This is a genomic window from Streptomyces sp. NPDC085944, from assembly GCF_040686295.1.
Lineage (GTDB): Bacteria > Actinomycetota > Actinomycetes > Streptomycetales > Streptomycetaceae > Streptomyces > Streptomyces salinarius.
This window is the reverse complement of the sequence record NZ_JBFBJX010000014.1, coordinates 1-56,526: the sequence shown is the minus strand read 5'-3', so window position 1 is coordinate 56,526 and position 56,526 is coordinate 1. Positions and strand designations below refer to the sequence as shown.

Below are 56,526 nucleotides of genomic sequence, written 5' to 3'. Positions count from 1 at the left end.
GCTCGCCAGCAGCGCGCCCATCTCCCCGGCGAAGACGTCGTGCCGCAACCGCTGTGCGGCGCGCACGTCGTCCTCGTCACGGGCGAGGGCGATCGTGTAGCGGCGGGGCGTGGCGGGCTGCTTGGGGCGGTCAGCGGTCAGTACGCCGGTCATGGGTGCTCTCCTGGGCCGGGGACGGGTCCGTCACAGTTCTTCCGACGCCGGCTGTACTGCGCATGACGACTGCCCGGAGCACGGATGTGCGCTTCCTGAAATGCCGGGCTCCCGGACCGGGGGCCGGGCAAGCGCCCGGACCGGGGGCCGGGCAAGCGAAACGGGGCCGGGAGGAGCACCTCTCCCGGCCCCGTCCGTCCGCACCTGTCGGCGAACGTCGTGGGGGCTACTTCTTCGCCACCTTGCGCGCGGCCCGCAGCCACTCCTTGTTCATGCTGGTGATGGACATCAGCGGAATGCCCTTCGGGCAGGCGGTCGCGCACTCGCCGGTGAGCGTGCACCCGCCGAACCCCTCCGCGTCCATCTGCCCCACCATGTCGAGGACCCGCGTCTCACGCTCGGGCGCGCCCTGCGGCAGGACGCCCAGATGGTTCACCTTCGCGGACGTGAACAGCATCGCCGCGCCGTTCGGGCACGCGGCGACGCACGCGCCGCAGCCGATGCACTCCGCGTGCTCGAAGGCGAGGTCGGCGTCCGGCTTCGGCACCGGCGTGGCGTGCGCCTCCGGCGCGGCACCGGTGGGCGCGGTGATGTAGCCGCCGGCCTGGATGATCCGGTCGAAGGCCGAACGGTCGACGACCAGGTCCTTGACGACCGGGAAGGCGGAGGCCCGCCAGGGCTCGATGTCGATGGTGTCGCCGTCCTTGAAGGACCGCATGTGCAACTGGCAGGTGGTGGTGCGCTCGGGGCCGTGGGCGTCGCCGTTGATGACCAGCGAGCAGGCGCCGCAGATGCCCTCGCGACAGTCGTGGTCGAAGGCGACCGGGTCCTCGCCCTTGAGGATGAGCTCCTCGTTGAGGGTGTCGAGCATCTCCAGGAAGGACATGTCGCTGGAGATTCCGTCCACCTCGTACGTGGACATGGCGCCTTCGGCGTCGGCGTTCTTCTGCCGCCAGACGCGCAGGGTGAGCTTCATGCGTAGCTCCGCTGGGTGGGGTGGACGTACTCGAAGACCAGGTCTTCCCTGTGCAGGGTGGGGGCCTCGCCGGTGCCGGTGAACTCCCAGGCGGCGGCGTAGGCGAACGCGTCGTCCTTGCGGGCCGCCTCGCCGTCGGGGGTCTGGGACTCCTCGCGGAAGTGGCCGCCGCAGGACTCGGAGCGGTGCAGCGCGTCGAGGCACATCAGCTCGGCGAGTTCCAGGTAGTCGACGATGCGGTTGGCCTTCTCCAGCGACTGGTTGAACTCCTCGCCGGTGCCGGGGACCTTGATGCGCCGCCAGAACTCCTCGCGGATCTGCGGGATGCGCTCCAGTGCCTTGCGCAGTCCCGTGTCGCTGCGCGCCATGCCGCAGAACTCCCACATCAGCTCGCCGAGTTCGCGGTGGAAGGAGTCCGGGGTGCGGTCGCCGTCGACGGACAGCAGCAGGTTCAGCCGGTCCTCGGTCTCGGCCAGCACCTCCTGCACCACCGGATGCTCGTCGTCCACGTCGTCCCGGTGAGGGGTGCGCGCGAGGTAGTCGTTGATGGTGGCCGGCAGCACGAAGTAGCCGTCGGCCAGGCCCTGCATCAGCGCGGAGGCGCCGAGCCGGTTGGCACCGTGGTCGGAGAAGTTGGCCTCGCCGACGGCGAACAGGCCGGGGATCGTGGTCTGGAGGTCGTAGTCGACCCACAGGCCGCCCATCGTGTAGTGCACGGCGGGGTAGATCCGCATCGGTACCGTGTACGGGTCCTCGTCGGTGATCCGCTGGTACATGTCGAAGAGGTTGCCGTACTTGGCCTCGACCGCCTTGCGGCCCATGCGCTTGATGGCGTCGGCGAAGTCCAGGTAGACGCCCTGGCCGCCGGGGCCCACTCCCCTGCCCTCGTCGCAGACGTTCTTCGCGGCTCGGGAGGCGATGTCACGCGGGACCAGGTTGCCGAAGGACGGGTAGATGCGCTCCAGGTAGTAGTCGCGCTCGTCCTCGGGGATCTTGTTCGCGGGCCGGTCGTCACCCTTGGCCTTGGGCACCCAGATCCGGCCGTCGTTGCGCAGCGACTCGCTCATCAGCGTCAGCTTGGACTGGTGGTCGCCGGTGCGCGGGATGCAGGTGGGGTGGATCTGCGTGAAGCAGGGGTTGGCGAAGTACGCGCCTCGCCGGTGCGCCCGCCAGATCGCGGTCGCGTTGGAGTTCATGGCGTTGGTGGAGAGGTAGAAGACGTTGCCGTAGCCGCCGCTGGCCAGGACGACGGCGTCGGCGAAGTAGGTGTCGATCTTCCCGGTGATCAGGTCTCGGGCGACGATGCCGCGGGCCCGGCCGTCCACGACGATCAGGTCGAGCATCTCGGTGCGCGGGTGCATCTGGATGTTGCCGGCCGCGATCTGCCTCGACAGCGCCTGGTAGGCGCCCAGCAGCAGCTGCTGGCCGGTCTGGCCGCGGGCGTAGAAGGTGCGGGAGACCTGCACACCGCCGAAGGAGCGGGTGTCGAGCAGTCCGCCGTACTCGCGGGCGAAGGGCACGCCCTGCGCCACGCACTGGTCGATGATCTCGACGGAGATCTGTGCGAGCCGGTGCACGTTGGACTCGCGGGAGCGGAAGTCGCCGCCCTTGACGGTGTCGTAGAACAGGCGGTGGATCGAGTCGCCGTCGTTGCGGTAGTTCTTCGCCGCGTTGATGCCGCCCTGGGCGGCGATGGAGTGGGCCCGGCGCGGGGAGTCCTGGTAGCAGAACTGGACGACGTGGTAGCCCTGTTCGGCCAGCGTCGCGCCCGCGGAGCCGCCCGCGAGGCCGGTACCGACGACGATGACGGTCTTCCCGCGCCGGTTGGCGGGGTTGACCAGCTTCGCCTCGAAACGGCGCGTGTCCCAGCGCTCGTTGACGGGTCCGGCGGGGGCCTTGGTGTCGGCGACCGGCTCCCCGGTCGTGTAGTCGGCGTAGGTTGTCATGTCAGCTCACCACTCCGGTCATGACGCCCACGGGTACGGCGATGAAACCGATCGTGAGCAGCAGCGCGAGGATGTTCGCGGTCGTCTTCAGGGCCCGGTCGCGGGTGCGGCTGCCGGCACCGAGGGTCTGGGCGGCGCTCCAGAAGCCGTGCCGGATGTGCAGGCCGAGGGCGAGCATCGCGACGATGTAGATGACGTTGCCGTACCAGGTGGAGAAGGTGTCCACGACGTTCTGGTAGGGCTTGCCGGTCTCGAAGCCGCCGGAGTGCACGGTGCCGGTGGTCAGGTCGAGGAGGTGCCAGACGATGAAGAGGCCGAGGATGATCCCGCCCCAGCGCATGGTGCGCGTCGCGTAGCTGGAGCGGGGCTTCTTGTGCACGTACTTGCTGGGCCGCGCCTTGATGTCGCGGCGGCTGAGCTGGTACGCGGAGACGGCGTGGGCGACGACGGCGACCACCAGCACGACGCGGATCAGCCAGAGCGTCCACTCGTAGTGCATGAACGGTTCGCCGACCGTGCGCAGCCAGTGGGCGTAGTGGTTGAACTCCTCGGTCCCGAAGAAGATCTTCAGGTTCCCGATCATGTGGGCGACCAGGTAGAGCAGCATGACGAGACCGCTGACCGCCATCACTGTCTTCTTGCCGACGGTCGAGTCCCACACGGTGCGCGCCAGGGACGGCCGTCGGTCCGTCCGCGTTGCCAGAGCCATGTCACAGGACGTTACGGGGACCATGGGCCATCGGTCCAAGACATGAAACGCCTGGTTTCCATAGGATCTGGCTATCCACATATGCTCACGTTATGCAGTTGCAACAGCTCCAGTACTTCGTGGCGGTCGCCGAGACCCGGCACTTCACCCGGGCCGCCGAGGTGGTCCACGTGGCGCAGCCCTCGCTGTCGCAGCAGATCAAGGCGCTGGAGCGGGAGCTGGGCGCCGACCTGTTCCTGCGGGCGCGCGGCAACATCACCCTCACCGACGCCGGGGAGGCTCTGCTGCCGCTGGCCCGGCGGATCCTGGCGGACGCGGACACCGCGCGACACGAGGTGCTGGAGCTGGCGCAACTGCGCCGCGGCCGGGTCCGGCTGGGCGCCACCCCGAGCCTGTGCACCGGTCTGCTCCCGGACGTGCTGCGCGCCTTCCACGACCGGTATCCCGGCATCCAACTGCTGATCGAGGAGGGCGGCTCGCACGATCTGGTGCGGGAGTTGGCGCGCGGCGCGCTGGACCTGGCCCTGGTGGTGCTGCCGCTGCCCGCCGCGTCTCCGGCGCTGACGACGGTGGAGCTGCTGCGGGAGGACCTCGTGGTGGTGTCGTCCCCGGAGTCGCCCCGGCCGGGCGGCGGCCGCCGTGCCGTGCGCATCACCGACTTGGAGGGCGAGCGGCTGGTGATGTTCCGGCACGGCTACGACCTGCGGGAGCTGACCGTGGCCGCGTGCCGCTCGGCCGGGTTCGAACCGGACTTCGCCGTGGAGGGCGGGGAGATGGACGCGGTGCTGGGGTTCGTGCGAGCCGGGCTCGGCCTGGCGGTCGTCCCGCGGATGGTGGCCGTCCGCTCCGGGCGCGGGCTGCGGGTGACCCCGCTGGCCCGGCCCGGCCTGTATCGGACCATCGCCCTCGCGCACCGCAGCGACGTGGCTCCGCCGAGAGCGGCACGGGAGCTGCAGCGGATGCTGCTGGAGCGGTGACGGACGGCCCGGCCGTGCGCGTCAGACGCGCGCGACCGGCCGGAGAACCTCCTCGCACCAGCGGCGAAAGCTCGTGGGCGCGGTGTCCGGGGTGCTGGGCTCGGCCGCGCCGTAGAAGCCCTGGACGTCCATCGCTGAGGCCATGTCGGCCAGACCCCGGGCGCCCGCCTCGCTCGCCCCGAACCGCAGGGCGGACGCCCGGTACGCCTCCGGGGTCGTCTCCCGTACCCGTACCGGACGGCCCAGTACCTCGGACAGCACCTCCGCCATGCCCGCAGGGGTCAGCGCGTCGGGGCCGACCACGGGGACGTCGGCGCGGCCGGTCCAGGTGTCGTCGAGGAGCAGCCGGGCGGCCGTGGCGGCGATGTCGGCGGTGGCGCAGGTCCGCAGGACGCGGTCCGCGGCGTACGCCATGCGGAACCCGCCCGTGTCGCGGAGGGCGGCCGCCTGGCCGAGCAGGTTCTCCATCAGGAACGGCGGGCACAGGGCGCGGTAGTGCACGCCGGTGGCCGCGATCCGGTCGTCCATGGCGAGGGAGGCGGAGATCGGTCCGGCGTCCTTGGCCACACCGCGGCCCAGGCTGGAGACGGCGACCACCCGTGCGACGCCCTGCCGCTCGATCGCCTCGCACAGCGGCAGCGTGAAGTCGCGGAAGTGTCCCTCGACGCTGTCGGCGCCGGGCGCGGGCGGCACCAGCCAGAACACCTGGTCGGCACCCTCGCAGGCCGTGCCCAGGACCTCGGGGTCGGCGTGCGAGCCCTGGAGCACCTCGGCCCGCTCCCGGGCCCGGGCGGTGAGGCGTGCGGGGTCGCGGGCGATCACTCGGACCGCGGTCCCGTCGTCCCGGGCGTCGAGGGCGTCCAGGACGTTGTCGAGGACCTGTCGGCCGATTCCGCCGGTCGGGGTGGTGATGACGATCACGAGCACAACTCCGGTTCAGGGAAGGAGAGGAGAGGGATCGCGCCGGGGCGGGAATCCCGTTCCGTTCGCTTCCCGGCGCTCTCCCATCCTGTGCGCCGGCCCGGCGGAACTGAAGGATCGATCGGATCCCGCTTGTTACCCTGAAAGCAATACCGGGCAGCAGCGGACGGCGGGAGGCGGAGCGTGGAGTCGCGATCCCTGCGCTACTTCGTGGCGGTCGCCGAGGAACTCAACTTCGCGCGCGCCGCCGAGCGGCTGGGCATCTCCCCGCCGCCCCTGTCCAGGGCGATCCGCCGCCTCGAGGCCGAGCTGGGCGTCACCCTGTTCGAGCGGACCACGCACAGGGTGACCCGGACCCCGGCCGGGGACGTCCTGCTCGCCGAGGCCCGCGTCGCGCTGGACGCCCTGGAGGCCGCGGGGCACCGGGCCAGGCGCGCGGCCGAGGAACCGAAGCTGGTGCTGGCCGTGAAGGCCGACGGGGACGCGGGGCTGCTGGAGCCGATCCTGACGCGTTACGCGTCCGAGCCCGGGTCCGTACCGGTCGCCGTCCGGCTGTGCGGGTGGCGGGAACAGCCGGGGCTGCTGCGCAGCGGCGAGGCGGACGTGGCCCTGGTACACACGCCGTTCGACCGCACCGGCCTGGACACCGAGACGCTGACCGCCGAACCACGCGTCGCCGTCCTCGCCGCGGACCATCCGCTCGCCGCCCGCGACCGGCTGGAGCTGGCCGACCTCGGCCTGGACGCCGGCAACGTGGAGCGGCACATCGACGAGGCCGCGCGCGGTCACGGCGACCTGGCCCAGGTACTCACGGCCGTCTCCCTGGGCAAGGTCGTCACGCTGCTGCCCGCGTCGGTGACCGCCCGCTACCCACGCCCGGGCATCGCCTACCGCCCGGTCCTGGACGCCCCACCGGTCGTCCTGGCCCTCGCCTGGCCCCAGCAGTCCCGCTCCACGGCGACCGCGGCCCTCGTCCGCACGGCAACCGAGATCGCCGAGACGGCTCGCGCGGGGACGTGACCGGGCCGCCGGGCCCTCGCGCTCGGAGGAGAGCCGCGCCGCCCGGCCCGGAGCAGGAACCGAGCCATCCGCACCGGGACGTGACACCGCCCAGGCACGCCGGAACGAGAGCCGGGCCGCCTGCTCCAGGGCAGAAACCGAGCCACCCCGTGCCGGGAGGAAAGCCGCGAGCCCGCCCACGCCCGGACGAAAGGCGATCCACCCGCGCCACGCCAGGAGCCGAGCCACGCCCGCCGGACGGAGAAAGAACGCACCCGCCGTGGGACACGACCGGAGCCACCCGCGCCGGAGCAGGAACCGAGCCACCCCGCCGGGAGAAGCTGAGCCGCCTGTGCCGGACGTGACCCGAGTCGCCCGCGCCGGAGCGGGAGCCGTTCCGCCCACGACGGGGCTCGCGCCGGGCCGGGGGCCGTCCCGGGGCTGGGGCGTGCCGCGCGGGCACATGCGGCAGGCCGTCACGGCCCGGGCCGCCCGGTACGGAGCCCGAGCCGACCGTGACCGACCCCGAACCGATCGGCGGTCCGCTCAGCCCGTGGCGTCCACCAGGGCCAGCTCGTGCAGCCGCTCCGGCGGGCCCGGGCGGGCGTAGTACCAGCCCTGGGCCGTGTCGCAGCCCAGTATGCGCAGCTGCTCGGCCTGGGCGCCGGTCTCCACGCCCTCCACGGTGACCGCGAGGTCCAGGCTGTGGGCGAGGGCGACGATTCCCTCGACGATCTTCAGGTCGACGGGGTCGGCCGGGAACTGCTGCATGCTCTGTGTGAACGAGCGGTCCAGCTTGAGGACGCTGACGGGCAGCCGGCGCAGGTTGGCCAGGTTCGAGTAGCCGGTACCGAAGTCGTCCAGGGCGATGTCGACGCCCATCTCGGCCAGCCGGCGCAACGGCTTCAGCAGGTCGTCGTCGGCCCCGATCAACGCCGACTCGGTCACCTCCAGGCACAGCGCGTCCGGCGTGACGCCGGCCCGCTCCAGGATCTCGACGGTGTCCTGGACCAGGCCGGGGTGGGTGAGCTGGCAGGGCGAGAGGTTGACGTTGATGCGCAGCGGGCCCGCGGCGCCGCCCTCGCCGTACCGCTCGCGCCACAGGCGGGCCTGCCGCACGGACTGCTCCAGGACCCAGCGGCCCAGCGGCACGATCAGCCCCGTGTGCTCGGCGAGCGGGATGAACCGGTCCGGGCCGAGTACCCCGTGCTGCGGGTGCAGCCAGCGCACCAGCGCCTCGGCCCCGCGCACACTGCCGTCGCCGAGGTGGACCAGGGGCTGGTACTCGATGAAGAACTCGCCCCGCTCCAGGGCGGCGGGCAGCGCGGTGGTCAGCCCGTGCCGGGTGATGACGCGGGCGTCGGCCTCCGGGTCGGCCAACTCGAAGCGGTTGCCGCCGGCCGACTTGGCCCGGTACATGGTGATGTCGGCGCTGCGCAGCACCTCGGCCGGGCTGCGCTCCCCCGCCGGGCCCTCGACGATGCCGATACTGCCGCGCACGGTCAGTTCCCGGCCGTCGACGCTGACCGGGGCGAGCAGCGCGTTCATGATGCGGACCGCCAGCTCGTCGACCTCGTGCCGGGTGTCGGGGCCGGTGGTCAGCGCCACGAACTCGTCGCCGCCGAGCCTCGCGATCATCTCGCCGGGGGCGGTGGCGCAGGCCTGGAGCCGGTCGGCGACCTCCACGAGCAGCCGGTCGCCGGCCGCGTGACCGAGGCTGTCGTTGACCGTCTTGAAGCCGTCGAGGTCGAGATAGCACAGCCCGAAGCGCTGGTCCGGGCCCGCGTTCAGGGCCTTCTCCAGGCGTTCGAAGAAGAAGCTGCGGTTGGGCAGCCCGGTGAGCGCGTCGTGCGTGGCCTCGTAGCGCAGCCGCAGGTTGAGCAGCCGGCGCTCGGTGGTGTCCTCCATCAGTGCGAGCTGGTACTGCGGGGTGCCGTCGGCGTCGCGGAGCAGGGAGACGGTGAGGTTGGTCCACAGGACCGTCCCGTCGGGCCGGTAGAAGGCCTTCTCCACGTGGTAGTGCTCGCGCTCGCCGCGCACCAGCTCCTCGTAGAGCCGCCAGGTCTGCGGCGCGTCGTCGGGGTGCGTCCACTCGGTCGCCCGGCGCCCGCCGAGCAGGGGGTCTGCGATGCCGAACATGCGCATCAACGCCTCGTTGACCTGGAGGACGTTGCCGTCCAGGTCGGCGATGCCGATGCCTATGGCGGCGCCCTCGAAGACCGCGCGGAAGCGGGCCTCGCTGGCGTGCAGGGCCTCGGCCACCACGCCCTGCGCCTTCAGGGCCGCCTGGGCGATGGCCTCCTGCTCGGCCAGGGTCCTGGCCCGCAGCGCCCCGGCGAACCCGGCTGCCATCGCGTGCTGGAGCCGTGCGGAGCGGGCCCGCAGGTCCTCCGGGTCGCCGTCCTCGCCGCAGTAGAGCACCAGGTAGGCGTCGACGCAGTCCAGCGTCCGGGAGAGCGCGTCGGGGTCGGTGCAGTGCGCGTCGACCAGGGCGGCGCCGACGTCCCTGGCCTCGGCCGCGTCGAAGATCCGCGCGCGTAGCACCTCGCTCAGCCGGCGCGCCAACGGCAGCAGTTGCGCCTCGAACTCGGGCCGGGTGGACGAGGTGGAGGTCACCGGGAACACCGCCCGGCTCCAGATCGTCGCGAACCGGCGCAGTCTGTCCTCCGGCCCGTCCGGCTCCGCGCTCACGCCGTACGCCCCACGCCGGCGAACCCGGAGAACGCGTACGGGTCCTCGTCCTCGGGCTCCCCCTCCGGCCTCCAGCGCGGCATCGGAACCAGTCCGGGCTCCACCATGTCGTACCCCTCGAAGAACCGCGCGATCTGCTCGCGCGAACGCATGATCAGCGGATTGCGGATGTCCTTGTACACGTCCACCGCGCCCCCGGCCCGCTCGGCGGGCAGCGGGATGTTCTCGTAGGAGGCGTGCGTGAGGACGAGCAGGCTGCCCGGGGCGAGCGCGTCGCTCAGCTCGGCCACCGCCGCGTACGGGTCGTCCTCGTCTTCCACGAAGTGCAGTATGGCAACCAGCAGCAGGGCGACCGGTCGATTCAGGTCGATCAGCCGCTCCACCTGGGGGCTGGCGAGGATCTCGGCCGGCTTGAGGAGGTCGCCGGCCACGACGTCCGCGTCGTCGTGGCCCGCCAGGACGGCCTCGCTGTGCGCGACCGCCACCGGGTCGTGGTCGACGTACACCACGCGGGCGCCGGGGCGGCTGCGTGCGGCCACCTCGTGGACGTTGCCGAAGGTGGGGATGCCGGAGCCGATGTCGAGGAACTGGTCGATGCCCTCGTCGGCCGCGAAGCGCACGGCCCGGCGCATGAACGCCCGGTTGGCCTGCATGATCTTGGGAAGTCCCGGCATGAACTCCATGGCCCTGCGGGCCGCTTCCCGGTCGACCTCGAAGTTGTGCGAACCGCCCAGGTAGAAGTCGTAGATCCGGGACACGCTGGGCACCGAGATGTCGATGCTGCGAGGGGCCCAGGCGGGACGCTCCATCTAGCTCTCCAAGGCATAGGCGATCCGGTGTTCGAGCTGAGGCTACTGATCGCCCGCCAAAGGGGCGAGCCCAAACGGAAATTGACCGTCCGTTCCCGGTCACTGCCGGGGGCACGTGCCGTGGGCGAAGGCATGCCAAAGCGCACGAACGGGGCCGTCCCCTCCGCCTGGATGCGAAGGGGACGGCCCGCTGGTCGTGCGCCGAAGGGTGGCGGGCGGGAGGTCGCTACTTCTTCGGTGCGCCGACCGGCTTGCCGTCGGGCTTGACGGCGTACCAGGTGCCGCCGACGCCCTGACCGTTGGTGTCGCCGGCCTTCTTGTCGCCGGCGAAAGTGTAGACGGGCCAGCAGTCGATCGTCTGCTGGGCGGCGCCGTCGGGCCGGGTGAAGCTCATCAGCCCCTTCTTCTCCACGCCCTTGGTGTCGTTCGCCTCGACGGGCGCCACGACCGGCCACTTCTCCAGGCACGCTCCGGTGCAGGCCGACACCGGCTTCGGCCAGGCCTCGTCCTTCATGAAGCGGTAGACGGTCATGCCGTTCTTGTCGACGACGATCTCGCCGAGCTTGGGATCGTCGCGGGTGGACAGCCCGGCGGCCGGCTCGGCCTTGGCCTTCTTGCCGTCGGCGGCCAGCGCGTACCACTTCTTGCCGACGCCCTGGCCCTTGACGTCTCCGGGGGAGGTGTCCTTGGCGTAGCGGTATGCGGGCCAGCCGCCGATCGTCAGCTGCTTGGTCCCGTCGGGGCGGGTGACTTCGCCGAGCAGGTCCTCGTCGATGCCCTCGCCGGCGATGGCGTCGTCCGCGGCCACGGGCGGCCACGTGCTGGCGCAGTCGTTCTCGCAGGTCGTCTTGGGCGGTTCGGCGGTGTCGGCGTCGAAGCGGTAGAGGGTGCGGCCCGCTCCGTCGGTCACCAGCTCGCCGAAATCGGCGTTGGCCGAGACGGACAGTTTGCCCGCGGGTTCCGGCGCGCTCGCCGAGGCCTGCCCGGCGCCGGCGCCGGTGCCGACTCCGTCACCGGCGCCCGCGCCGAGGTCGCCGACGTCGCCGGGCGCGGCCGTCGCGCCCACGTTCTGGCTGCCGGCCGCGGCGCCGCCGTCCTGGCCGCACGCCGTCGTCAGCGCCAGCACCGCCGCAGCGCTCGCCACGAGTGAGGCGCTCCGCCAGGAGGTCTTCATCGTCAATCCCCGATCGTCACGAAGGTGTTGGGGGCCCTGCCGGCCGCCGCACGACACTGGGTACGGGCGGGAAAGCCCGTTCTGTTCAACGGGAGGCGGGATTTCTTCCGCCCCGGCACCGGCGCGCGGCCCCTCGTACGCATATGCGGGCTCCGGCGGGTGCGGGTCCGCCGCCGTCAAACCCCAGGTGGGGGCATGTCCCTCCTTCGGGGCAATCACCGGGCACCCGGACCTGGGACGGTGCGCCAGGCTTCATGATCTGCGTCGTGCATGGACCCGAACCGACCCGATCCGCAGCCGCCGGACGGGTGTTGGCCCTGGTGACGCTGACGTTCACCCTCGTCGGCATACCAGCTGGCGCGACGCAGGCCGACGCCTGTGCGTACGCCTCGACCGGGCCGGGCGGCACCGACGCCGTGGCGGTCGCCGGGAGCCTGACCTGGCCCACCTTCCCGCCGTGCCCCCGGCCCACCCCGACGCCCACTCCGACTCCGACGCCCACGCCTCCTCCGCCCGAGCCGCCGCCCTCGCCGCAGCCTCCCCGGCCGACGCCACCGACACCGAAACCCGAGCCGCCGCCGGCCCCGGCTCCGCGCCCGGCGCCGCCCCGGCCGACGCCGACTCCGACTCCGCCGCCCCGTCCCGCTCCGCCGCCGGCCCGGCCCGTGGCGCCCGCGCCCACTCCGTCGGTCACGCCCACGCCCACGCCCCGGCCGTCGCTCAGCCCGGTGCACTATCCGCGCCACCGCGCCGCCCGGCCGCCGCAGCGGTCCTCGCGCGGGACCACGTCGCCGCTCGTCTTCGTCCTGCTCATCACGGTGCCCGCGGTGGTCGCCGTCGCCGCGCTGCGTGCGCGCTGATTCCTGGAGGCCTCTCTTGCCGGAATGGCTTGTTCTCACCCTCGCGATGCTGGCCGCCTGTGTCGTGGTGGTCGTCATCACCCTCGTACGGCACCGCACGGCGTCCGACGACGAGGACATCACCGAGACGCCGGACGTCATCGAGTACATGACGATGTGGATCGGCGTGGTGTACGCCATCGTCCTGGGCCTGGCCATCGCCGGGGTCTGGGAGGCGCGCAGCGCCGCCGAGGCCGACGTGCAGACGGAGGCCGTCGCGCTGCACGAGATCTCGGAGCGGGCCCGGGTCTATCCGCCCGAGGTGCGTGACCGCATCCGGGCGGATGTCAACGCCTATGTCGGACACGTCGTCACCACGGAGTGGAAGGCGATGGCCGACCACGGCGAGGTGACCGGCCGCGGCACCGAGCTGCTCGACCGCGTCCGCGCGGACGTCACGGACTACGAGCCGAAGTCGGACTTCGAGGCCCAGGCGTACCAGCCCCTCGTCGACCAGGTGGCCCTCGCGGACCAGGCCCGCAACTCCCGGGCGCAGTCGACCGGGGCGACCATGCCGGGGGTGGTGTGGTTCGGGCTCATCGCCGGGGCCGTCATCACCATCGGCATGGTCTTCGCCCTGCAGATCCGGCGCACGCCCCGCGAACTGGTCCTCGCGGGGCTGTTCTCCGCGCTGATCGCCTTCCTGCTCTTCCTGATCTGGGACTTCGACGCACCCTTCAGCCGGGGCGTCTCGGCGTCGACCGAACCGTTCCTGAGCCTGTTCCCGGGAGCCGGGGACTGACCGGGCACCGAAACGCCGACGGGGACGGTGGCGGCCGACACGCCGTCACCGTCCCCTGAGCGGCCCACACTCTTGCCCCATTCGCGCGACAGAGATCGCGGCGACGCGCGCGGCTTCCTAGCGTTTCGGACATCGAGGTGCATTCCTGGCGCGAGCGGAACAGGTCCGCCGCTGCTCCTCGGGGACCCGGAGGATTCACCATGCGCGCGATACCCGTCGCCTCGGTCGCACTGCTGGGCGCCGCCGCACTGTCCGCCTGCGTGCCGGCCGGAGCCGTGGGCTCGAACACGTTCGGCTTCACCGTCTCCCCCGCCACCGTGGCGCCGGGCGGGGAGGTCACGCTGGGAGTGGGCCGCACCGCCGCGGGCTGCCACGGGCGGGTCACGGTCACCTCGCCGGTGTTCGACACGGTCACCATCCCCCGGCACGAGTCGTCCGCGACGGCGCGGGTCGACCGGGACGCCCGGCGCGGAGCGGTCTACCGAGTGACGTTCGCCTGCCGGGACAAGACCGGCACCGTGGACCTGACCATCGCCGGCGGCGGCTCGCACCACCCCTCCGACGAGCCCTGGCGCTCCAAGGGCGTGCACGCCGGGGAGGGCGGCAGCGTCGCCGGGTTCGACGTGAAGCAGATCGGGCTCGGCGCGGCGCTCATCGCGGCGGCGGTGGGCACGGCGTACCACCTCTCGCGTCGCCGTTCCGGCGAGGACGGCGCCTGACCCGCCCGCACCGCGCGCGGCGCTTCGCCCCGGATCCCCACCGGATCCGGGGCGAAGCGCTGTCGCCGTCCCTCGCCGTGCGGTCAGATCCTCCGCTCGGACCGGCGGCGCAGCCAGAACAGTCCGCCGCCGGCGACGGCCGCGGCGACGAGCCCGCCGCCGATCGCGATGTCGGTCGAGGTCGCCCCGCTGGAGCTGCTGCCGCCGAGGCCGCCGCGAACGCCGCCGATGACGGTGAAGGCGGCCGGCCGGGTCAGCCGCCGGCCCGAGCAGTTGACGGTGATGTCGTGCGAGCCCGGCCTGGCGTCCTGCTTGATGGTGGCGGTGCCCTTCGACGTCTCGTTGGCTCCCCTGACCGGCGTCAGGTGGGTGGTGCGGAACGCGTCCGAGGTCATGGTGCCGCCCTGGGGACAGCCGTCGACCGTGACGGTCATCTGGCCGCCTCGGGCGATCACACTGGGCAGGGCGACGATGTTGCTCGGCTGGTTGTGGTCGCCGCCCGCGGTGGCCGCGGGGGCGGCCAGTGCGAGGACAGCGACGGCGGCGCCGGCTGCCGCGAGGGCACGAGTGTTGCGCATGTGATCCTCCGCGGAAGACGCCCCGGGTCCCGTCCCCGGTCGATCGGCGAGAAGCGCCTCCCAGAAAGACCCTCAGTTGACCTGCGCGCAGCCGCATTTCGGGAATGGTCCGTCCTGGTGAGAGGGGTACCGGGCCGGAACCGTGCGAGTGGATATCGCCGCAGGTCACGCACCGTCAGAAAATCTCCGTCGGCCTCCTCCCGGATGGCTCACGCAAGGAGGCGCGCACCACCCGTTCGCCGCCGCCCCGTCGCCGGTCCTGCGCACGCCGCTTAGCGTGCTCGTATGCGCGGATGATCCGGCGACGGCCGGATCGAGAGGGGAAGGCGAATGTACGACTCCGAGTTGGCCGAAGAGGAGGAGCGGCGGAGGAAGCGCGCTCCCTGGGGCGTGATAGCGCTTGTTCTGCTGACCGGTCTCGCGCTCATCCGCAACGGCTCGGGGGAGTTCGACGTGGGCCCGCCCCAGCCGGCGTCGGCCGCCGCCCCGGACACCCGCGCGACCCCCGGCGACGCCGCCGCCCCCGGCGTCACGCCGCTGCCGTACTCGGTCCCCGACCAGGTCTCCATCCCCGCCATCCAGGTCGACGCGCCGGTCATGGGGGTCGGTCTGGACCCGGACGGCTGGGTCGACGCGCCGCCGCCCGAGGACCCGAACCTGGCCGGCTGGTTCACCGGCGCGGTCTCTCCGGGGGAGAAGGGCACCGCGGTCGTCGTCGGTCACGTCGACAACCAGCAGGGCCCCGCCGTGTTCTACGGACTCGGCGCCCTGAAGAAGGGCAACAAGGTGGAAGTGCACCGCCAGGACGGCAAGACGGCGGTCTTCGAGATCTACGGCATCGAGGTGTTCGAGACGGACAACTTCCCGGGCGACCGGGTCTACGCCTCGAAGGGCACCCCGGAACTGCGGGTCATCACCTGCGGCGGCGGTTTCACCAAGGAGAACGGCTACGACGGGAACGTCGTCGTGTTCGCCCGCCTGGTCGAGGTCCGCTGAGCGGCCCCGGCCGGGCGGGTGCGCCGTCGGCGATCAGAGCAGGCGCCGCCTGGGGACGGTGAGGTGGTAGCCGGAGTCGAGCAGTTCGGGCAGGTAGCGGCGCAGGGCGCGGACGCTCTGCGAGCGGTTGCCCCCGGCGTCGTGCGAGAGCACCACGACGCCGGGGCCTGCGCCTTCCTCGACCCGGTCGACGATGGTCCCGGTGCCGGGTGTCGTCCAGTCCAGGGTGTCCACGGTCCAGGCGAGCGGTTCCATGCCGAGTTCCGCGCCGAGTTGGAAGGTGTCGCGGTTCCAGGCTCCGTACGGGGCCCGGAACCAGCGGGGCGCCTCGCCGTAGGCCTCCTCGACGACCTCGCTGGTGCGCTCCATCTCGGAGCGGATGCGGCGCCGGCTCAGCTTGGTCAGCAGCGGATGCGACCAGGTGTGGTTCCCGACCACGTGCCCCTCGTCGTACATCCGCGCGAGGAGGTCGCGGTTCCACTCCGCCATCTCCCCGCACACGAAGAACGTCGCGTGCACCTTGTGCTCGGCGAGGGTGTCGAGGATCTCGGGGGTGTATTCGGGGTGCGGGCCGTCGTCGAAGGTGAGCAGCATGGTGCGGCCCCGGCCGGTCATGCGCAGGATCGGCTCGCTGCGCACCGGGGGGTGCCGGGGCGCGGCACGCGGTGCGTCGTACCCGGTCAGGGGCTTCAGGCGGTAGGCGGAGGGCTTGAGCGGGCTGCGCTGCGGGGGCCCGGGCGCGGGTGCGGGCAGGGGGGCGGGCGGCTTCGCCGGGCCGTTCCCCAGGCCCGCGGCGAGTGCGCCGGCGGTGCCGGCCGCGCCCAGGGCCGCGGCGCCGGTGAGCAGGGTGCGGCGGGTGAGCAACTGATCCTTCTCCATGACTCATCAGTCGCCCGGCGACGGTGCGCCGCACCTGAGCAACACCGGTGCGGGAAGGTGAAACCACCCGCCCGGCGCAAGATCACGCGGGTCTCCGATAGCCTCGCCGCGTGACGGAACAGCACCCCCATCAGTTCGAACGCGGCACGGACGGACCGAAGGTCATCGTCGTCGGTGTGGACGGCTCCGACTCCTCGCTGCGGGCCGCGGCCTATGCCGGTGGGCTGGCCCGGCGGCAGGGCGCCCTGCTCGCGGTGGTCTACGTGCAGCCGGTGCTGGCGGGGGGTGCGGCGCTCGGGGCGTCGGTGGCGGAGACGACCGACGAGATCGCCGAGGAGCTGGTGGCCCAGATCCGGGAGGCGACCGAGCGGGTGAAGGGGATATTCGACATTCGCTGGGAGTTCCACACCTTCCGCGGCGATCCGTACAGCGGCCTGGTGCAGACGGCCGACGAGCTGAAGGCGGACGCGGTGGTGGTGGGCGCCTCCGAGCAGGCCGGTCACCGGTTCGTCGGCTCGGTGGCGGTGCGGCTGGTGAAGTCGGGGCGCTGGCCGGTGACAGTGGTGCCGTAGCGGGTACCGGTTTCCCGCGCGCCCGGCCCCGGCCCGTCGTGCGTCGTGCCTTCCGTAGCGGACGGGTGTGAGTCATCATGATCCACCGTCAGCCGTTTGCCGATCACAAAGAGGTGAGGCGCATGGCCGGGTTCCGCATGGGCGAGGGCGTTCTCCGCCGCAAACCCATCGAGCACATCGAGGAGACGGAGAGCAGCGGCGGCCTGGTCCGCTCGCTGGGGCTGTGGCAGCTGACCGCCATCGGCGTCGGCGGCATCATCGGCGCCGGCATCTTCACGCTGGCCGGCACGGTCGCCAACGGCACGGCGGGTCCGGCGGTCCTGATCTCCTTCCTCGTCGCCGGTGTCGCGAGTGCGGCGGCCGCCCTGTCGTACGCCGAGTTCGCCGGACTGATCCCGAAGGCGGGCTCCGCCTACACCTACGGCTACGCGGTCCTGGGCGAGCTGGTGGGCTGGTTCATCGGCTGGGACCTGCTCCTGGAGTACACGGCGATCGTGGCGGTGGTCGCGATCGGCATCTCGGGCTACTTCAGCTTCCTGGTCGGCGAGATGGGCGCCGACCTGCCGAACTGGATGCTGGGCGCGCCGGGCACCGGCGACGGGCACAAGGTCGACCTGTTCGCGGCCGTGCTGTGCCTGCTGATCGCGTATCTGCTGACGCTGGGCATCAGGAACGCGGCCCGCTTCGAGATGATCGTGGTCGTGCTGAAGGTGCTGGTGGTGCTGCTGGTGATCGGAGTGGGCGTCTTCCACATCAACAGCTCGAACTACCACCCGTTCTTCCCCTTCGGGGTCGGCGGGGCGTTCACCGGCGCGGCGACGGTGTTCTTCGCGGTCTTCGGCTACGACGCCATGTCGACGGCGGCCGAGGAGTCGAAGGACGCCCAGCGGCACATGCCGAAGGCGATCATCTACTCGCTGATCATCTCGATGGTGCTGTACGTGGCGGCCTGTCTGGTGCTGACCGGTATGCAGAACTACAAGGAGATCGACCCGGAGAGCGGCTTCTCGACGGCGTTCAAGTCGGTGGGGCTCAGCTCGCTGGCCGACATCATCGCGGTGGGCGCCATCGTCGGCATCCTCACGGTGATGTTCACGTTCATGCTGGGCGTGACCCGGGTGTGGTTCTCCATGTCGCGCGACGGGCTGCTGCCCAAGTGGTTCGCCAAGACGCACCCGACGCGGCACGTGCCGACGCGGGTCACCTGGATCGTCGGGGTCGCGTCGGCCGTGATCGCCGGGTTCCTGCCGATCGGCGAGGCTGCGGAGCTGACCAACATCGGCATCCTGCTGGCGTTCGTGGTGGTGTGCGCGGCGGTGATCGTGCTGCGCTACCGGCAGCCGGACCTGCCGCGCACCTTCCGTACCCCGTGGATGCCGTTCGTACCGGCGCTGGGCATCGTCTTCTCGATCTGGCTGATCACGTTCCTGCAGTGGCAGACCTGGGTGCGGTTCGCCGTGTGGTTCGTGGTCGGTCTGGTGATCTATTTCACGTACTCGTACCGGAAGTCGGAGCTGGCCGGCCGTTAGAGGGCGGCCAGGAAGGCGGCGACCAGCTCGTTGAACGCGTCCGGACGCTCCATGTTCGGGTAGTGCGCCGTGTCCCCGACGGTGACGGAACGGCCGTGGGGGACGGTGCGGGCGAGCCGGTCGGCCATGCGCAGGTGGTCCTCGCTGTCGACGCCGCCCCGCACGGCGAGCACCGGTACCCCGATGCCCGGGAGCCGCTCCCAGGTGTCCCGGACCGGGATCCTGTGGTCGGGCTCGTCGGCGGTGTGCTTGCGGACGGTGCCGAGGGCCATGTCGCGCTGGCGGCGCACGACGGCGGGGTCGACGTCGTCCGCCGTCCGGTGCGGGCCGGGGACGAAGCGCAGGAACGCCTCCACCCAGGCGTCCACGTCGCCGGCGGCCAGGGCCCGGCCCCATTCGGCGAGCACCGAGACGGTCCACGGGTCCTGGAAGTCGGGCTCGCTGGTCCCGGCCCCGGACACGACCAGGGCACGCGCGAGTCCGGGGTGCTCCAGGGCCGTGTCGACGGCGACGCCGCCGCCCATCGAGAGGCCGACCAGCACCGCGGAGTCGATGCCGAGGTGGCGCAGCAGGGCGGCGACGTCGTCGGCCGGCCGGTAGGGGCGGGTCGCGTTGGCGGAGGCGCCGTGACCGCGGGCGTCGGGGACGACGACCCGGTGGGTCGCCGCGAGGGCACTCACCTGGTCGTCCCACATGCGGTGATCGAGGAATCCGCCGTGCAGCAGCACCAGCGCGGGCCCCGAGCCCGTGTCCCGGTAGGCGAGGTCGCCGTCGGCGGAAGCGAAGCGGCGGAGGTCCGCGGCAGCAGTCATGACAACCAGGGTGTCATCGTGCGACGCATCTTGACAACCGGGATGTCATAATCAGCGAGTGACGGACTTGGACCCCACGCTCCCGGACCCCCCGCTCCCGCCCGACGAACTCGCACGCCGCCTCACCCAGGTGTACGACCTGGTCGGCCCGGTCTACCGGCGCGCGCAGCGCCTCGTGGAGCAGGGCCTGGCGCCCGAGGGGCTCTCCGTGGGGGTCCGCGCCGTCCTGGCCCTGCTGCACCGCAACGGCCCGATGACCGTGCCGCAGATGGGCCGGGCCCAGGCGATCAGCCGCCAGTTCGTGCAGCGGATGGTCAACGACGCGGCCGCCCGGGGCCTGGTGGAGAGCGTCCCCAACCCCGCGCACCGGCGGTCGTCGCTGATCCGGCTCACGGACGAGGGCCGCACCGTGGTCACCGCCGTGCTCGACCGGGAGAACGTGCTCCTGGGCCGGGTCGGCGGCGGCCTCACGGACTTTGACCTCACCACCTGCCTGCGCGTGCTCGGGGCCATGCTCAGCGCCCTCGACCACGTGGAGGACGGCTGACCCGCTTGCCCTACTCCCCCATCACCAGCCCGTCCTCGGCGGCGCCCCGGCTGAGCACCACGTCGCGAATGCGGTCGCGCACGCCCCGCAGTTCGGCTCCCTCGTCCAGCGCGCGGTTGAGGTTCACCACCCGGCCGGCGTCGACGTCGAACAGTTGCGGGACGAACTCGGCCCTGGTGACCTTCCAGCGTTCGCCGCTCCGGTCGGGCGGGGCGAAGGTGAAGCGGCCGACGGTCGACTGGTTGCCGCGCGGGTCGCGGACGCCCCGGTCGTTGACCATCTCGCCCGCGATCTGGTCCCCCATGCCGTAGACCACCCAGGTGCCGTTGACCTTCTCGTAGGCCTGCGGGACGTGGGCGTGGGTGCCCAGGATCAGGTCGATGTCGGGGCGGTCGCCGGTGCGGGCGGCGGTCAGGTCACGGGCCAGGGCCAACTGGTCCTGGTCGGGCGCGTCCTGCCACTCGGTGCCCCAGTGCAGCGACACGACGACGACGTCGGCGCCGGCCTTCCGCGCGGCCCGCGCGTCCTCGACGACGCGCGCCTCGTCGATCAGATCGACCGCCCAGGGCTGCCCGTCGGGAAGCGGGTGGCCGTTGGTGTGCAGGGTGTACGCGAGGTGGGCCACCCGGGCCCGGCCCGCGCGCAGGACCGTCACGGTGTCGGCCTCGCCCGCGGTGCGCGCGGTCCCGGCGTGCCGTACGCCGGCGCGGTCGAGCGCGTCCAGGGTGCGGCGGATGCCGGCCGCGCCGTCGTCGACGCTGTGGTTGGAGGCGGTGGAGCAGCCGTCGTAGCCGGTGGCGGCCAGCGCCTTCGCCACCTCGGGCGGGGACTTGAAGAGCGGGTAGCCGCTGTAGTCGCCGTTCGCGCCGTAGATGGTCTCCATGTGGCACAGACCGAGGTCGGCGCGCGAGACGACGGGCCGGGCGCCGGCGAGCATGGGGCGGAAGTCGTAGCCGGTGCCGCCGGCGTCGAAGCGGGCCCGGTCGATGATCGAGTCGTGCGGAAGCACGTCCCCGGAGGCGACCAGGGTGAAGGAGCCTTCGACGGCGGCGGGCGGGGCAGGGGCCGGCGGTTTCGGCGGTTCGTGATCGCGGGCCTGGCAGGCCGCGCCCGCCGTGAGGAGAGCGGTCAGGGCCAGGGCCACCTGCCGACTGCGTGTGATCATGCGTTCACTCCGCTGGGTCGCACACACCGATGAATAGTCACATTTACGTACGAACAGGTAAAGAGTCACGGCTCGTCACAGGCGGCTTCGACACGCCCATTAGCCCGTCCGGCGGGCGCGAACGGGGTGCGCGGCGCCCCGCCGACCGCGCACCGACCGTTCGTCGAACCGTTCGTCGACGCGATCGACCGTCCGCCGCACACCCGTGCGTGCGCCCTGTCCCCGCCCGGCCCCCTGCGATGCCATACGGCCATGACGGCCGGAATCACCCTCACGGACACAGCGAACGGGACGACCGCCGAGCACGAGCTCGCCGCACTGCAGCGCGAGCACGGCCGGCCGCTCTTCGCGCTGCTGCTGCGGCTCAGCGACGGCGACCGGCAACGCGCCGAGGACCTCGTGCAGGAGACCCTGGTCCGCGCCTGGCAGCATCCCGAGGCCCTGCGCGCCGACGACTTCGACTCCGTACGGCCGTGGTTGCTCACCGTGGCCCGGCGGCTCGCGATCGACGCGCGCCGCGCCCGCCAGGCGCGCCCCGCGGAGGTCGGCGACGCCGTACTGGAGAACGCCCGCGTCTGCGCGGACCATGCCGAACGGGCCGCCGCGGCCCTCGACGTGCGCGAGGCTGTGAAGACACTCACTCCGGAGCACCGTGAAGTCCTGGTGCTGGTGTACTTCCAGGGGGCGAGTGTGGCGGAAGCCGCGACAGCCCTCGGCATCCCACCCGGTACCGTGAAGTCCCGCGCGTACTACGCGCTGCGCGCCATGCGCAGGGTGCTACCGGGATACGCCGCCGACCTGCGGTGAAACCGGCCCTTTGGTCAAGCCTCCGTAAAGCGCCTTGCCCAGGCCCCCGGTTGGGCAGTCGGCTGTCCTCATCCGTGTTCCGGACGGGGGTCCACGACCCGGTCGGGCGACGCGCACGCACCGGAGGAAGGCAGGAAGGGATGCTGCACAGAGGCCAAGAGAGCACGGACGGCACCGGTGGGGGCGAACTGAGCGTTCCCATGGCGTGGTTGTACGCCGAGTACATCGCCGACGAGCTGCTGCGGACCGGCGACCTGATGCCGCCGACGTCCTTCGAGTTCCGCGCCGGACGCGACGCGCTGGCACTCACCGTCTTCCTGTCCGACACGGACGGCGAACTGAGCGGCATCCGGGTCGTCACCCACCTGGAGACCTGGCTGTCCCTGACGGCCTACGACCAGCCCTGGCACGAGTGGGTGCACGGACGGCTGGCCGAGGTCACGGCCGACGCGGTCGCCGCCGGACGCCACTCGCCGGACCTGGACCTGGCCCGGGCGGCCTGGCGCTGGCTCCAGGACACCGAGTTGCTGGCCCCGGACCTGAACGCGGTCCCCGGCGGTGCGGCGGTGACCGGCGAGGACGAGGGTCCGAAGGTGTGGACGCCGGCCTGGCAGCTCGGGCTGCCGCTGGGGCACCTCGCCATCCACCTGTTCTAGCCGTCCCGCCCGCGTCCCGGCGGGCCCGTCGACTTTTCCCGGGGACGGACCAATCCGCGGCGCGGACCGCTCCGAACACCTTGGTTGCGATTCGGTCGCGGCTTGAGTGATTCGGCGGTCGGGTGCGTACGGGTGGGAGCAAGGAGTAACCCCACCCGCACCCAACGGTACGAGGATTCGGCATGAGGTCCCTGGAAAGCCATGGTGACGTCGGCGCCTACGCGCTCGGCGTGCTGGACGAGGCGGAAGCGTTCCGCTTCGAGGACCACCTCATGGAATGCCCCCGGTGCGCGGCCCAGGTGACCGAATTCGGCCCCGCCACCCGCCAGTTGATGCTGTACCGGCAGGCGACGCCCCGACTCGTGCACCCGTTGACCAGGCCCGGACCACGGCTGCTCGACCGGCTGCTGTCCGAGATGGCCGGCCGTCGCCGGGCCGGGCGCCGACGGGTGCTGTACGCCGTGGCCGCCGCCGTCGTGTGCGCCGTGGCCGGGCCCGGTGCCGTGCTGTACGCCCAGCAGGACGAGTCGGTGGCGCCGCTCACCGCGACCGACGCGCGGACCGGGGTGTGGGCGCGGATCACGGCCGAGGACGAGGCCTGGGGCACGGGCGTACGGCTCGAGGTCAAGGACGGGGCGGGACCGCGCTCGTGCCGGCTCGTGGCCGTCGGCAGCGACGGGTCCGAGCAGACGGTCACCAGCTGGATGGTCCCCGGGGACGAGGACCGGCCGCACACCGTGCGCGGCGGAGCCGCCCTGCATCCGGACCAGATCGACCGCTACGAGGTACGGACGGCGGACGGGGAACACCTGGTGACCCTGCCCGCCGGATGACCGCCGCCCTGGCCGGCTCCCCCGGGTCCGCTCAGGTCGGTCACTTCAGCAGCCGGGACATCCTGCGGTCCGCCAGCGGTTTGCCGCCGGTCTGGCAGGTCGGGCAGTACTGGAGCGAGGAGTCGCTGAAGGAGACCTCGCGGACGGTGTCGCCGCACACCGGGCAGGGTTCACCCGTACGCCCGTGGACCCGCAGCCCGCTCTTCTTCTCGGCCTTCAGGCGTCCGGCGGCGACGCCCCGGGAGCGTTCCACCGCCTGGGTGAGCGTGTCGCGCAGGGCCGCGTACAGCCGCGCGGTCTCCTCGTCGGTGAGGGAGGCGGCCAGTTTGAACGGGGACATCTTCGCGGCGTGCAGGATCTCGTCGCTGTACGCGTTGCCCACGCCCGCGATCAGGCTCTGGTCGCGCAGGGCGCCCTTGAGCTGCCGCCGCTCACCGTCGAGGAGGGCGGCGAAGCGTGCCTCGTCGAAGCCGTCGGCGAGCGGGTCGGGACCGAGCCGGGCCACGCCGGGCACCTCCTGCGGGTCGGCCACGACGTACACCGCGAGCCGCTTCTGCGTGCCCGCCTCCGTGAGGTCGAAGCCGGCGCCGGTCTCCAGGGCGACCCGCAGCGCGAGCGGGCCCTTGCCGGGCCTCGGCATGCCACTGGGGAGGCTGTCCTTCCAGTGCAGCCAGCCGGCCCGGGCCAGATGGGTCACCAGACGCGGGCCGCCCTCGGTCTCGACGTCGAGGAACTTGCCGTACCGGTGCACGCCCGCCACCCGGTGGCCCTCCAGCGCCGTGGGCGGGGGGTCGTACGTCTTGAGGACGCTGATCGCCACGGGCAGGACCCGGACGATCTCGCGGCCGGTGAGGTGCTCGGTCAGGAAGCCGCGGAGCGCCTCGACCTCGGGCAGTTCTGGCATACGTCAAGAGTGCCACCGGACGCCGGTGGTGCCAGCGGGGTCAGCCCGCGGCGTGCGCCACCACGAACTCCGCCCACACGACCTTGCCGCCGCCGCGCGCTTCCACGCCCCATCCGTCGGCGAGCGTGTCGACCAGGAGCAGTCCCCGCCCGGAGACCCCGTCGTCCCCGGCCTCGCGGCGGCGCGGCAGGGCGCTGGAGGAGTCCTCGACCTCGACCCGCAGTCGCCGGTCGGTCCCGGTCAGCAGCCGCAGGGTGACGATCGCGGACCCCTCGGTGTGCATGAGGGCGTTGGTCATCAGCTCGTCGGCGACCAGTTCGATCTCGTCGCTGTGGCCCTTGGCGCCCCAGGAGCGGACTGCGGCGCGGATCATGTGCCGGGCCTGGGTGAGGCCCTCCGGGTCGCCCGGCGAGACGTGCTGCTGGACCCGGCCGAAGGTCTTGGGGGCGCCCGCGCCGTGGCGGCGCAGCAGGAGCAGCGCGACGTCGTCGTCGCCGCGGCGCTCGTCGGCCACGTCGATGAGCCGGTCGGCCAGGTCCCGCACGTCCTGGGGTCCGGATCCGATCAGCGCCGTGAGGACCTCCATCCCCTCGTCGAGGTCGGCGCCCGGCTGCTCGACCAGGCCGTCGGTGCACAGCAGCAGGGTGTTGCCCGGGTCCAGCTCCAGGGTGGCGACCGGGTAGGCGAGGCGCCCGAACTCGGCGGACAGGCCGAGCGGCAGCCCGCCCTCGACGCGGACGAGGCGGCAGGTGCCGTCGCCGAAGCGCAGCAGGGGGTCGATGTGTCCGGCGCGGACCACTTGGACCACGCCGGTGCCCAGGTCGGCCTCGGCGTACAGGCAGGTCGCGAAGCGGTCGGTGTCCAGTTCGTGCAGGAAGACCGAGGCCCGCGCCATGACGGTGGCCGGCGGATGGCCCTCGGCGGCGTAGGCGCGCAGCACGATGCGCAGCTGGCCCATGACGGCGGCGGCGTGCGTGTCGTGGCCCTGGACGTCGCCGATGACGGCGCCGACGCGGCCGCCGGGCAGCGGGATCACGTCGTACCAGTCGCCGCCGATGTCCCGGCCGAGGGTGCCGCCGATGGAGGCGGCGCGGTAGCGGACGGCGACGTCGCAGCCGGGCACGCTGGGGATGGTGCGCGGCAGCATGGCCTGCTGGAGGCCTTCGGCGAGGTCCATCTCCTGCTCGTAGAGCATGGCCCGCTGCAGGCTCTGCGCGATGCCGCTGCCGAGCGCGACGAGGACGTTGCGGTCCTCCGCAGAGAAGCCCTGCCGGTCGCTGTAGAGCAGCCCGATGGCGCCGATCGGCTGGGCCTGGGCGATCAGCGGGAGGTAGGCGGCCGCGGTGATGTGCAGGTGGGTGATGTCCTTCCACAGCCCCGGGTAGCGCTCGGCGAACTCCTCCGGCGACTCGATGAAGCGGGGGCTGAGCGTTCGTACGGCCTCGCTCATCGGATACGGCTCGTCGATCCGGGTGACCCGGGTGCCGGGAACGAAGCTGTTGTCGGGGCCGTCCGCGACCAGCCGGATGCGGCCGGCCTCGACCAGGCCCATCACCAGGCTGGTGGCGCCCAGCCGGGTGAGGCCGTGGGTGTCGCGCAGCACCTCGATGACGTCGTCGACGGTGCGGGCGTGCGCGAGCGCGGCCGTGGCGAGCTGCACGACGTTGGTGAGCCGCCGGCGGGCCTCGTCCAGCGCGGCCTGCTCCCGGTTGGCCGCGATGTCGGCCATCTCCTGGGTGGCGTCGCGCACGATGCCGATGATCCGGCGGGGACGGCCGGTCTCGTCCCGTCGGATGTAGCCCTGGGTGTGGGTCCAGCGCAGCGTGCCGTCGCGGCGGCGCAGCCGGAAGTAGGTGCCGTAGTTCTCGCTGCCGTCCTTCATGGCCCGGGCGACGATGGTGTCTATCCGGCGGCTCTCCGCCGTGGGCACGCGCAGCGCCAGCGACTCGGGGCGCCCGTCGTACTCCTCCGGGCGCAGGTCGAACACCTCGTGGGCCTGGGCGTCCATGTGGAACAGTCCGGCGTCCAGGTCCCAGTCGAAGCTGCCCATGCGGTTGAGCGCCAGGATCGGGTCCGGGTGGGCGGGCCAGTCGTCCGGGAGTGACGGGGCGCTCGCTCCCCGATCAGACATGGACCCCACCATGCCAGCATTTGTCGGATTCTTCGAGTCCTGGTCCGCCGGACAGAGCAGGGGGAGGAACGGGTCGTCGGGACGGGTACACGGAGCGGGTACGAGAGGAGCCCGGCCGTGGAGTGGTTCACCGCACCCGATTACTGGCTCGCCCGGCTGGCCTTCCAGCGGGCCCTGGCCGTCGTGTACCTGGTCGCGTTCCTGACGGCCGCCCTGCAGTTCCGGGCGCTGCTCGGCGAGCGCGGTCTGACACCCGTCCCCCGCTTCGTCGAGCGGGTGCCCTTCGGGCGGGCGCCGAGTCTGTTCCAGTGGCGCTACTCGGACCGGTTCTTCGCGGGCTGTGCCTGGGCGGGCTGTGCGGTGTCGGCGGCGCTGGTGGCGGGTCTCGACTCGCTGTTGCCCCTGTGGGGCGCGATGGTGCTGTGGCTGGTGCCGTGGGCGCTGTACCTCTCGATCGTGAACGTCGGACAGACCTGGTACTCGTTCGGCTGGGAGTCGCTGCTGCTGGAGACCGGCTTCGTCGCCGTGTTCCTGGGCAACGAGGAGGTGGCCCCACCGGTCGTGGTGCTGTTCCTGCTGCGCTGGCTGCTGTTCCGGGTGGAGTTCGGGGCGGGGCTGATCAAGATGCGCGGCGACGAGTGCTGGCGGAAACTGACCTGCCTGGACCATCACCACGAGACGCAGCCGATGCCGGGCCCGCTGAGCTGGTTCTTCCACCACCTCCCCGGGCCGCTGCACCGCGTCGAGGTCGCCGCGAACCACGTCACCCAGCTGGTGGTGCCCTTCCTGCTGTTCGCCCCGCACCCCGTGTCGACGGCCGCCGCGGCGCTGCTGGTCGCGACCCAGCTGTGGCTGGTGCTCTCGGGCAACTTCTCCTGGCTCAACTGGATCACGATCGTGCTGGCCCTGTCGGTGGTGCGCTTCCCGGCCGATCCGCCGGCCACGGCCGCCGCGCCGCTCTGGTACGAGGTGGTGGTCCTGGCGGTGGCGGCGCTGCTGGTGTTCCTGAGCCACCGGCCGGTGCGCAACATGATCTCCCGCCGTCAGGTGATGAACCGCTCCTTCGACTCACTCCACCTGGTCAACACCTACGGCGCCTTCGGCTCCGTCAGCCGGGTCCGCTACGAGGTGGTGATCGAGGGCACCGCCGACGAGGTGGCCAGGAAGGACGGGGACTGGCGGGAGTACGGGTTCAAGGGCAAACCCGGTGATCCGCGCCGCTGGCCGCGCCAGTTCGCTCCGTACCATCTGCGCCTGGACTGGCTGATGTGGTTCGCGGCACTGTCGCCCTCCTACGCCGGATCGTGGTTCGGCACCCTTGTGGAGCGGCTGCTGGAGAACGACCGGGCGACGCTGAGGCTGCTGCGCAGTTCCCCCTTCCCGCCCGACGCGCCGCCGCGCTTCGTGCGCGCGCGGCTGTTCCGGTACCGGTACACGACCTGGCGGGAGCTGCGGGAGACGGGCGCGTGCTGGGAGCGGACGTATGTGCGGGAGTACCTGCCGCCGACCCGGCTGACCGGAGTGCCGGACCGGCCCTGACCGTGCGGGCCCGGCCCACCGCTTCCGGGTGGGCCGGGCCCGCACGGGCGACGGCGCTACGCGCGCTTCAGCCGCAGGGTCATCAGCTGGAACGGACGCAGCCGTACGGCGATCCGGCCGCCGTCGAGGCGGGGGGCCTCCGCGTCCGCCAGCGGGCGCTCCAGCAGGTCGGTCACCTGCACGTCGGTGGCCCCGAAGCCGGTGGTGAGCGTGGCGCGGGTCCGGCCGCCGTGGGCCTCGTGGAAGCGGACCACGACGTCGCCGCTGCCGTCGTCGGCGAGCTTGACGGCGGTGACGACGACCGCGTCCCGGTCGACCGTGACCAGTGGCGCGACCTCCCCGGCGCCGCCCGTGAGGTGCCGCTCGGGCACGTTGATCCGCCAGCCCTCGCGGACCGCGTCGCCGATGCCCGCGCCGGGCACCAGCGCGTGCCGGAACCGGTGCACGCCCTGGTCGGTCTCCGGGTCGGGGAAGCGGGGGGCACGCAGGAGGGAGACCCGCACGGTGGTGGTCGTACCGGCGTCGCCGTCGGTGCGGACGGTGCGGGTGACGTCGTGGCCGTACGTCGAGTCGTTGACGACGGCGACGCCCCAGCCGGGCTCCTCCAGGTGCACGAACCGGTGGTTGCAGGCCTCGAACTTGGCCGCCTCCCAGCTGGTGTTGGTGTGGGTGGGCCGGTGGAAGTGCCCGAACTGGGTCTCCGACGCGTACCGTTCGGCGTGCACGTCGAGCGGGAAGGCGAGCTTGAGGAACTTCTCCGTCTCGTGCCAGTCGACCTCGGTGTCCACCTCAAGAAGCCGCTCCCCCGGTGCCAGCGTCAGCACCTGGGTGACGCGGGAGGAGCCGAAGGAGCGGACGATCCGCACCGAGGCGCCGTCGTCGCCGGGGGCGACCTCGTCGGCGTCGGTGAGGTCGGTGACCGTGTGGCGGTAGAACTCGTCCACGTCCCAGGCGTCCCACATGTTCGGGAAGTCGGGGTGGAGCTGGAGCAGGTTGCCCGCGCCGCCGGGCGCGATGGTCTCGCGGTCGGCGGTGATGTCGTAGGCGGAAACGATCAGTCCTCGCCCGTCGATCTCGACGCGCAGCAGGCCGTTGTCCAGGACGTGGCCGCCGCCGGGGCGGGATGCGAGGTCGGTGTGTCCCTCGGCCGCGGGGGACGCGGCGGCGCCCGCCGGGACCCCGGCCCGTGCGTGCGGGGCGGAGTTGAAGACCAGCGGGGTGTCGCCCTGGCCGGCCAGGGCGCGCTGGGCGGCGTCGATGATCGCGTCCAGCTCGGCGGCGACGCGGTCGTAGGTGGCGCGGGCCTCGCGGTGCACCCAGGCGATGGAGGAGCCGGGCAGGATGTCGTGGAACTGGTGCAGCAGGACCGTCTTCCAGATGCGGTCCAGGTCGTCGTACGGGTAGGGGAACCCGGCGCGCACGGCGGCCGTGGCCGCCCACAGTTCGGCCTCGCGCAGCAGGTGCTCGCTGCGGCGGTTGCCCTGTTTGGTCCTGGCCTGGCTGGTGAGGGTGGCGCGGTGCAGTTCGAGGTACAGCTCGCCCACCCAGACCGGCGGCTCGGGGTTCTCGGCCTCGGCCTTCTCGAAGAAGGCGTGCGGGGTCTCCCACTCGACCGTCGCCGAGCCTTCGAGGTTGCGCAGCCGAGCCGCCTTGGCGACCATCTCCCGGGTGGTGCCGCCGCCTCCGTCGCCCCAGCCGGTGGGGGCCAGCGAGTGGCGCGCGACGCCCTTGTCCTTGAAGTTCTTCGCCGCGTGGGCGATCTCGCTGCCCTTCATCGAGCAGTTGTAGGTGTCGACGGGCGGGAAGTGGGTGAAGATCCGGGTCCCGTCGATGCCCTCCCAGCGGAAGGTGTGGTGCGGGAACTTGTTCGTCTGGGACCAGGAGATCTTCTGGGTCAGGAGGTACTTGGCGCCGGCCGCCTTGATGATCTGCGGGAGTCCGGCGGCGAAACCGAAGGTGTCCGGCAGCCATGCCTCGTCGTTCTCGACGCCGAACTCGTCGAGGAAGAACCGTTTGCCGTGCACGAACTGGCGGGCCATCGCCTCGGAGCCGGGCATGTTGGTGTCCGACTCCACCCACATGCCGCCGGCCGGCACGAACCGCCCGTCCGCGACGGCCTTCTTGACCCGCGCCCACACCTCGGGCCGGTGGTCGCGCACCCACGCCCACTGCTGGGCCTGGGACATCGCGAAGACGAAGTCCGGCTCGTCCTCCAGGAGGGCGGTCATGTTGGAGGTGGTGCGGGCCACCTTGCGCACGGTCTCGCGCAGCGGCCACAGCCACGCCGAGTCGATGTGCGCGTGGCCGACGGCGCTGATGCGGTGCGCGGAGGGCACGGCGGGTGCGGACAGCACCTCGGTGAGGCGGGAACGGGCCTCCTCGGCCGTGCCGCCCACGTCCTGGAGGTCGACGGCGTCCAGGGCCCGGTCGACGGCGCGCAGGATCTCCCAGCGGCGCGGCGACTCCACGGGCAGCTCGGCCATCAGCTCGCCGAGCACCTCCAGGTCGAGGACCAGGTTCCACACCGTCTCGTCGAGGACGGCGAGGTCCATCCGGGCGAGGGTGTACTGCGGTTCGCTGCCGGCGGTGTCCTTGTCGCCGAGCCGCGTGGGCACGAAGGGGTGGTAGTCGAGGATGACGGGGTTGGAGGCCGCCTCGACGTGCAGGCGGACCTCCTCGCCGCCCTCGACGGGGGCGCCGATCCGCACCCACTGGTTGCGCGGGTTGAGGCCCTTCACCGGGGTGCCGTCGGGGCGGTAGACCAGTCCCTCGCACTGGAAGCCGGGCATGTTCTCGTCGAAGCCGAGGTCGAGGACGGCCTCGACGGTCTTCCCGGCCCACTGCGTCGGCACGGTGCCGGTGACGCGGAACCAGCTGGTGCCCCAGGGCGCGCCCCAGCGGGCGCCGACCTCGATCGGCTCGGGTTCGGCCGCGAGTCCCTCCTCCACGGGCACGGGTTCGCCGGGCGCGTTCCAGACCGCCACGTCCAGCGGCACGGACTGGGGGTAGAGGGCGGGGCGGATGCGCTCGTCGAGGACGCGCTTGAGGCGGGCTTCGACCAGGTTGCGGTCGTCATGCATGAGGGTGCTCCGGGGTCGGGGGCGGGTGGTTGCCGGGGTGGGTCACGACGACGGGGGCGACGTCAGGTACAGCTCCCCCGCCGGGCGCGGTCCGAATCGTCCGGGGCGGGGGCGGCGAGTACGTCGCCGGGAGTGACGACCTCGGTGATGCCGCGCGCGGCGAGGTGTCCGGTGTCGGCGGTGTGCGTGTCGAGGACGGTGGTGGGGCGGGCGCCGTCGGCGACCAGCCGGAAGAAGGCGTCGAAGACGGCGCCGCCGGGGGCGCAGGCCGAGCGGGCGGCGGGGTCGGCCGGGACGGCGAGGGCCGTGGTGCGCGGGGCGGGCGCCGGACGGGCTCCGTCCCGGGCCGCGCGCGCCGCGCTCGCCAGGACGCGTGCCGTGTCCTTGGGGCGGCGGTCGTTGGTGAGGAGGCCCAGGCCGTACTCCAGCTCGGGGAAGTCGGCCAGTTCCCGGGACACGTCGTGGGAGCACCACCAGGTGACGCCCCACAGTCCGGGGCAGTCGAGGGCGTTCTCGACGGTCGCCTCGGTGAAGGCGGCGGCGTACTCGGCGGGGACGAGGGGCGCGGGGGCGCCGACCTCCTGGAGCCAGACGGGGCGGTGCGGGTCGTCGGCCCAGGCCTTGCACAGCTCGATCAGGTACGCCGCGTGGTGCTCGCTGGGCACGGAGGTGCGGCCGTGGCGCTGAGCGGTGCCGTTGAAGACCCAGGAGTGCACGGCCGTGACGGCGCCCCGCCGGGCGGCCTGGGCCGGGGTGAAGGGCTGGTCGTCCTGGTACCAGGTGGCGTCGTACTCGGCGTGCAGGTGCATCCGGCCCGGGGCGCCCTCCTCGCAGGCGGCCAGCATCCGCTCCAGCCAGGCGTCGATCTGGTCGCCGGTGGCGCGGTCCGGGTCGGGGTGGGGCCCGGCGGAGAACTGGTTGACCTCGTTGCCGAGGGTCATGCCGAGGAAGTTGGACCGGCCGGCCAGGGCGGCGGCGAGGGTGCGCAGGTAGGTGGCCTGGCCGTCGATGACGTCGGGGTCGGTGAAGAGGTTGCGGCGGTGCCAGGTGCGGGTCCAGGCCGGCACGAAGTCGAAGCTGCTCAGGTGGCCCTGGAGGCCGTCCACGTTGACGTCGAGGCCGCGTTCGCCGGCCGCGTCGACCAGGGCGACGAGGTGCTCGACCGCGCGTTCGCGGATCAGTGAGCGGTTGGGCTGGAAGTAGGGCCAGAGCGGGAAGACGCGCACGTGGTCGACGTCCAGTGCGGCGATGGAGTCCAGGTCGGCGCGGACGGAGTCGAGGTCGAAGTCGAGCCAGTGGTGGAACCATCCCTCGCTCGGGGTGTAGTTGACGCCGAAGCGCACGGCAGAAGGCATGCGGTGTCCTTGGTACGGGGTAGTACGGGCCCTGGGCGGCGGACGACGGTCAGCCCTTGACGGCTCCCTCGCCCACGCCGCGGAAGAAGTACCGCTGGAGGCAGGCGAAGAGGACGATGAGCGGCGCCACGGCGATGATCGTGCCCGCGGCGACGAGGCGTTCGTCGTTGGCGAAGGTGCCGTGCAGGTAGTTGAGGCCGATGGTCAGCGTGAACCTGGAGGGATCGCTCAGCACGATCAGGGGCCACAGGAAGTCGTCCCAGGCGCCCATGAAGGCGAAGATCGCGACGACGGCGAGGGTGCCCCTCACCGCGGGCAGCGCGATCCGGTGGAACCGCTGCCAGACGTTGGCGCCGTCGACGAAGGCGGCCTCCTCGATCTCGTAGGGGAGGTTGAGGAAGGCGTTGCGCATGAGGAGCACGTTGAGGGCGCTCACGCAGCCGGGCAGCAGGACGCCGACGAGGGTGTTGTTGAGGCCCAGCTCCCGCATGGTGGTGAACTGGGCGATGATGATGCCCTCCACGGGCACGAGCATGGCCAGGATGAACACCAGGGTGGCGACGCGCCGGCCGCGGTAGCGCAGCCGGGCCAGGGCGTAGCCGGCGAGGGCGGCGCCGACGCAGTTGGTGACGACGTTGGCGGCGGCGACCTTCAGCGAGTTCAGGGCGTAGTCCCACACCGGGATGGTGTCGGCGACCCGCTCGTAGTTGTGCAGGGTGGGGTCGCCGGGCAGGAACTTCGGCGGAGCGCTGAAGATGTCCTCGGTGGGGCCCTTGAGCGAGGTCGACAGCTGCCACAGGAACGGGCCGATGGTCAGGGCCAGGACGCCGAGCAGCAGCAGGTAGCGCAGGACCAGTTCCCACCCGCGGATGCGGCGGCCGTGCTCGTCGGTGATCCGGGGCTGGCGTTCGCGCACCCGGGCGCTCTTCCTCGGCTTCTCGGCGGGCCGGGTCCGCTCGGCGAGACTCACGACTCCTCCTTCCGGTCGGCCCGCAGGACGAGCAGCATCAGGACGACGGTGACGGCGAAGACGACGACGGAGATCGCGGAGGCGTAGCCGACCCGGCCGGTCAGACCCGTGCCGGTGCGCTGGACCAGCATCACGAGGGTGGTGTCCTCGCCGGCCGGGCCGCCGTTGGGGCCCGCCATCAGGTAGACCTCGGAGAACACCTTGAAGGCGGCGACCGAGGAGAGGGCGGCGACCAGCACCATCGTGGAGCGGACGGCGGGCACCGTGACGGTGAAAAAGCGGCGGACCGCGCCCGCGCCGTCCACGGCGGCCGCCTCGTGCAGCTCGCGCGGCACGTTGGCCAGCGCCGCCAGGTAGATGATCATGTAGTAGCCGAGGCCCTTCCAGACCGTGACGCCCATCGCGCTGAGCAGGATCAGCCACTGGTCGCTGAGGAAGCCGACCGGACTCGCGCCGAGCGTCTCCAGCAGGGAGTTGACCAGGCCCCGCTCGTCCAGGAGCCAGACCCAGATCAGCCCGACGACGACGATCGAGGCGACCACCGGGGTGTAGAAGGCCGAGCGGAAGAAGGTGATGCCGGGGATGTTCTTCTGCACCAGCAGGGCGAGCAGCAGCGGCAGCAGGACGAGCGCGGGGACGACCCCGAGGACGTACAGGGAGCTGTTGCGCAGGCCGATCCAGAACATGTCGTCGTGGAGCAGCTCGCGGAAGTTGGCGAGGCCCACGAACTCACCGGGGACCAGCGTGCGGCGGTCGGTGAGGGAGTTGACCAGCGTGGAGACGAACGGGTACAGGATGAACGCGCCGGTGATCAGCAGACCGGGCGCGGCGAAGAGCCAGGGGCTGGCGGGCAGTTGCCGCCGCACGCGTCGGGCGCCGCCGCTCTTGCGGGCGCCCGGGGCGCCGGTGGTGAGGGTGGGACTCGCCATGACGTCTCAGCCCTGCTGCCGGAGGAGCCGGTCGCACGCCTTGACAGCGTTGTCGAGGGCTTCCTTCGGGCTCTGCTTGCCCTGGAGCGCCTTGGCGACCTCGTTGCGCAGCTCGGTCTTCATCTGCTCGCTGAACAGCACGGGCGTGTAGTTGACGGCCGTCTTCAGCGACTTGGCGGAGGCGACCCGGACGCGGGTCTCGTCGGTGCCGTCCTCCTTGGTGAAGTACGGGTCGTCCAGCGAGCCGGCGGTGCTCGGGAAGATGGCGACCTTCTTGGCGAAGGACATCTGGTGCTCCGCGTCGGTGACGTAGTGCGCGAAGGCGACCGCGGCGGGCTTGCGCTGGCTCTGCGCGTTCACCATCAGGCCCATCACGTACATGTTGACGTGGCCCGTGCTGGTGATCTGGTCGGTGATGCCGATGTTCTCGTACAGGCTCGGCGCCTGCTTCTTGAAGTTGGCGAGGTCGAGCGCGCTGCCCGGGTTCATGGCGACGGCGCCGGTGAGGAACTTCTTCCCGGTCGACTCGGGGGTGGCGGTCAGCGCCTGCGGGTCCAGCGCCTTGGCGTCGTACAGCTCCTTGTAGCGGGTGAGGAGTTCGACGCCCTTGGCGTCGTTGAACGCGAAGGCGGTGCCCTCCTTGTTCATGAGCGACGCGCCGTAGCGGCCGAAGTCCTCGATGGTGGGCACGTTGGCGAGGGTGGCGACCTCGCCGTCGGTCTTGTCGGCGATCTTCAGGGCGGCGTCGAAGACCTCGTCGTACGTCCTCGGCGGCTGCTCGGGGTCGAGGCCGGCCTTCTCGAAGAGCGACTTGTTGTAGAAGAGCGGGCCGGTGTTGAGGTACCAGGGGAAGGCGTACGTGCCTTCCATGCCCGGTATCCGGTGACTGGCCCAGGCCCCTTCCAGGTACTCCTTCTCGTACTGGCCGGCGGCCTTGTCCAGGTCGAGGGCGAGGCCGGCCTTGGCGAGCGGGGCGACGAGGTCCGGGGAGACGTTGACGACGTCGGGCAGGGTGCCGCCGGCGGCGTCGGCGCTGATCTTGTCGGCGTAGCCCTCGCCGGGCTGGTCGACCCACTTGACGTGGGTGCCGGGGTACGTCTTCTCGAAGTCGGCGATCAGGCCCTCGAAGTAGTCCTTGAAGTTGGCCCGCAGGTTCCAGGTCTGGAAGGTGATGTCGCCCTCGACCTTGCCCGAGGCGTCGGTCGAGCCGCCGCCGTCGTCCCCGGAGCCGCAGGCGCTGAGCGGCAGGACGAGGGCGGCGACGGCTGCGGCGGCGAATGTTCTGCGCGAGGTGGGCACGGTGACACGTCTCCCTGAAGGACGTCGGCGGTGGGATGCCAGCGACCATGCACGGCGTTTCCGTGGAAAGTCAATGGATTCCGGCCAACTAAAGCAGATCGCACAGCATTAGTCCAGGTCAGAGCGGTGTGACTGGATGCTTGCCAGGAACTACTAATGCGCTTTAGGATCTTGCACTCAAGCGCTTTAGCTCTTACCGCTCTCACCTAGGAAAGGAGCGCGCGCATGCCGGCCAAGCGGCCCGCCGCGCGCCGGCCGACGATGAAGGACATCGCTCGGCGGGCCGGGGTCTCCGAGAGCGCGGTGTCGTTCGCGCTGAACGACCGGCCGGGGGTCTCCGACATCACCCGCGACCGGGTGCGCCGGGTGGCCGAGCAGCTCGGCTGGCGGCCCAGTACGGCGGCGCGCGCACTGTCCGGGGAGGGCGCGGCGACGGTCGGCTTCGTGCTGGCGCGGCCCGCGCACACCCTGGGCGTCGACTCCTTCTTCCTGCAACTGGTCTCGGGCATCCAGGAGGTGCTGGCCGGGCGGCATCTGGGGCTGCTGTTCCAGGTGGCGCGGGACGTCGAGGACGAGTGCGCGGTCTACCGGCGCTGGTGGGCCGAACACCGGGTGGACGGCGTCCTCGTGGTGGACCCGCGCACGGACGATCCGCGTCCGGACCTGCTCGACGAACTCGGGCTGCCCGGCGTGGTGATCGGCGGGACGCCGGACGAGCGCCATCCGGGACTGTCGACGGTGTGGGCGGACGACGCGGGTGCGATGGCCGCGCTGGTGGACGGGCTGCACGCGCTCGGGCACCGGCGGATCGTGCACATCGCAGGGCTGCCGGACCTCGCCCACACCGAGCGCCGCATCCGCGCCCTGCGCGCGGAGGCCGCACGGCGCGGTCTCGGCGAGGTCGAGTCGGTGACCACCGACTACTCGGACGCCGAGGGCGCGGCCGTCACCCGCCGCGTGCTGGAGGCATCCGCTCCCCCGACCGCCCTCGTCTACGACAACGACGTGATGGCCGTCGCCGGGGTCGCCGCGGCGGCCGAACTCGGCTTCTCGGTACCGGCGGACGTGTCCGTGGTGGCCTGGGAGGACTCGGCGCTGTGCCGCATGGTCAAGCCGTGGCTGTCCGCCCTGTCCCGGGACAGCGTGGCGTTCGGCCGCACGGCGGCCACGGAGCTGACCGCCCTGCTCGACGGCGGCCCGGCCCGGACGGTACGGGTGCCGGTGCCGCGGCTGATCGAGCGGGACAGTACGGGGCCGGCCCGGCCAGTGTGAATGCGTCCGGGCCGGTCCGCGCTCTCGACACGCACGCCTCGGACGGGCAGAGTGATGTCCTGCGTACTCACCAGTAACAGCAGAGTGCGCGAGTCAGCCCGCATCCGCATGTTGTCACCGCACCCCTGGGATCCTCCGTGACCGACTGGACCGGCCGAACCGCCGTCGAGATCGCCGCCGCCGTACGGGAGAAGCGGGCCACGCCCCGCGAGGTGGTGGCCGGGCACCTGTCCCGTATCGAGCGACTGGACGGCCGCGTCGGCGCCTTCCGCGCAGTGCGGGCCGAGGCGGCGCTCGCGGAGGCCGAGGAGGTGGGCGCCCGGGGTGATCTGGGCGAACTGCCGCTGGCCGGCGTGCCGGTGGCGGTCAAGGACAGTCTCGCGGTGCGCGGGGAGTCCACGCGCGTCGGCTCGGCCGCCACGCCGCACACGCCCGCCGACGCCGACCACGTCACCGTGGCCCGGCTGCGGGCCGCGGGGGCGGTGGTGGTGGGGCTGACGAACGTGCCGGAACTGTGCGTGTTCGGCACCACGGAGGGGGTGCTGGGCACCTCGCGCAACCCCTGGGACCCGGCCCGCTCGGCGGGCGGTTCGTCGGGCGGCAGTGCGGCCGCGGTGGCCGCCGGGATGGTGCCGCTCGCGCTGGGCAACGACGGCATGGGCTCGCTGCGCATCCCCGCGGCCAGCTGCGGTCTGGTCACCCTCAAGCCGGGTCACGGCGTCTTGCCGGCCCGCATCGGCGAGGACGACTGGTTCGGCATGGCCGAGAACGGGCCGCTGGCCACGACGGTCGCGGACGCCCGCCTGATGCTCGCCGTCCTCGCGGGCGGGGCGCTCCCGGACCGCGAGGACTCCGGCACCCTGCGCGTCGCCGTCTCGCTGCGCAGCCCGCTGGCCGGCATCCCCGTCTCCCGGCCGTACGCGCGGGCGGTGCGCGAGGCGGCCGGGACCCTCATGAAGGCGGGGCACCAGGTGCGGCGCGCGGACCCGCCCTACCCGGCGTCGCTGGGCGTGACCGCCCTGACCCACTGGACGGCCGTCGCGTCGGTGGACGCGCGGGGCCTGGACCGGCGGCTGCTGACCAGGCGCACGCGGGTGCACGCGGCGCTCGGGCGGCGCTTCGTCGGCCGGGTGGCGGACGGCGGGGACCGCGAGCGGCTGCGCGGACGCCTTGAGCCGTTCTTCGCCGATTACGACGTCCTGCTCACCCCGGCGCTGGCCCGCCGCTCCCCCCTGGCGGGGCCCTGGCACCAACGGGGCTGGCTGCGCAACGTGATGGCGAACTCCGCGTACTCGCCGTTCACACCGCCGTGGAACCTGACCGGCTGGCCCGCGATGTCGGTACCGTTCGGCACGCTGGACTCGGGCGCGCCCTGCGCCATACAGCTGGTGGGACGCCCGGGCTCGGAGTCGGCACTGCTGGAGCTGGCGGAGCGGATCGAGGCGCTGCGGCCCTGGCGGCGGACGGCGCCGATCGGTTGAGGCCGCCTACAGGGCGCGGTGCATGACGTGGAGGCCGACCCGGCCGTGCCGCGGGTGGTCGAAGGCGTCCGGGACCGTGCCGAGGATCGTGAAGCCGAGCGAGGTCCACAGCCGTACGGCGGGGTTGGTCTCGACGACGGCGTTGAAGACCATGCCCCGGTATCCGTCGGCCCTGGCGGCCTCGAGGACGTACTCGGCGAGGGCCCGGCCGGTGCCGCGTCCGGCGCGGTCGGGGTCGACCATGAAGCCGGCGTTGGCGATGCGGGCGGCGGGGCCGCCGTAGTTGGGGGTGACGTAGGCGGAGCCGACGACGGCGCCGGTGTCGTCCTCGGCGGCGTAGACGCGTTTGGCGGGGTTCATCCACAGGGCCCGGGCCTCCTCCTCGGAGGTGGCCGGGTCCCAGGCGTAGGTCTCGCCGGCGGCGACGATGCGGTGCCAGAAGGGCCAGATGTCCGGCCAGTCGCCGGCGGTGGCTTCCCTGATCAGCATGGGCGTGAGTCTGGCACGCCCATGCGTCCGGCGACTTCGGTGGGTGGCGGGCGGGTCAGTCCACGCTGGGCAGGATGTGCGGCTCGGCGAGGTCGTCCTCGTAGCCCGCGAGGCGGATGGGGGCGGAACGCGCCCACACGTCGAGGCTGCCGATCTCGCCCGGGCGGCGGCGTGCGCGCCCGCTGCGTTCCTCGGTGCGTTGTTCTGGCTTCGTCGTCGTTTCCGGTGTCACCGCGCACTCCTTATGTGTCGGGTCACCCTCGGGGGCTGTCGGCGCCAGTCTCCTGTCCGGCGCCCGGCGCCCGCTCGGGTGTGAGTCGAATGCGGTTCGGACGCGGTGGCGCCGGTACCTCGTGCGGAAGCAGGCCGTTGTGGACCGGCCTGCCCATGACGGACCCCGGGTGTGGGTAGTGCCCTGTGCCGCCGCCCGTCCGCTCCAGATTAACCAAATGAGCGGGGGCGCGCTCTATGGGGCTCGAAACATGGGAGAACCATTGCCCTTCGGTCCGTGCGCAGTTGGCCCAATTCTGCCCCGATTCATCCGGCTCCGCACCGCCGCGCAACTCACCCGTTCGGCCTACACAGGCGCCGACACCTTCGAATCCCGGCGGGCGGCGGGACGGCAGTTAAGTTGCCGTTGGCTGCGTCGCAAGCTCGCCATGGTCTGCTGCCCGTCGGCAACGGCTGTCTCGTGGGAGGACCGAGGCATGGAACTGCGCAGCGTCGAGGAGCTGATGGACCTGCTGTACGCCTGCCGGGCCGAGCGGCCCGCCGCCGGCCCCGGCGGTGGGCCCGCCGATCCGCACGGGCACGCGCTGCGGACGGCCGCGCTGCTGCGCCGGCGCCACCCGGCCGACAAGGAACTCCAAGTCGCCGGACTGGTGTCGCCCGTGGGCCGGCTGCTGTGGCCGGGCGACGCCCCGGCCCGGACCGCCGACGCGGTGCGGCCGCTGCTCGGCGCGCGCGTCGCCCGCCTGGTGGCCCGCCGGGCCCGCTCCGGCGCCCGGACCCACGACGACGACCTGGTCAGTCTGCGTCAGGCGGACGACGAGGCCCGCACCGCCGACTTCGACGCCGGGGTACTGGAGGACTGGCGTACGGTACTGGAGCTGACGGCGGCACGGAACGCGCGGCTGGGTGTCGTGGACTGAGGTCCCGTCACCACTTGCCGGGCGCGTAGTCCTTGAGGAAGACGCCGTACAGATCCTCGCCCGCCTCGCCCCGTACGACGGGGTCGTAGACGCGGGCGGCGCCGTCGATCAGGTCGAGCGGGGCGTGGAAGCCGGCCTCGGCCAGGCGCAGCTTGTCGTAGTGCGGACGCTCGTCGGTGATCCAGCCGGTGTCGACGGAGGTCATCAGGATCCGGTCGGTGTCGAACATCTCCTGGGCGCTGGTCCGCGTCACCATGTTCATGGCCGCCTTGGCGGCGTTGGTGTTCGGGTGACCGGCACCCTTGTAGCCGCGCGCGAACACGCCCTCCATCGCCGAGACGTTGACGACGTAGGCGCGTCCCGACGACGCCCTGCGCGCGGCCTCGGCCATGGACGCGCGCAGCGCGCTGATGAGGATGAACGGCGACGTGTAGTTGCACAGCTGGGTCTCCAGCAGCTCCACCGGCGAGATCTGCTCGATGGTCTGGACCCAGGTGTTGGAGTCGACGACGTCGGGGACCAGGCCGCCCGCGTCGATGGCGGTGCCCTCGCGGTGCCGGACGACGCTGGCGTTGCCGGCGACCAGGGCGAGGTCGGCCACCTTCTGCGCGTCGAGGCCCGAGGCGCCCAGCGGCAGCGCCGCCAGGCCGTCCACCGCGCCGGAGTTGAAGGCGCCGATGACGTGGTGGGCGGGGAGTTCACCGGCGGGCAGCGGGGCGCTCTCGCCCTCGACCAGCGCCGCGTACGCGGACGGGAGGCGCCGCACCGTCTGAGTGGCGTTGTTGATCAGGATGTCGAGCGGGCCCTGCTCGGCGACCTGCTCGGCGAGGGCGACGGCCTGGGCGGGGTCGCGCAGGTCGATGCCGACGACCTCCAGGCGGTGCATCCAGTCGGCGGAGTCGTCCATCGCCTTGAAGCGGCGGATGGCGTCCTTGGGGAACCGGGTGGTGATCGTGGTGTGCGCGCCGTCACGCAGCAGCCTGAGCGCGATGTACATGCCGATCTTGGCGCGGCCGCCGGTGAGCAGCGCGCGCTTGCCGGTCAGGTCGGCGCGGGCGTCGCGGCGGGCCCGGTTCTCGGCGGCGCAGTCCTGGCAGAGCTGGTGGTAGAAGTAGTCGACCTCGACGTAGCGCTGCTTGCAGATGTAGCAGGAGCGGGGGCGCTGGAGTATCCCGGCGATCGTGCCCTCCTCGGTGCGGGAGGAGGGCAGCAGGCCTTCGGTCTCGTCGTCGATGCGCTCGGCGGAGCCGGTGGCGGTGGCCTCGGTGACCGCCTTGTCGTGGGCGGTCTTGGCGGCGCGGCGCTCCTGGCGGCGGCGCTGCTTGACCATGCGGTAGATGTGCGAGGTGGCCCGGCGGACCGTGATCGCGTCGGGGTGGTCGACGTCCAGCTCGTCGAGTTCCCTGAGCACGTCGAGGCAGACGGCGAGCCGTTCGGGGTCGATGCCCGGGCCGTACGCGGAGGCGGCCACCTCGTCCGTGGTCGCCGAGCCGTCCTGTGTCACCGTCATCGCCGTTGCCGTTCCCTGGTCACCGTCGCGGCGCTCCGGGAGGCGACCGCTGTCGAACAGCGGATTTTATTCAGCGCGCGGCGCGGATCCAAACCCGACGGGGTCAGGGACGGCAGGCCGTGAGCAAGGTCTCCACCTCTTCGGTCACCGCGAGCGCGAACCGGTCGAGGTCCGGCACCGCCTTCCCGTCGGCGACCAGGCCGAAGTGCACCTGCCCGCGGTACGTCGAGACGGCCACTGCCAGGGAGTGACCGCGGGCCAGCGGCGCCAGTGGATAGACCTCGGTGAGCGGGTGTCCGCCCAGCCGCAGCCCGAGGCTGGGCAGGGGCACGCTGGTGACCAGGATGTCGAACCAGAGCCGGGCGGCCCCCGACACCAGCGGCCCGCCGAGCCGGTGGCCGAGCGCCGGCACGTGGTCGGCGAGCAGCGCGACGGCTCCGGCGCCGCGGCCGGGGCCGGCGTCCTTGTTGCGGTCCATGGCGGTGCGGACCGTACCGAGGCGGGAGAGCGGGTCGGGGTCGTCGACCGGCAGCCGCATCAGGTATCCGGAGAGCCGGTTGCCCTGGGGGTGGGCGGTGCGCGGGCGGCGCTTGGAGACGGGGATGAGCGCCCGCGGCGCGACGCCCTCGCTGCCGTCGCCGCGCTCGTCCAGCCAGCGGCGCAGGGCGCCGGCGACGACCGCGATCAGCACGTCGTTGACGGTGCCGCCGGTGGTCTTGCGGACGTGGTGCACGTCGTCGAGGTCGACGGCCGCGCCCGCGATCCGGCGGGTGCCGGAGGACTCGGCGGTGAGCGCGGGCGAGGAGCGCACGTCGAGGGTGGACAGCGCAGCGGCGGCACCGATGTCGAGCGCGCGCCCCGCGTCGGACAGGGCGTCGCGCAGCCGGTCGGGCAGCGCGCGCACGTCCGGCACGCGTCCGCGCCGCGGCGGCTCGGGGCGGGGCCGGGGCGCGGGCAGGTCCATCGGGTCGAGGACCCCGGCGGCGAGGGTCAGGGCGCGCAGCCCGTCGGCCAGGGCGTGGTGGAACTTGAAGAGCACGGCGAAGGTCACGCCGTCCGCGCCCGGCAGCACGTGTGCCTCCCACGGTGGCCGGCCGCGCTCCAGCGGACGTTCCATGAGGCGGCCCGCCCGGGCGTGGAAGTCGGTGGCCGGGGCGTGCAGCCGCACGTGGTCGAGGGGGTCGAAGCGGGGGTCGGGCTCGCGGGTGGCGCCGCCGAACGCGAACGGCCGCCGCAGGGCAAGCGGCGGCTGCCAGGTGTCCCGGATCCTCATCCGCAGTCCGGGGACCGCGGGGGCGCGGGCCGCGAGCAGGTCCGCGGCGTGGGCGCCCGCGGTGGGCGAGCCAGCCTCGAAGACGCCGAGCGCGCCCAGGTGCATGGGGTGCTCGGCGGACTCGATGTTCCAGAACGCCAGGTCGAGGGGAGCGAGCGGATCGGGAGTCAAGGGCTTGCCTCGCAAGGACGACGCACGGGCGGCGAATGGACAACGGGTGGACAAGCAGTCAATCGCTCTCCGACGATTACGGTCAAGTACGATCAGGCTACGCACAGTTAACGGGAGATTAAAGTCCCGCCGCTCGGGACAGGGGCGGACTGCTGTGACTCATGGGGCGTCTGTGCTCACCTCACCTCACGTCAGCGGGGGCGGCACCGCCTCGGGCGAGGTTCCCCACCCGGACGGCTGCGGGCCGACCGTGAACGCGAGCGACCGCACGGACCGCAGGGCGTCCGTCGTCAGCCACGTCCGGGCGCAGACCGAGCCGTCGCTGCGGGCCGAGTGGACGTACCGGTCGGTGTCCGAGGTGCCGGGCGCGCTGATCGTCAGGGCACCGCGCGGGTAGTGGCGGCGGTCGAGGGTGAGGTCGACGCGGTCGAAGACCGGGGTGGACAGGCCCCAGGTGTCGTATCCGGGCTGGACCGGGAAGATCCCGATCGGGGACAGGACGTTCCAGGCGGAAATGGTCCCGAGGTCGTCGTTTCCGGTCATCCCGGTCGGCGTGTCCGTGAACGGGGTGAGCGCGGCGTGCACCACGTCGGTCGTCTTCCAGGGCTGCCCGGTCGACAGGTAGGTGTACGGCGCGATGAGGTCGGGCTCGTTCTGCGGGTTGTACTTGTCGGCGTTGTAGTAGTCGTACGGCCCGTTGACCCACACCTCGCGGGCGGTCTTCGCCGGGTCGGCGAGGAGCCGGTCGTAGGCGAAGAGGGAGTCGAGCCGCGCGTTCGCCGCCTCGGTGTCGCCGATGAGGCCGATCATGCCGGGCAGGTCCTGCGGCACCAGCCACTGGTACTGCCAGGGCGTGCCCTCGTGGAAGCCCTCGCTCCGCGCCGGGTCGGCCGGTCCGGTGAAGGGGCGGCCTGCGCCGCCGGGGCGGTGAGCGGCGCGGACGCTGCCACCACCCCGGCCACGCACAGCCGCAGACGCCGGGTGGCTCTCGTGCGCGGGTGACCTCCGGAAGGTCTGCGGTGTCGTGCGGTTCTTCTTGTGGCGGGGGCACGGGTGATCAGGCGGTGCAGCCCGCCGGGACGGGCTGGGACGCGTCGTGGATGAGCGCCTCGTGGGCGGCCCTCACCCGCTCGACGTCCGGCTTGAGGACCTTGCGGTCGTAGGTCGTCAGGCCGTTGAGTTCGCCCTCGACGTCCGAGATCTGGGTGTAGACCGCGCCGTTGCCGCCCCGGCAGACCAGGGCGCGCACCTCGTCGAGCTTGGTGAGGTAGTCGTCCGTGTACGTCTGCGGGTCCACGTCGACGTACGACTGCTGCACGGACCAGGCGTGTCCGGGCACCGCGAGGCCGAGGCCGCCGTACTCGCCGGAGACCAGGGCGCGTTCGCCGTCCGGAGCGGGCGGCAGGGCGGGGCTCGGGTAGCCGTGCTCGTCCATGATGTCGCCGGTGCCGCCGTCGGCCCCGAGGTTCAGGCCCGACTGGTTGTTGACGAGCCGGGTCGGGTCCCAGGCCTTGGCCTGCGCGGCGACGCGGCCGATGTCGTACTGGCCCCAGCCCTCGTTGAAGGTGACCCACATGATGATCGACGGGTGGCTGACGTGCTCGTCGATCATCTCCTTCATCTCCCGCTCGTACTCGGCGCGGGCGGCCGTGGACGGGTTCTTCCCGGCGGTCATCGCGGGCATGTCCTGCCACACCAGCAGGCCCAGCCGGTCGGCCCAGTAGAACCAGCGGTCGGGCTCGACCTTGATGTGCTTGCGCACCGAGTTGAAGCCGAGCCGCTTGTGCAGCTTCAGGTCGTGCGCGAGGGCCTCGTCGGTGGGCGCGGTGTGCAGTCCGTCGGGCCAGAAGCCCTGGTCGAGGGTGGCCATCATGAAGACGGGCTCGCCGTTGAGCATGGTGCGCGGGACGCCGTTCACCTGCTCGACGGCGATGGAGCGCATGCCGAAGTAGCTGTCGACCCGATCGTGTCCCACCGTGACCTTCAGGTCGTACAGGAACGGGTCGTCCGGCGACCACAGGTGCGGGTCGCGGATCTTCAGCGTCAGCGGCTCACCGGTGCGGCCGCTGACCGTGGCGACCTTGCGCTGTCCGGCGTACGCCGTGGCCTTGACGCGTACGCCGTCGCGCACGCCCTTCGGCTCGACGGTCAGGGTGCTCGCCGCGCCGTCGACGTGCGGGGTGAGCTTCAGCAAGTCCACGTGGTCCCTGGCGACCGGTTCCATCCAGACGGTCTGCCAGATGCCGGAGCTGGGCGTGTACCAGATGCCGCTCGGGTCCAGGCGCTGCTTGCCGAGCGGCGGGTTCTCGCCGCCGGCCGCGTCGGTCGGGTCGTAGACGCCGACGATCAGCTCCTGGGTGCGGCCGGGCTTGAGGGCGGCGGTGACGTCGGCGCTGAACTTGTCGTAACCGCCCTTGTGGTAGGCGACCTTGACGCCGTTGACGTACACCTCGGACTGCCAGTCCACGGCGCCGAAGTTCAGCTTGAGCCGCTGGGAGGAGCCGATGTGCCAGTCGCGTGGCACGGTGAAGGTGCGGCGGTACCACATGCGGTCCTCGTGCCGCTGGATGCCGGAGAGCTGCGACTCCACCGGGTACGGGACGAGGATGCGCTCCTTCAGGTTCTTGCCGACCGGCGGCTGCTCGCCCGCCTCGGCGGCGGCGAACTGCCAGCGGCCGTTGAGGTTCTGCCAGTCGTCGCGCGTGAGCTGCGGGCGCGGGTACTCCGGCAGGGCGTTGTCCGGCCCGACCTCGTCGGCCCAGTCGGTGCGCAGCTCGTAGGTGGACTGGTTGCCGCCGCTGCTCCAGAAGGCGTTGACAACGTTGCCTTCCGCATCGGTGAGGCCGCCTTCGCCGTCGTAGCGGACGTCGGCGGCGCCGGGGGCGTCACCGTCCTTGTTGCCGACGACGGGCTGGTCGAGGGCGACGAGCAGGGCACTCGGGTCGGCGGGGTCCGGCTTCGTCTCGCCGAGCGGCCACCTGGCGCCGCCGATCACCGCTTCGAGGTGGTCGGTGAGGCCGGCCGGGGGTGCGGCCAGCGGGCTCGCGAAGTCGAGCTTGAGGGTGCGGCCGGTGGACTGGACGGTGGTCGCCGTCGCGCCGTTGTAGTCGAAGCCGTCGGGCAGGCGGAACGCCGACTGCGGGATCGCCTCCTTGCTGCCGCCGGGCTCGGTCCAGCGCAGGTGGAGGTTGGAGCCGCCGTAGTGCTCGAAGTACTCCAGCTTGATGTCGTAGGACTGGCCGGCCGTCAGCTCGATGGGCTGGGCGGTCTGTTCGCGGTCCCAGTCGTCGACCCAGTGGTCGATGGCGAGCTGTCCGCCGATCCAGAGGCGGAAGCCGTTGTCGCCGATGATCGAGAAGGTGTGGGCTCCGGTCTCCTCCGGGACGAGCTTGCCGGTCCAGCGGACGCTCACGTCGTCCGACTGCCCGGTGGCGAAGGCGAGTCGCGGCTCCAGGGTGTTGAAGTCGAGCTGCGGGTCGAAGCCGGTGGCCTTGAGCTCGTGGAAGTCGAAGGCGCCGGGGGCGGACTGGGTGTAGTACTCGCCCTTCAGGCCGTGGACCTCCGCGGTGTCGTCGTCGGCCGCGTTGGCGGCCGGTACGGCGGCGAGTCCGGCGACGCCGAGCGCGGCGGCCAGCAACAGGGCGAGTCTGTCTCTGAGTCGTTTGGTGCGCACTGACCCTCTCCTCGAGAACGGCTGGTGGCTGATGGCTCAGGACATCGATGTCATACATCGATGTAACTGCGGATGTGCAGTGGCATGACAACACGGATTCCGCTTGACGTCCAGGGACATGACAACGCCCCGGCGGTCCGTCCGTCACGGCACCCGCTGCCCCTTGCCCAGCGCGATCACGCCGCTCTTGGAGACGGTGTACAGCTCCCCGTCCCGCTGCGGGTTGACGCCGATCGTCGCACCCGGCGGCACCTGCACGTTCTTGTCCAGCACCGCCCCGCGCACCACCGCACCCCGGCCGATGTGCACGTTGTCGTGCAGCACCGAGCCCTGCACGACCGCCCCCGGGTCGACCACCACGCCCGGGGAGAGCACCGACCGGGTGACCTGGCCCCGGATCAGGCAGCCCGCGCTGATGATCGACTCACTGGCGATGCCGCCGGCGTTGAAGCGCGCGGGCGAGAGCTGGGTGGAGTGGGTGTAGATCGGCCAGTCCCGGTTGTACAGGTTGAAGGCGGGACGCTCGGCGATCAGGTCCATGTGCGCGTCGTAGTAGGCGTCCAGCGTGCCCACGTCCCGCCAGTAGCCCTGGTCCCGGGAGGTCTCCCCCGGCACGTGGTTGGCGCTGAAGTCGTACAGCGCGGCCTCGCCCCGGTCGGTGAGCTGGGGCAGGAGGGAACCGCCCATGTCGTGCACGGAGTTCTCGTCCTCGGCGTCCCGGTGCAGGGCCTCGACGAGGGCCTTGGTGGTGAAGACGTAGTTGCCCATCGACGCGAAGACGCACCCGGGGTCGTCGGCGAGGCCCGGCGGGTCGGCCGGCTTCTCCAGGAAGCCGGTGACGGTCTGCCCGTCGGAGCCGGGCGTGATCACGCCGAAGGACGGCGACTCGGCGCGCGGGACCCGTATCCCCGCCACGGTCACGCCCGCTCCGGACTCGATGTGCTGGGCGAGCATCTGGCGCGGGTCCATCCGGTACACGTGGTCGGCGCCGAAGACGGCGACGTACTCGGGTTGTTCGTCGTGCACCAGGTTCAGGGACTGCAGGATGGCGTCGGCGCTGCCGAGGAACCAGCGCGGGCCGAGGCGCTGCTGGGCGGGGACGGGGGTGACGTAGTTGCCGAGCAGGCTGGACATCCGCCAGGTGGTGGTGATGTGCCGGTCCAGGGAGTGCGACTTGTACTGCGTGAGCACGCAGATCCGCAGGATGTCCGCGTTGACCAGGTTGGACAGCACGAAGTCGACGAGCCGGTAGGTTCCGCCGAAGGTGACCGCGGGTTTGGCGCGGTCCGCGGTCAGGGGCATCAGGCGTTTGCCCTCTCCGCCCGCCAGCACGATGCCGAGCACCGAAGGACCTCCACGACGCATGGCCGCTCCCCTCACCGTCGTTCACCCTCGGCCGCCCCGGGCGGGGCGGCTCGAGCCCGCTTGAGGATCTCCTCGTAGAGCCGGACCGTGCGGCGCGCGACCGCGTCCCAGCCGAACTCCTCCATCGCGCGCGTCCGGCCCGCCTCGCCCATCCGCCGGGCGGCTGCCGGGTCGCCGAGCACGGAGTCCAGTGCGCGCGCGAGGCCCGTCTCGAAGTCGTCGTCCGCACCGTCCTCCCTCGGTACGAGTACCCCCGTCTCGCCGTCGGCCACGACCTCGGGGATCCCGCCCACCCGGGAGGCCACCACCGCAGTGCCGCAGGCCATCGCCTCCAGGTTGACGATGCCGAGGGGCTCGTACACGGAGGGGCAGACGAAGACGGCGGCGTGCGTCAGGAGCTGGATCACCTCCGGGCGGGGCAGCATGCGCGGGATCCAGTGCACGCCCTCGCGGGCCCGGCTCAGTCCGGCGAAGAGGTCGCGGAACTCCTGGTCGATCCCGGGGGTGTCCGGGGCGCCCGCGCACAGCACGACCTGCGCGGCCGGGTCGATGCCCCGCACCGCGCGCAGCAGGTGGGGCACGCCCTTCTGGCGGGTGATGCGCCCGACGAACAGGACGTAGGGGCGGGAGCGGTCCAGGCCGATCCGGTCCAGTACGTCGGTGTCGGGGTCCGGCCGGTAGAGCCGGGTGTCGATGCCGTTGTGCACGACGTGGACGCGGGAGGCGTCGAGGGCCGGGTAGCAGGCGAGGATGTCCTCGCGCATGGCACCGGAGACGGCGACGACCGCGTCGGCCGCCTCGACCGCGGTGCGCTCGGCCCAGCCGGACAGCGCGTAACCGCCGCCGAGCTGCTCGGCCTTCCAGGGGCGCAGCGGCTCCAGGGAATGGGCGGTCATCACGTGCGGGACGCCGTACAGGAGCTTGGCCAGGTGACCGCCGAGGTTGGCGTACCAGGTGTGGGAGTGCACCAGTTCCCGTCCTTCGAGGGCGGCGGCCATCGCGAGGTCCACGGAGAAGGTGCGCAGCGCGTCGTTGCCGCCGTCCAGCGCGGACCAGGGCCGGTGCCGCACCACGCCGTCGGTGCGCCCCTCGCCCCAGCTGTGCACGTCCAGGTCGACGAGGCGGGCGAGCTCCCGGGCGAGGAACTCGACGTGGACTCCGGCGCCGCCGTAGACGTCCGGCGGGAACTCACGGGTCAGCAGTCCCACGCGCACCCGGAACCTCCCGTCTCGGCGACTGGTTCCCTCATGGTCACCCAGAGCGGGCGCCTGGGGAAGAGCGCGGGCCCCCCGGGGGACGGGAGAAGCAGCAGTCCCCGCAGACCCCGGCCCCGGGCACCCGGTAGTACAGGCAGCAGCTGCGGCGCCGGAACGAGATGTCCGGGGCGGCGACGGCGAGGGCGCCGGTTCCGGCCAGCAGGGGGTGCGCGAACAAGTCGGCGGTCAGCGACCGGGCGCGGGCCGCGATGTCCGTACGGCCGTGGCGTCGGGCCCAGCGGTCCAGTTCGCGTCCGGCGCCGGCCAGGGCGGAGGCCGCGTTGCCCCACAGCAGGCCGGCCGCCACCCCGTACCGGGCGTGCACGGCGGCGGTCAGGGGCGCCAGGTGGGCGGTGAGCACGACGTCCGCGACGGTGGCGGGGTCCCCCGGCCGCGGGCGCACCTCGGCGAGCCACAGGTCGTCGGGGGCGGTCGCGTCGGGGTCCCAGTGCAGCAGGCGCGGGCCGAGGCCGGGGACCGCGCCGTAGAGGGCGGCGCAGGCCAGCGTCACCGACCACAGGCGGGCCGCGAGCCCCTGGTGGGCCACGGAGGCGGCGACGCGGGTCTCCTCGGTGCCGAGGGCGACGGCGACCTTCCGTACGCGGAAGTCGAGCGGGTCGGCCCCGACCGGGACACGAGCCTCCGGCACCCTGTCCTCGTATCCGGCCGCGGTTCCGTGTCCGAGTGCGCAGGCGGGTGTGAGTGCGTTTCCGTGGCCGAGTGCGTAGGCGTGTGCAAGGGGTGCGGCGGCGGCCGGCCGCCGGGGCGGCGACGGCGGCCGCGACGTGTGCAGGACGGAGAAGCCGCCGAGCGGGCGGAGGGCCGAGAGGCCGGGATCGAGGCCGAGGTCGAGGTCCACGGAGAGCAGTAGTATCAGGGCCCTTAGGGGGCCGGGCCAGGGGTCGGGGTCGGAAGTCGCCCACCCTGGGGAGGACGGCGGCACCGTCGTACTCCATCGGCAGTAGGACCCAATGAATGCTCAGGGACGACGACGGGAAGACCCTGAGACGGCATCGTGTTGTCCATGGATGACGACCGATCGCCGCGCCGGGCCCAGCGCCCCCGCCTCACGCAGAGGAGCAGCCGATGAGCGCCCTCGCGTTGTCCGTGCTCCTGTCGCTCGTCTCCGCCGTGGCGTACGCGGGCGGGGCGATCGTGCAGGAGCAGGTCGCGGCGTCGTCACCGGGTGCCCAGTACGCTCCGCTGCGCCGCCCCGGCTGGTGGGCGGCGGTCGGACTCAACGGCCTCGGCGGTCTGCTGCACGTCGTCGCTCTCGCGCTCGGTCCGCTGAGCCTGGTGCAGCCGCTGGGAGCGCTCACCATCGTGTTCGCACTGCCCATGGCGGCGGTCTTCGTGGGCCGCAGGGCCGGCGCGACCGCCTGGCGGGGCGCGCTGATGGCCACGGTCGGTCTCGCCGGTCTGCTGTCGCTGGTCGGGGCCTCGGACGCGCAGTCGCTCGACACGGCACAGCGGGTCGGGGCGGCCGTGGTCACCGGTGGTGCGATCGTGGCGCTGATGATCGCCGGCCGGGCCGCGCACCGGCACCCGGCGGTCCGCAGCATCCTGCTGGCGACCGCGTCCGGCGTCGCCTTCGGCATGTCCTCGGTCTTCACCAAGACGGTCGCGGTCGACTGGACCGGCGGGGTGTCCGCCGCCGACCTGCCGTCGCTGGCCGTGATCGGTGTACTCGCCACCGCCGGCATGGTGCTCTCGCAGGCCTCCTACCGCGGCGCCGGACTCGCCGCCCCGCTGGCCACGCTGACGGTCGTGAACCCGGTGGTGGCCGCCGTGGTCGGCATCACGATGTTCGGCGAGACGTTCCGCTACGGCACGACCGGCACGGCGCTCGCCCTGAGCTGCGGTGTGGTGGCCGCCGGCGGACTGATCATGCTGACGACGGAGCGGATCGCGCGGGAGGGCGCCGGCAAGGCCGCGGCCCCGGCCGGGGACTCCTTGGTGGCCGAGGACGCCTTGGGGCTCGTGGAGGCCGGAGCGGCAGCGGTCGGGGTCGCGGCGCCGGGGCCGGCGTCGGCCGTGTCGGTGCGGACGGCCCGGCCGCCGGCCAAGGTCCTCGTGCCCTCCCCGGTGGCATCGCCGGTTCCGGACACCGCCCCCGCCACGGAGGCGTACGACGCCCGGATTCCGGCCGAGAACGCCGACACGACGCCCTCCTACGGCCCCTTCTACGGCGGTCCGTTCGTCCCGCCGCCCATACTCGGCCGCCGGCGGGTCCGGATCAGATCCTGACGCCACCGGCCCGGAGGTACGCCACCGGGTCGACGTCCGAACCGAAGCCGGGCCCGGTCCGCACCTCGAAGTGCAGATGCGGGCCCGTGACGTTGCCCGTGGAGCCGGAGCGGCCGAGGCGCTGACCGACACCCACCGACTGACCGGCCTTCACGGAGATCGCCGAGAGGTGCGCGTACTGGGAGTAGCGGCCGTCACCGTGCCTGACCACCACCTGGTAGCCGTACGAACCGCCCCACCCCGCGCTGACGACGCGGCCTGCCGCGACCGACTTGACGGAGGTGCCGGTCGGGACCGGGAAGTCGACGCCGGTGTGGTAGCCCTTGGACCAGGAAGAGCCCGTCTTGTGGTACGGCGTGCCGGTGGCGGCGTCGACCGGGGCCACGACGGCTTGGTGGGTGGTGGCCTGGCCGGCCTCGGTCCTGCCGCTGTCGGAGGACGACTTCTTCGGCGCCTTCTGCTGCTCTTGCCGCTTCTGCTGCTTCGGCTCCCGCTTCTGCTCTTTGTGCTGCTTCTGCTCCGGCTTCTCCTGCTTCCGCTGCTTCTCCTGCTCGGCCTGTTTTCCGGGCTGGGCGCGGGACGCCTTGGTGGCCCCCTCGCCGCGCAGTGACAGCCGCTGGCCGGGCAGGATCAGGTCGGGGTCGGATCCGATCGCGCCGCGGTTGGCCTCGTACAGGCGCTGCCAGCCGCCCCGGACCTCGTGGGAGTCGGCGATGCCGGAGAGGGTGTCGCCGGTGACCACCGTGTACATGCGGGCCCTTCCCGCCCGGGACTGCGGTGTGGTCTGCGGCTGGACGTCCTTGACCGGGTCGGCCTTCTTCCCGGACCCGGCCGCGGGCTTGTCGGCGTACTTCCCGCGGGACTTCTCGGCCCCCGCTCCCCCGGCCGGCCGGAGGTCGGGCGTGCCGCCGCCGCGGGTCAGTCCGGCCCGCGGCGAGCACACCGGCCAGGCACCGGGGCCCTGCGCGTCCAGCACCTTCTCGGCGACGGCGATCTGCTGTTCCCTGGTGGCGAGGTCCGCGCGGGGCGCGTAGCGGGTGCCGCCGAAGGCCTCCCAGGTGGACTGGGTGAACTGCAGCCCTCCGTAGTAGCCGTTGCCGGTGTTGATGTCCCAGTCGTCGGTGGACTCGCAGGCGGCGACCTTGTCCCAGGTCGCCGCGTCGGCCGCGTGGGCCGTGCCGGTACCGACGAGGGGGAGGGCCAGCCCCGCGCCCCCCGCGGTGACGGTCAGTGAGGCGCGGTTGATCCTGTTCGGCTGATACCGGCGGTGCCGGCCGCGTACGGCCATGGAGGTCCCCCTCGACATTGCGTCAGGAGCGGCAAAAGTAAGCGCCGCGAACAGGCCATGACAAGACGGCAACCGGCCGGTTGGCGCCCCGAGTGGCCGGGATCGGGCGGCGGTTGGCCGGACGAGGTGTCCGCCCGCTGAGGCACCGGCCCCCCTCCCCGCCGTACTGGAACCCTGGAAGCACGAAGTGCGACCGGCGTACCGGCACGTCAGCATGGTCGAGCGGCGGAATTGGCGATACTGGCGCACACGGGCACCACAGACACCAAGGTCACTAGGAGCCAACGCAATGAGCACTACAGCGCAGATCGGCGTCACGGGTCTCGCGGTCATGGGCCGCAACCTCGCGCGCAATTTCGCCCGCAACGGCTACACGGTCGCGGTGCACAACAGGACCGCGTCGCGCACGCACGCCCTGGTGGAGGAGTTCGGGAGCGAGGGCGACTTCGTCGCGACCGAGACCGCGAAGGAGTTCGTGGCGGCGCTGGAGCGGCCGCGCCGCCTGGTGATCATGGTGAAGGCCGGTGACCCGACCGACGCGGTGATCCGGGAGTTCGCCCCGCTCCTCGAGCCCGGCGACATGATCATCGACGGTGGCAACGCGCACTTCGCCGACACCCGGCGCCGGGAGCGCGAACTGCGCGAGCAGGGCATCCACTTCGTGGGCACCGGTATCTCCGGCGGCGAGGAGGGCGCGCTGCACGGTCCGAGCATCATGCCGGGCGGCTCGAAGGAGTCGTACGAATCGCTGGGCCCGATGCTGGAGAAGATCTCGGCGAAGGCCGCGGACGGGGCACCGTGCGTCACGCACGTCGGCCCGGACGGCGCGGGGCACTTCGTGAAGATGGTGCACAACGGCATCGAGTACGCCGACATGCAGCTGATCGGCGAGGCGTACCAGCTGCTGCGCGACGTCGCAGGGTACTCCCCCGCGCAGATCGCGGAGATCTTCCGCACCTGGAACACGGGCCGCCTGGACTCGTACCTGATCGAGATCACGGCGGAGGTGCTGTCGCACGTGGACACGGCGACGGGCAAGCCGTTCGTGGACGTGGTGGTCGACCAGGCGGAACAGAAGGGCACCGGTCGCTGGACCGTGCAGATCGCCCTGGACCTGGGGGTGCCGGTGTCCGGCATCGCGGAGGCCGTCTTCGCCCGCTCCCTCTCCGGTCACGCGGCTCTGCGCGAGGCGTCGCGCGGCCTGGCGGGCCCGAAGGCGTCGCCGCTCGGCGAGTCGGAGGCGGCGGCCTTCGCCGACCGGGTGGAGCAGGCGCTGTACGCGTCGAAGATCGTGTCGTACACGCAGGGCTTCCACGAGATCGCTGCGGGCAGCGAGGAGTACGGCTGGGACATCGACCTGGGCGCGGTCTCCGCGATCTGGCGCGGCGGCTGCATCATCCGCGCGGCCTTCCTGGACCGGATCCGGGCCGCGTACGACGCCCGGCCGGACCTGCCGAGCCTACTGTCGGACGAGACCTTCGCCCAGGAGATCGCCGCGGCGCAGGACGACTGGCGCGAGGTCCTGGTCGCCGCGACCCGGCAGGGCGTACCGACCCCGGGCTTCGCCGCCGCCCTCGCCTACTACGACGCCCTGCGCGCCGAGCGGCTCCCCGCCGCGCTGACCCAGGGGCAGCGGGACTTCTTCGGGGCGCACACGTACCGCAGGACGGACCGGGACGGCGCATTCCACACGCTGTGGGGCGGGGACCGGTCGGAGGTCACCGCGTAGCCCCTCTCCCGGGCCCCGCCCACCCGGCGCTCAGGTGAGGGGTGGCCCCGGCTCGGGGTTGGGCACGGGCTCGGGCCCCGGAGGGATCGGGGACGGCGAGGGCCCGGGGGGATCGGGCGGCGGCTGCGGTCCGGGACCCGGGGGCGGAGGCGTCGGCTGCGGTCCGGGGCCGGGAGGCTGAGGGGTGGGCTGCGGTCCGGGGCCCGGGGGCGGAGGCGGCGGGGTCGGTTCCGGGCCGGGGACCGGCGGCGTCGCCGGGTCGGGCTGCGGATGCGGGGGTTCCGGGTCCGGGCCGGGAGTGGGCCCCGGGGCGGGACCGGGCGGGACGGGATCCGGATACGGGTTGGTCATGGCGCTGTCCTCCGGCCAGTCGGTCGACGTCGGCTCTCTGGACTTGTCCCCCGCCTACCCGAGCGCTGCCGCCCCACTCACCCTTCTGTACGAGGGCCCGGACCCGGGCGGCCCAGCCGGGGCAGCGGGTAAGCGGGTCCCGATGATGGACGCCCCGGACGCGCCGCACTGTCCGGACGCCCTGGACGCCGACGATGCCCCGGGCCATCCGGACGCCCTGAACGCTATGGGCGCCCCGGGCTCCGTGGATGACCCGGAAGGTCCGGGACGACCTGACCCGGGCGCCCCGCCGCCGCGGCGGCGGCCAGTCCCGGCGTGGGACCGGCCGGCACCGGGACGCGGGTCCTCGTCGACTCGCCGGCGGGTGCCATGGACGCCTGAGCCAGAACGATCACGTCCGCGTCGGTCACGGAGTCGGCCGCCTCGGTCACCCGTCGCAGATATCCGTCGCTGGCACCGGCCTCGAACCGCGGCCGGGCGCCGTCCACCAGCCGGGTCCGCACCGTCACGGGGCGGCCCGCGCGCCGGGCCTCCTACTCGATCAGGGCCGCCGCGGGAACGAGGGTGCTCTCCAGGGCGGCGAGGACGAGCACCCGCGGGCCGACGGCCACCGCGGCGGCGGCCATCGGCCGGTCGACGCGGAGCACCGGGACGCCGACCTCGGCGGCGGCTGCCTCGGCGACGCCGCCAAGGGTGGAGCACGTGCGCAGAACGGCGCGCGCCCCTTCCGCCACCGCCCGCTCCAGCAGCCCGGCGTCGACGTGGTGCCGCAGGGCGAGCCCCGGATGCGCCGCGTCACGCAGCGCGTCGAAGACCGGCACGTGAACGACCGAGGTGTGCAAGAGCGCCAGCACGCGCGTCCCCCGTAGATCTCCCCGGCGCAGGGTCAGAACAGCCCGGGGTGCGCGACGAGCCACTCCTTCGCCGCGCGCAGCAGCTCCGGGGCGGCGGCGGGCGCCTCGTCCGGGTGACGCTCGGCCCACTTCACGACGTACGGGCACAGCGGGGCGACCGTGACGCCCTCCCGCCGCGCGATGCCGTACAGCTCACGTGCCAGCGAACCGGCGATGCCCTGGCCCTCGTGGGCCGGTTCGACGATCGTGTGGACGGGGACGAGGGCGCGCTCGGGGGCGTCGAGCACGAAGTACTCGATGCGGCCGACCACCTCGTCGGCTGTGATCGCCCTCAGCCGCCCGGCCGCCCGGTCGTCACGGATCTCGATGTCACTCACGGCCACGCTCCTCGTCCCCGCGGGATCGGTACGTCAGGCCGACACGGCCTGAGGGCTGCGCTCCTGGTCCGAGCCCGGCACCGGCTCGGACGCGTCGGCGCCCAGGGCGACGATACGGTTGTCGCCGTCCACATGCACGACCCGGGGCTTCAACGCCCGTGCCTCGGCATCGTCGACCTGCGCGTAGCTGATGAGGATCACCAGGTCACCGGGGTGCACGAGGTGAGCCGCGGCCCCGTTGATCCCGATCACGCCGGACCCGCGCTCCCCCTCGATGACGTAGGTCTCGAGCCGGGCCCCGTTGGTGATGTCCACGATGTGCACCAGCTCACCGGGCAGCAGATCGGCGGCGTCCAGCAGATCGGCGTCGATCGTCACCGAGCCGACATAGTGCAGGTCGGCCTGGGTGACGGTGGCGCGGTGGATCTTGGACTTGAACAGAGTACGCAGCACTTTGGACTCCTGGAAGACGGCTCCCTGCCAGCTTTCTGCAGGTCAAGGGCGGTCTTCACTCTACACCGGCACGCCTCGAAGTCGATGTTTGTGAGGAACATCGCTTGTCATTGGTGACAAGGCTCCTGCCTGGGCCTCGGCGCCAACCAGGCTGTTGTGGCGCCACCGACCAGACGCCCGTTCGGACAGCCTCTCAGAGGGCGTTAAGTCCCGTTCCTGATGATGTGGTGTCGCCCGTTCGTGGGTGATGGGGCGGTTTCGCCCTCGTGTCATGGCGTGTACATGATGGG

Annotated in this window: 48 protein-coding genes and 2 pseudogenes (1 of these 50 only partly in view); 18 read left to right on the top strand and 32 right to left on the bottom strand. The window is 72.4% G+C overall.

What is annotated here, in order from left to right; genetic code table 11:
- The 4 genes from AB0P07_RS26000 to AB0P07_RS25985 form a co-directional block, all read right to left on the bottom strand.
- A protein-coding gene (locus tag AB0P07_RS26000; protein ID WP_365554719.1) for a GNAT family N-acyltransferase crosses the window boundary here: on the bottom strand, positions 1-153 show its beginning. Its footprint begins 621 nt before the window's first position; the window shows 153 of its 774 coding nt (coding positions 1-153); the start codon lies at positions 151-153; its stop codon lies off the left edge, out of view.
- A 226-nt stretch (positions 154-379) separates the two neighbouring features.
- Entirely contained in the window at positions 380-1,129 is a 750-nt protein-coding gene (locus tag AB0P07_RS25995; RefSeq protein WP_365554716.1) for a succinate dehydrogenase/fumarate reductase iron-sulfur subunit, read from the bottom strand.
- Positions 1,126-3,075 carry a fumarate reductase/succinate dehydrogenase flavoprotein subunit gene (locus AB0P07_RS25990; protein ID WP_365554713.1) on the bottom strand — a complete coding sequence of 650 codons (1,950 nt, stop codon included), beginning with the start codon at positions 3,073-3,075 and terminating at the stop codon, positions 1,126-1,128. Before AB0P07_RS25990 ends, AB0P07_RS25995 begins: the two co-directional genes overlap by 4 nt.
- A 1-nt stretch (position 3,076) precedes the next feature.
- Positions 3,077-3,748, bottom strand: coding sequence for a succinate dehydrogenase (locus AB0P07_RS25985; RefSeq protein ID WP_365555050.1), 672 nt, complete (start codon positions 3,746-3,748; stop codon positions 3,077-3,079).
- Positions 3,749-3,876: 128 nt separating this feature from the next.
- On the opposite strand from AB0P07_RS25985, the gene AB0P07_RS25980 reads away from it, so the two are divergent.
- Complete coding sequence (locus AB0P07_RS25980) at positions 3,877-4,761, top strand: LysR substrate-binding domain-containing protein (RefSeq protein WP_365554710.1); 885 nt, start codon at positions 3,877-3,879, stop codon at positions 4,759-4,761.
- A gap of 21 nt (positions 4,762-4,782) precedes the next feature.
- Here AB0P07_RS25980 and AB0P07_RS25975 read toward each other — a convergent pair whose 3' ends face one another.
- On the bottom strand, positions 4,783-5,682 hold the full coding sequence (locus AB0P07_RS25975; protein ID WP_365554708.1) for an NAD(P)H-binding protein: 900 nt from the start codon (positions 5,680-5,682) through the stop codon (positions 4,783-4,785).
- A 183-nt stretch (positions 5,683-5,865) separates the two neighbouring features.
- On the opposite strand from AB0P07_RS25975, the gene AB0P07_RS25970 reads away from it, so the two are divergent.
- A complete protein-coding gene (locus AB0P07_RS25970; RefSeq protein WP_365554705.1) occupies positions 5,866-6,702 on the top strand; it encodes a LysR family transcriptional regulator in 837 nt (278 codons plus the stop codon).
- Positions 6,703-7,227: 525 nt separating this feature from the next.
- Here AB0P07_RS25970 and rmdA read toward each other — a convergent pair.
- The 3 genes from rmdA to AB0P07_RS25955 form a co-directional block, all read right to left on the bottom strand.
- The gene (gene rmdA, locus AB0P07_RS25965; protein WP_365554703.1) at positions 7,228-9,372 is read right to left on the bottom strand and encodes a cyclic Di-GMP phosphodiesterase RmdA; all 2,145 of its coding nucleotides are present in this window, start codon (positions 9,370-9,372) and stop codon (positions 7,228-7,230) included.
- A complete protein-coding gene (locus tag AB0P07_RS25960) occupies positions 9,369-10,181 on the bottom strand; it encodes an SAM-dependent methyltransferase (RefSeq protein ID WP_365554700.1) in 813 nt (270 codons plus the stop codon). Before AB0P07_RS25960 ends, rmdA begins: the two co-directional genes overlap by 4 nt.
- A gap of 226 nt (positions 10,182-10,407) precedes the next feature.
- On the bottom strand, positions 10,408-11,355 hold the full coding sequence (locus tag AB0P07_RS25955) for an SCO0930 family lipoprotein (RefSeq protein WP_365555048.1): 948 nt from the start codon (positions 11,353-11,355) through the stop codon (positions 10,408-10,410).
- A gap of 728 nt (positions 11,356-12,083) precedes the next feature.
- Between AB0P07_RS25955 and AB0P07_RS25950 the strand changes: the two genes are divergently transcribed.
- The 3 genes from AB0P07_RS25950 (at position 12,084) to AB0P07_RS25940 (ending at position 13,715) form a co-directional block, all read left to right on the top strand.
- Positions 12,084-12,215: a hypothetical protein gene (locus tag AB0P07_RS25950; protein ID WP_302180873.1), complete on the top strand. Its 132-nt coding sequence runs from the start codon at positions 12,084-12,086 to the stop codon at positions 12,213-12,215.
- Positions 12,216-12,231: 16 nt separating this feature from the next.
- Complete coding sequence (locus AB0P07_RS25945; protein ID WP_365554697.1) at positions 12,232-12,996, top strand: hypothetical protein; 765 nt, start codon at positions 12,232-12,234, stop codon at positions 12,994-12,996.
- A 200-nt stretch (positions 12,997-13,196) separates the two neighbouring features.
- Entirely contained in the window at positions 13,197-13,715 is a 519-nt protein-coding gene (locus AB0P07_RS25940) for a hypothetical protein (protein ID WP_365554694.1), read from the top strand.
- Between the two features lie 83 nt (positions 13,716-13,798).
- Here the strand turns inward: AB0P07_RS25940 and AB0P07_RS25935 are convergent, their stop codons facing one another.
- Complete coding sequence (locus AB0P07_RS25935; RefSeq protein WP_365554691.1) at positions 13,799-14,293, bottom strand: hypothetical protein; 495 nt, start codon at positions 14,291-14,293, stop codon at positions 13,799-13,801.
- 330 nt (positions 14,294-14,623) lie between these two features.
- On the opposite strand from AB0P07_RS25935, the gene AB0P07_RS25930 reads away from it, so the two are divergent.
- Positions 14,624-15,289, top strand: a complete 666-nt coding sequence (locus tag AB0P07_RS25930) for a class F sortase (RefSeq protein WP_102930426.1) — start codon at positions 14,624-14,626, stop codon at positions 15,287-15,289.
- 33 nt (positions 15,290-15,322) lie between these two features.
- Here the strand turns inward: AB0P07_RS25930 and AB0P07_RS25925 are convergent, their stop codons facing one another.
- Positions 15,323-16,168, bottom strand: coding sequence for a polysaccharide deacetylase family protein (locus AB0P07_RS25925; RefSeq protein WP_365554687.1), 846 nt, complete (start codon positions 16,166-16,168; stop codon positions 15,323-15,325).
- A 110-nt stretch (positions 16,169-16,278) separates the two neighbouring features.
- Here AB0P07_RS25925 and AB0P07_RS25920 point away from each other — a divergent pair, with 110 nt between their 5' ends.
- Complete coding sequence (locus AB0P07_RS25920) at positions 16,279-16,740, top strand: universal stress protein (RefSeq protein ID WP_365554684.1); 462 nt, start codon at positions 16,279-16,281, stop codon at positions 16,738-16,740.
- Between the two features lie 122 nt (positions 16,741-16,862).
- Positions 16,863-18,269 carry an amino acid permease gene (locus AB0P07_RS25915; RefSeq protein ID WP_365554681.1) on the top strand — a complete coding sequence of 469 codons (1,407 nt, stop codon included), beginning with the start codon at positions 16,863-16,865 and terminating at the stop codon, positions 18,267-18,269.
- Here AB0P07_RS25915 and AB0P07_RS25910 read toward each other — a convergent pair.
- On the bottom strand, positions 18,266-19,081 hold the full coding sequence (locus AB0P07_RS25910) for an alpha/beta hydrolase (protein WP_365554679.1): 816 nt from the start codon (positions 19,079-19,081) through the stop codon (positions 18,266-18,268). The two genes, AB0P07_RS25915 and AB0P07_RS25910, sit on opposite strands and share 4 nt — an antisense overlap.
- A gap of 58 nt (positions 19,082-19,139) precedes the next feature.
- Between AB0P07_RS25910 and AB0P07_RS25905 the strand changes: the two genes are divergently transcribed.
- Positions 19,140-19,628, top strand: a complete 489-nt coding sequence (locus AB0P07_RS25905) for a MarR family transcriptional regulator (protein WP_365554676.1) — start codon at positions 19,140-19,142, stop codon at positions 19,626-19,628.
- 10 nt (positions 19,629-19,638) lie between these two features.
- Here the strand turns inward: AB0P07_RS25905 and AB0P07_RS25900 are convergent, their stop codons facing one another.
- Positions 19,639-20,793: a CapA family protein gene (locus AB0P07_RS25900; protein WP_365554673.1), complete on the bottom strand. Its 1,155-nt coding sequence runs from the start codon at positions 20,791-20,793 to the stop codon at positions 19,639-19,641.
- Positions 20,794-21,045: 252 nt separating this feature from the next.
- Between AB0P07_RS25900 and AB0P07_RS25895 the strand changes: the two genes are divergently transcribed.
- The 3 genes from AB0P07_RS25895 (at position 21,046) to AB0P07_RS25885 (ending at position 23,089) form a co-directional block, all read left to right on the top strand.
- Positions 21,046-21,600: a sigma-70 family RNA polymerase sigma factor gene (locus tag AB0P07_RS25895; protein WP_061446726.1), complete on the top strand. Its 555-nt coding sequence runs from the start codon at positions 21,046-21,048 to the stop codon at positions 21,598-21,600.
- Positions 21,601-21,740: 140 nt separating this feature from the next.
- Entirely contained in the window at positions 21,741-22,256 is a 516-nt protein-coding gene (locus AB0P07_RS25890; RefSeq protein ID WP_102930431.1) for a hypothetical protein, read from the top strand.
- A gap of 182 nt (positions 22,257-22,438) precedes the next feature.
- Complete coding sequence (locus AB0P07_RS25885; RefSeq protein WP_365554669.1) at positions 22,439-23,089, top strand: zf-HC2 domain-containing protein; 651 nt, start codon at positions 22,439-22,441, stop codon at positions 23,087-23,089.
- Between the two features lie 40 nt (positions 23,090-23,129).
- On the opposite strand, the gene AB0P07_RS25880 is transcribed toward AB0P07_RS25885, so the two are convergent.
- Positions 23,130-23,993, bottom strand: coding sequence for a DNA-formamidopyrimidine glycosylase family protein (locus AB0P07_RS25880; RefSeq protein ID WP_365554667.1), 864 nt, complete (start codon positions 23,991-23,993; stop codon positions 23,130-23,132).
- Between the two features lie 40 nt (positions 23,994-24,033).
- Positions 24,034-26,124, bottom strand: coding sequence for a SpoIIE family protein phosphatase (locus AB0P07_RS25875; protein WP_365554664.1), 2,091 nt, complete (start codon positions 26,122-26,124; stop codon positions 24,034-24,036).
- 117 nt (positions 26,125-26,241) lie between these two features.
- On the opposite strand from AB0P07_RS25875, the gene AB0P07_RS25870 reads away from it, so the two are divergent.
- Positions 26,242-27,663, top strand: a complete 1,422-nt coding sequence (locus AB0P07_RS25870) for a lipase maturation factor family protein (RefSeq protein ID WP_365554661.1) — start codon at positions 26,242-26,244, stop codon at positions 27,661-27,663.
- A 56-nt stretch (positions 27,664-27,719) separates the two neighbouring features.
- Here the strand turns inward: AB0P07_RS25870 and AB0P07_RS25865 are convergent, their stop codons facing one another.
- The 5 genes from AB0P07_RS25865 to AB0P07_RS25845 all read right to left on the bottom strand — a co-directional run bounded on the left by AB0P07_RS25865 (position 27,720) and on the right by AB0P07_RS25845 (position 35,296).
- Positions 27,720-30,743 (bottom strand): glycoside hydrolase family 38 C-terminal domain-containing protein, encoded by a 3,024-nt coding sequence (locus AB0P07_RS25865; protein ID WP_365554658.1) that lies wholly within the window; start codon positions 30,741-30,743, stop codon positions 27,720-27,722.
- Between the two features lie 62 nt (positions 30,744-30,805).
- A complete protein-coding gene (locus AB0P07_RS25860; RefSeq protein ID WP_365554657.1) occupies positions 30,806-32,098 on the bottom strand; it encodes a glycosyl hydrolase in 1,293 nt (430 codons plus the stop codon).
- A gap of 49 nt (positions 32,099-32,147) precedes the next feature.
- Positions 32,148-33,068 (bottom strand): carbohydrate ABC transporter permease, encoded by a 921-nt coding sequence (locus AB0P07_RS25855; protein WP_365554654.1) that lies wholly within the window; start codon positions 33,066-33,068, stop codon positions 32,148-32,150.
- Positions 33,065-33,997 carry a sugar ABC transporter permease gene (locus AB0P07_RS25850; protein ID WP_365554651.1) on the bottom strand — a complete coding sequence of 311 codons (933 nt, stop codon included), beginning with the start codon at positions 33,995-33,997 and terminating at the stop codon, positions 33,065-33,067. Before AB0P07_RS25850 ends, AB0P07_RS25855 begins: the two co-directional genes overlap by 4 nt.
- A 6-nt stretch (positions 33,998-34,003) precedes the next feature.
- Positions 34,004-35,296 carry a sugar ABC transporter substrate-binding protein gene (locus AB0P07_RS25845; RefSeq protein ID WP_365554649.1) on the bottom strand — a complete coding sequence of 431 codons (1,293 nt, stop codon included), beginning with the start codon at positions 35,294-35,296 and terminating at the stop codon, positions 34,004-34,006.
- 225 nt (positions 35,297-35,521) lie between these two features.
- Here AB0P07_RS25845 and AB0P07_RS25840 point away from each other — a divergent pair, with 225 nt between their 5' ends.
- Positions 35,522-36,568, top strand: coding sequence for a LacI family DNA-binding transcriptional regulator (locus tag AB0P07_RS25840; RefSeq protein WP_365554646.1), 1,047 nt, complete (start codon positions 35,522-35,524; stop codon positions 36,566-36,568).
- 137 nt (positions 36,569-36,705) lie between these two features.
- Positions 36,706-38,049: an amidase family protein gene (locus AB0P07_RS25835; RefSeq protein WP_365554643.1), complete on the top strand. Its 1,344-nt coding sequence runs from the start codon at positions 36,706-36,708 to the stop codon at positions 38,047-38,049.
- A gap of 6 nt (positions 38,050-38,055) precedes the next feature.
- Here AB0P07_RS25835 and AB0P07_RS25830 read toward each other — a convergent pair whose 3' ends face one another.
- Both AB0P07_RS25830 and AB0P07_RS25825 read right to left on the bottom strand, forming a co-directional pair.
- A complete protein-coding gene (locus AB0P07_RS25830) occupies positions 38,056-38,538 on the bottom strand; it encodes a GNAT family N-acetyltransferase (RefSeq protein ID WP_365554640.1) in 483 nt (160 codons plus the stop codon).
- 55 nt (positions 38,539-38,593) lie between these two features.
- Positions 38,594-38,770, bottom strand: coding sequence for a hypothetical protein (locus AB0P07_RS25825; protein ID WP_365554637.1), 177 nt, complete (start codon positions 38,768-38,770; stop codon positions 38,594-38,596).
- 475 nt (positions 38,771-39,245) lie between these two features.
- On the opposite strand from AB0P07_RS25825, the gene AB0P07_RS25820 reads away from it, so the two are divergent.
- A complete protein-coding gene (locus tag AB0P07_RS25820; protein WP_365554634.1) occupies positions 39,246-39,689 on the top strand; it encodes a hypothetical protein in 444 nt (147 codons plus the stop codon).
- A gap of 7 nt (positions 39,690-39,696) precedes the next feature.
- On the opposite strand, the gene AB0P07_RS25815 is transcribed toward AB0P07_RS25820, so the two are convergent.
- The 7 genes and pseudogenes from AB0P07_RS25815 to AB0P07_RS25785 all read right to left on the bottom strand — a co-directional run bounded on the left by AB0P07_RS25815 (position 39,697) and on the right by AB0P07_RS25785 (position 49,796).
- Entirely contained in the window at positions 39,697-41,199 is a 1,503-nt protein-coding gene (locus AB0P07_RS25815; protein ID WP_365554631.1) for an SDR family NAD(P)-dependent oxidoreductase, read from the bottom strand.
- 103 nt (positions 41,200-41,302) lie between these two features.
- On the bottom strand, positions 41,303-42,643 hold the full coding sequence (locus AB0P07_RS25810) for a wax ester/triacylglycerol synthase family O-acyltransferase (protein WP_365554628.1): 1,341 nt from the start codon (positions 42,641-42,643) through the stop codon (positions 41,303-41,305).
- A gap of 186 nt (positions 42,644-42,829) precedes the next feature.
- Positions 42,830-43,546, bottom strand: a pseudogene (locus AB0P07_RS25805) (glycoside hydrolase domain-containing protein); the annotation flags it as partial.
- Between the two features lie 154 nt (positions 43,547-43,700).
- On the bottom strand, positions 43,701-46,316 hold the full coding sequence (locus tag AB0P07_RS25800) for a PA14 domain-containing protein (protein WP_365554626.1): 2,616 nt from the start codon (positions 46,314-46,316) through the stop codon (positions 43,701-43,703).
- A 144-nt stretch (positions 46,317-46,460) separates the two neighbouring features.
- Positions 46,461-47,681 (bottom strand): glucose-1-phosphate adenylyltransferase, encoded by a 1,221-nt coding sequence (gene glgC / locus AB0P07_RS25795; protein WP_365554623.1) that lies wholly within the window; start codon positions 47,679-47,681, stop codon positions 46,461-46,463.
- An 11-nt stretch (positions 47,682-47,692) separates the two neighbouring features.
- Positions 47,693-48,895, bottom strand: coding sequence for a glycogen synthase (glgA, locus tag AB0P07_RS25790; protein WP_365554620.1), 1,203 nt, complete (start codon positions 48,893-48,895; stop codon positions 47,693-47,695).
- A gap of 37 nt (positions 48,896-48,932) precedes the next feature.
- Positions 48,933-49,796 carry a (2Fe-2S)-binding protein gene (locus AB0P07_RS25785; RefSeq protein WP_365554617.1) on the bottom strand — a complete coding sequence of 288 codons (864 nt, stop codon included), beginning with the start codon at positions 49,794-49,796 and terminating at the stop codon, positions 48,933-48,935.
- 227 nt (positions 49,797-50,023) lie between these two features.
- Here AB0P07_RS25785 and AB0P07_RS25780 point away from each other — a divergent pair, with 227 nt between their 5' ends.
- On the top strand, positions 50,024-51,184 hold the full coding sequence (locus AB0P07_RS25780) for a DMT family transporter (protein ID WP_365554614.1): 1,161 nt from the start codon (positions 50,024-50,026) through the stop codon (positions 51,182-51,184).
- Here AB0P07_RS25780 and AB0P07_RS25775 read toward each other — a convergent pair.
- A complete protein-coding gene (locus AB0P07_RS25775; protein WP_365554611.1) occupies positions 51,174-52,472 on the bottom strand; it encodes a transglycosylase family protein in 1,299 nt (432 codons plus the stop codon). The genes AB0P07_RS25780 and AB0P07_RS25775 overlap by 11 nt on opposite strands.
- Before the next feature lie 289 nt (positions 52,473-52,761).
- Between AB0P07_RS25775 and gndA the strand changes: the two genes are divergently transcribed.
- On the top strand, positions 52,762-54,201 hold the full coding sequence (gene gndA / locus AB0P07_RS25770) for an NADP-dependent phosphogluconate dehydrogenase (RefSeq protein WP_365554608.1): 1,440 nt from the start codon (positions 52,762-52,764) through the stop codon (positions 54,199-54,201).
- A gap of 575 nt (positions 54,202-54,776) precedes the next feature.
- On the opposite strand, the pseudogene AB0P07_RS25765 reads toward gndA, so the two are convergent.
- From AB0P07_RS25765 to panD, 3 genes and pseudogenes are all read right to left on the bottom strand, one after another.
- Positions 54,777-55,406 (bottom strand): annotated as a pseudogene (locus AB0P07_RS25765) (aspartate/glutamate racemase family protein).
- Between the two features lie 32 nt (positions 55,407-55,438).
- Positions 55,439-55,783: a GNAT family N-acetyltransferase gene (locus AB0P07_RS25760; RefSeq protein ID WP_365554605.1), complete on the bottom strand. Its 345-nt coding sequence runs from the start codon at positions 55,781-55,783 to the stop codon at positions 55,439-55,441.
- 33 nt (positions 55,784-55,816) lie between these two features.
- Positions 55,817-56,236, bottom strand: coding sequence for an aspartate 1-decarboxylase (gene panD, locus AB0P07_RS25755; protein WP_365554602.1), 420 nt, complete (start codon positions 56,234-56,236; stop codon positions 55,817-55,819).
- Between the last annotated feature and the right edge of the window lie 290 nt (positions 56,237-56,526).

What these genes read in the sequence shown, in the direction of transcription:
- AB0P07_RS25995 (WP_365554716.1), bottom strand. Translation starts at nt 1,129, where the DNA reads ATGAAGCTCACCCTGCGCGTCTGGCGGCAGAAGAACGCCGACGCCGAA.
- AB0P07_RS25990 (WP_365554713.1), bottom strand. Translation starts at nt 3,075, where the DNA reads ATGACAACCTACGCCGACTACACGACCGGGGAGCCGGTCGCCGACACC.
- AB0P07_RS25980 (WP_365554710.1), top strand. Translation starts at nt 3,877, where the DNA reads ATGCAGTTGCAACAGCTCCAGTACTTCGTGGCGGTCGCCGAGACCCGG.
- AB0P07_RS25960 (WP_365554700.1), bottom strand. Translation starts at nt 10,181, where the DNA reads ATGGAGCGTCCCGCCTGGGCCCCTCGCAGCATCGACATCTCGGTGCCC.
- AB0P07_RS25955 (WP_365555048.1), bottom strand. Translation starts at nt 11,355, where the DNA reads ATGAAGACCTCCTGGCGGAGCGCCTCACTCGTGGCGAGCGCTGCGGCG.
- AB0P07_RS25940 (WP_365554694.1), top strand. Translation starts at nt 13,197, where the DNA reads ATGCGCGCGATACCCGTCGCCTCGGTCGCACTGCTGGGCGCCGCCGCA.
- AB0P07_RS25935 (WP_365554691.1), bottom strand. Translation starts at nt 14,293, where the DNA reads ATGCGCAACACTCGTGCCCTCGCGGCAGCCGGCGCCGCCGTCGCTGTC.
- AB0P07_RS25930 (WP_102930426.1), top strand. Translation starts at nt 14,624, where the DNA reads ATGTACGACTCCGAGTTGGCCGAAGAGGAGGAGCGGCGGAGGAAGCGC.
- AB0P07_RS25925 (WP_365554687.1), bottom strand. Translation starts at nt 16,168, where the DNA reads ATGGAGAAGGATCAGTTGCTCACCCGCCGCACCCTGCTCACCGGCGCC.
- AB0P07_RS25915 (WP_365554681.1), top strand. Translation starts at nt 16,863, where the DNA reads ATGGCCGGGTTCCGCATGGGCGAGGGCGTTCTCCGCCGCAAACCCATC.
- AB0P07_RS25910 (WP_365554679.1), bottom strand. Translation starts at nt 19,081, where the DNA reads ATGACTGCTGCCGCGGACCTCCGCCGCTTCGCTTCCGCCGACGGCGAC.
- AB0P07_RS25900 (WP_365554673.1), bottom strand. Translation starts at nt 20,793, where the DNA reads ATGATCACACGCAGTCGGCAGGTGGCCCTGGCCCTGACCGCTCTCCTC.
- AB0P07_RS25895 (WP_061446726.1), top strand. Translation starts at nt 21,046, where the DNA reads ATGACGGCCGGAATCACCCTCACGGACACAGCGAACGGGACGACCGCC.
- AB0P07_RS25890 (WP_102930431.1), top strand. Translation starts at nt 21,741, where the DNA reads ATGCTGCACAGAGGCCAAGAGAGCACGGACGGCACCGGTGGGGGCGAA.
- AB0P07_RS25885 (WP_365554669.1), top strand. Translation starts at nt 22,439, where the DNA reads ATGAGGTCCCTGGAAAGCCATGGTGACGTCGGCGCCTACGCGCTCGGC.
- AB0P07_RS25880 (WP_365554667.1), bottom strand. Translation starts at nt 23,993, where the DNA reads ATGCCAGAACTGCCCGAGGTCGAGGCGCTCCGCGGCTTCCTGACCGAG.
- AB0P07_RS25875 (WP_365554664.1), bottom strand. Translation starts at nt 26,124, where the DNA reads ATGTCTGATCGGGGAGCGAGCGCCCCGTCACTCCCGGACGACTGGCCC.
- AB0P07_RS25865 (WP_365554658.1), bottom strand. Translation starts at nt 30,743, where the DNA reads ATGCATGACGACCGCAACCTGGTCGAAGCCCGCCTCAAGCGCGTCCTC.
- AB0P07_RS25860 (WP_365554657.1), bottom strand. Translation starts at nt 32,098, where the DNA reads ATGCCTTCTGCCGTGCGCTTCGGCGTCAACTACACCCCGAGCGAGGGA.
- AB0P07_RS25850 (WP_365554651.1), bottom strand. Translation starts at nt 33,997, where the DNA reads ATGGCGAGTCCCACCCTCACCACCGGCGCCCCGGGCGCCCGCAAGAGC.
- AB0P07_RS25840 (WP_365554646.1), top strand. Translation starts at nt 35,522, where the DNA reads ATGCCGGCCAAGCGGCCCGCCGCGCGCCGGCCGACGATGAAGGACATC.
- AB0P07_RS25830 (WP_365554640.1), bottom strand. Translation starts at nt 38,538, where the DNA reads ATGCTGATCAGGGAAGCCACCGCCGGCGACTGGCCGGACATCTGGCCC.
- AB0P07_RS25820 (WP_365554634.1), top strand. Translation starts at nt 39,246, where the DNA reads ATGGAACTGCGCAGCGTCGAGGAGCTGATGGACCTGCTGTACGCCTGC.
- AB0P07_RS25815 (WP_365554631.1), bottom strand. Translation starts at nt 41,199, where the DNA reads ATGACGGTGACACAGGACGGCTCGGCGACCACGGACGAGGTGGCCGCC.
- glgC (WP_365554623.1), bottom strand. Translation starts at nt 47,681, where the DNA reads ATGCGTCGTGGAGGTCCTTCGGTGCTCGGCATCGTGCTGGCGGGCGGA.
- AB0P07_RS25780 (WP_365554614.1), top strand. Translation starts at nt 50,024, where the DNA reads ATGAGCGCCCTCGCGTTGTCCGTGCTCCTGTCGCTCGTCTCCGCCGTG.
- AB0P07_RS25775 (WP_365554611.1), bottom strand. Translation starts at nt 52,472, where the DNA reads ATGGCCGTACGCGGCCGGCACCGCCGGTATCAGCCGAACAGGATCAAC.
- gndA (WP_365554608.1), top strand. Translation starts at nt 52,762, where the DNA reads ATGAGCACTACAGCGCAGATCGGCGTCACGGGTCTCGCGGTCATGGGC.